The sequence below is a fragment of the Lentzea pudingi genome (assembly GCF_014646255.1).
Classification (GTDB): Bacteria; Actinomycetota; Actinomycetes; order Mycobacteriales; family Pseudonocardiaceae; genus Lentzea; species Lentzea pudingi.
Map to the genome: position 1 here is coordinate 1 of NZ_BMNC01000020.1, position 54,537 is coordinate 54,537.

Consider the following 54,537-nt stretch of genomic DNA (forward strand, 5'->3'; position numbering starts at 1 on the left):
CCGCCGAACATATTTTGCCCTGCGGGTTGAGCGCCACAAGCGCTCCCCGCAGGGCTTTTTCATGTTCACGAGAAGATCAGTCGCAGCTCCGCCGCCACCAGCTGGCGGCATGTCGAACGCGACTCGGAACCGGGGTGAATGAGCCCCGCCTTCGCGTGGCCCAACAGGACGGCTGGGAGCAGATCGGGATCTTCGCCCGAGCGGTGGAACAGGCGGGCCGGCAGACCGCGTGGTGGCTGCTGACCGGACTCGGGACCTTGTGACCGGAAAGCACCGAGTTTCGTTTCCGGCAGGTTTCTGTCCGGGCGGACTAGTGCGAAAGCCGCTTGAACAGGGTCCGGAGCGCCCGCACGCCGGTGCCTACGACGAGATGTTCTCGACGGACAACGGGGTGCGGAGTGCCTACCGCGCGCTGTACGAGTCGGTGGCTCCGCGCAGGTCAATGAGCTGAACGCGCGGTCGGACGCCCTTGGCAGGGCCTTTGTGGACCAAGGGATCACGTTCTCGCTGAGCGGTCAGGAGCGGCCGTTCCCGCTCGACCTGATCCCTCGGATCATCGCGGCCGGGGGAGTGGTCGAAGCTCGAGAAGGGCATCGTTCAACGGGTTCGGGCGTTGGAGATGTTCCTCGCGGACATCTACGGGGACGCGCAGATCGTTCGGGATGGGGTGTTGCCGCGGCGTCTCATCACGAGCTGCGAGCACTTCCACCGGGAGGCGGCCGGCATCATCCCGCCCAACGGGGTGCGCATCCACGTGTCGGGTGTGGACCTCGTGCGGGACGAGCAGGGGACGTTCCGGGTTCTCGAAGACAATCTTCGTTGTCCGTCCGGTGTCTCGTACGTCATGGAGAACCGGCGGACGATGGCTCGGGTGTTTCCCGACTTGTTCGCACGGCATCGCGTGCGCGCGGTGGGGGACTATGCGGTGCATTTGCTGCGGGCGCTGAGGACCGCTGCTGCGCCCAACGCCGCGGATCCGAACGTTGTCGTGCTCACGCCGGGGCTGGGGAACTCCGCCTACTTCGAGCACTCGTTGCTCGCGCGGCAGATGGGTGTGGAGCTGGTCGAGGGGCGGGATCTGTTCTGCCGCGACAACTTCGTCTACCTGAGGACGACGGAGGGTGAGCGGCAGGTCGACGTCGTCTACCGGCGCATCGACGACGACTACCTGGATCCCGTGCACTTCCGGCCCGACTCGGTGCTGGGGATCGCGGGCCTGCTGAACGCGGCTCGGGCCGGCAACGTGGCCGTGGCCAACGCGGTCGGCAACGGGGTGGCGGACGACAAGCTCGTCTACACGTACCTGCCGGAGATCGTGCAGTACTACCTCGGCGAGAAGCCGTTGCTGCCCAACGTGGACACGTTCCGGTGCTGGCTGTCCGACGAACGGGCGCACGTGCTCGACAAGCTCGACGAGCTGGTCGTCAAGCCCGTCGAGGGGTCCGGTGGGTACGGGATCGTGTTCGGGCCGGACGCGACGGTCCGCGAGCTGAACTCGTTGCGGAAACGGATCCGGACCAACCCGCGCGGGTGGATCGCGCAGCCCGTGGTGCAGCTGAGCACGGTGCCGACCAAGGTGGGCGACAAGCTGGCGCCGCGGCACGTGGACCTGCGGCCGTTCGCGGTCAACGACGGGAACTTCGTCTTCGTGCTGCCTGGCGGGCTGACGCGAGTCGCGTTGCCGGAGGGCAGCCTCATCGTGAACTCGTCGCAGGGTGGCGGGTCCAAGGACACGTGGGTGCTGGCGGCGAAGTCGTCCACGCAGGAACGGGAGCTCGCGCAGCCCGGGCTCGCCGGTTCGTCCCAGATGGAGGCCGCGGCGGCCGAGCAGGGGCCGGAGTTGACCACTTCCCAGCAACAGCAACAACAGCAGCAGTAGGGAGGCGCGCGAAGTGCTGGCACGCAACGCTGAGTCGCTGTACTGGATCGGCCGCTACGTCGAACGGGCGGACGACACGGCGCGCATCCTGGACGTCTCGGTCCACCAACTGCTGGAGGACGCGACGGTCGACCCGGACGCGACGTCGCGTCAGTTGCTGACGGTCCTCGGGATCACGCCGCCCGCCGGCGCCGACCAGTTCGACGTGTGGTCGCTGACGGAACTAGTGGCGTACAACAAGGACAATCCCAGTTCGATCGTGTCGTCGGTCAACAGCGCGCGCGAGAACACGCGTGGTGCTCGTGAGGTCGTGTCGACCGAAATGTGGGAGTGCCTCAACGCGATGTGGAACGCCGTCGCGGAACGGCAGACCTACGCGCGCACGATGGGGCCGCACGCGTTCTTCAGCTTTGTGGAGGAGCGGGCGGCCATGTTCGCGGGGCTCGCGGACTCCACGATGTCACGGGACGACGGGTGGCGGTTCCTCGTGCTGGGGCGGTCGGTCGAGCGCGTCGACATGATCGTGCGGCTGCTCCTCGCCCGTGTTGGTGACAAGGCTTCTTCTCCTGGATGGGTCACGGTGCTGCGGTCGGCCGGTGCGCACGACACGTACCTGAGGACGTACCGCGGGGCGTTGGACGCGTCGAGAGTGGTGCAGTTCCTCCTCCTCGACAGGCTGTTCCCGCGGTCAGTGTTCCACGCGCTGAGGCAGGCCGAGTCGTGTCTGGAGCAGTTGGAGAACCAACCGTCCGTGCGCGTCGGTGCGCGGGCGAAGGCATTGAGGTTGCTCGGCAAGACACGCAGTGAGCTCGAGTTCCTGCGGCCGCACGACCTGCTCGACGACCTGCCGAAACGGCTAGCAGCACTGCAGAAGACCGTTCGTGACGTCGGCGAAGCCGTTTCACAGCAGTACTTCCACGTGGCGCCGTGGGTCGCCTGGACCAACACCGAGGTGGGCTGACCATGAGCTGGCGAGTGCGTGTCGTGCACACAACGGGTTATCGGTACGAGGCACCGGTCGTGCAGTCTTACAACGAGGCACGGCTGACACCGCGCGGTGACCGCCGTCAGAACGTGGTCGTCTCACGCGTCGAGACCACGCCGGCGACCCGTGCGTATCGGTACACCGACTACTGGTGCACGGAGGTCACGTCGTTCGACCTCCATGCGCCGCACAAGGAACTGCAGGTCGTCGCGTCGTCGGTCGTCGAGACGAGTGCGGAGATCGAACCGGTGACCACGGGCACGTGGGGCGATGTGCGCGCGGAGAACATCGTCGACCGCTACACGGAGTTCCTCGAGCCCACGCTCTACACGCCGCGCAACCGCGAGTTGCTCGCCGTAGCGCGTGACCTCAAGAAGGGGCAGGCACCGTCGGGTGCGGTGCTGGCGGCTTCGCAGTGGGTGTGGGAGCAGCTGAAGTACCAGCCCGGCTCGACGGGTGTGCACAGTTCGGCCGTCGACGCGTGGCACGAACGCAAGGGCGTGTGCCAGGACTTCGCGCACCTCAGCCTGGTGTTGTTGCGCGGCATGGGGATTCGGCGCGGTACGTGTCCGGATACCTGCACACCAAGGAGGACGGCGCGCTGCGGGAGACGGTGCGCGGAGAGTCGCACGCGTGGATCGAGGCGTGGACCGGCGGCTGGTGGGGCTACGACCCGACCAACGCCATGCCGGTCGGGCCTCGGCACGTGTGGGTGGCGCTCGGCCGCGACTACGCGGACGTGGCGCCGTTGAAGGGGATCTACTCGAGCGGGGCCGCGACGGCGCTGGAGGTCACGGTCGACATCACGCGCCTCGCCTAGGAGTCACCAGGGGAGCGGGCCGTGCGCGGAGAAGAAGCCGCCGGTCGGCCCGCCGGTGGCCTGCGCCGTGCGGACGATGATCTCGGCGCCCTCCTCGACGGTCTGCGTGCCCGTGTTCGCGTTGAGGTCGGTCTTCGTGTAGCCCGGTTCCACCGAGTTGATCCGGATGTCCGGGAACGCCTTCGCGTACAGCACCGTGACCATGTTGACCGCGGCCTTGGACGCCGGGTACGCGACGCCGGGGTAGACGTAGGCCGACGCGCCGGTGATCGAGGCCAGGCCGCTGCTGACGTTCACGACGACAGGCGCGTCGGAGCGGGCCAGCAGAGGCAGGAACGCGTGCAGGACCCGCACGACGCCAAAGACGTTGGTGTCGAAAAGGGTGTGCATGAACTCGCCGGTGGTGTGCGCGGCGTCCACCACGCCGCCGTCGGGCGTGCGTCCCTCGATGCCGGCGTTGTTGATCAGCACGTCGAGTCCGCCCCCGGCCTCGACGGTCCCGGCGGCCGCCGCGACCGACTCGTCGTCGGTGACGTCGAGGACGACCAGGCGCGCGCCCAGTTCGGAGGCTGCCCGACGGCCGCGTTCGGCGTTCCTGCTGCCCAGGTAGACGGTGTGGCCGGCGGCGATGAGACGGCGGGCGGTCTCGAAGCCCAGGCCCTTGTTGGCGCCGGTGATCAGTGTTGTCGTCATGCGATCCAGGTTCGTCGCGGAGCCCGGGGCCAACCAGTCGTCCCGTCTTCCTGGGACTGCCGGTACCAGGCACGCCGCCGGGCGCGCGAGCACAATCGACGGCGTGGCGGCGACGGAGTTCGGACGAGCGGTGCGCCGGTGGCGCGACCGGCTCCCACCCGAGGCGGCAGGGCTTCCGGCAGGCGTGCACCGGCGGGCGGCCGGGCTGCGGCGAGAAGAGTTGTCCAGCCTCGCCGGGATCTCCGTCGACTACGTCACCCGCCTCGAACAGGGCCGCGCGTCCAACCCGTCGTCCCAGGTCGTCGAGGCGCTGGCGCGGGCGTTGAGGATGGCGCCGGCCGAGCGCGAGCACCTCTTCCGCCTAGCCGAGCTCGTGCCGCCGGGTGCGGCCATGGTGCCCGCGTACGTCACGCCGAGCGTGCAACGGATGCTGGACCGGCTGGCGGGCACACCCGTCGCGGTGTTCGACGCGTGCTGGACGTTGCTGGTGGCCAACCAGGAGTACGCGGCGTTGATGGGCGACCCGTCCGACCTGCGCGGCAACGACCGCAACGGCGTGTGGCGCACGTTCCTCGGCAGCGGGAGCCGGGCCAGGCGGACACCGGACGAACTGGACGAGTTGCGGACCGCCCAGGTCGCCGACCTGCGGTCCGCCGTCACCCGGTATCCGGCGGACGCGCAGTTGAAGCGGCTGGTCGAGGAGTTGCGCGCGGGCAGCGAGCGGTTCGCCGAGTTGTGGGACTCGGGTGCGGTCGGACGGCACGCGGCGGCGCGCAAGACCATCGACCACCCGCGCGTGGGACCCGTGACGCTCGACTGCGACGTGCTCACCGTGGGCGGCAGCGACTTGCGGATCATGATCTACACGGCGGAACCCGGGACGGAGGATGCTGAGCGACTCGCGTTGCTCACGGTGCTGGGAACCCAGGACCTGGTTCCGTTTTCACCCGAATGAGCCTCTTCTTTGGACTCGCTACAAACCCTAGCTTCGGGCTATGACTGTGATCACTTCCACTGCGTACAGCCGGGATCTCGGCGATGAGCTGCGCCGACTCAGGGAATCCTGCACCGATCTTGGAGGCCGGGCGATGGCCATCCGGCTCGGCTGGGATCCGAGCAAGATGTCGACCATCGAGCACGGCAAGGCTCGGGCGAGCGAGATCGACCTCATCCAGTTCCTGACGGCGTGTGGCAAGGACGTCGACTTCTTCGAGGAGTTCCGGCTCCGGTACAAGAACGCGTTCGACGAGTACATCGTGCAGGTGCCGGACAACACGCGGACGATGGCGCTGGCGGAGGCCACCGCCAAGTTGATCACCAGCTACGACCCGCGGTCCGTGCCGGGCCTGGCGCAGTCAGCCGACTACGCCGACGCGCTGTACCGGCTGGGCGGTTTCATCGCGGAGGAGCGGATTCCGACGATCGTGCGGTTCCGCATCGAACGCCAGGCGATCCTGAACCGGCACGATCGGCCGACCTGTCTGTTCTACATCCACGAGCACGCGCTGCAGCAGACGGTCGGGGACGACCGGATCATGGAAGACCAGTGCGCGAAGCTCTTGTTCCACCCGGCGGAGATCCGGATCGTGCCCGCACACGTCGTGGTGCCGTCGTCCGGTTGTGTGTTGTGGGAGTACGAGAAGGCGTACCCGGTCGCTTTCGGCGAGACCGACCTTGCGAAGGTGTTCGTGCAGGATCCGGGGGCCATCGCGCGGACCAGGCTGCTCTTCGAGCACCTGGATGAGGTCGCGCTGGATGCGGAACAATCGCGGAGCAAGCTGGCGGAGTACGTCAGCCCACCGCGAGAGGATTTCCATGGCCGAGGACCGCGACTGGCGTAAGAGCAGCTACAGCGATGCGACCGAGGACGGGAACTGCGTCGAGGTCGCGATCGCCCACGACGTGCTGGTGCGCGACTCCAAGAACGCCGGCGCGGGCACGCTGAGCTTCAGCGCACCCGCGTGGCGTGCGTTCGTTCAGCGCCAGCCGTGACGGTCGCGTAGGACGTCCACGACCAGACCGAACGCGGCGGGCGCCAGGACGGCGCCCTCGCGGCGGAGGTCGTCGTCCGAGTCGAGGGCGAAGACGCGGTCCAGGCGCAGGTAGGACGGCCTGCCCTCGCGGTCCCAGGCGCCCGCGCCCAGTTCGAGGAAGTTGCCGCGCGGCTCCTTCGAGGAGAGCATCAACGCGACCAGTTCGCGCTTCGCGCGGCCCACGACCAGCAGTGGCCGGTCCTTGCCGCGGTTCGCGTCCTCCTCGAAGGGCACCCAGGCCCAGATGACCTCGCCGGGGTCCGCGTCGCCGTCCATCGAGGGCTCGTACTCGAGCCTGGCGGTCGTGGCGGCGTCGTGGATCTCGCGCACCGCGCCCTTCGCCGGGCGGGGGTCTTCACCGTTCATCTGCACGGACGCACCCTAGTGGTGCAGGGCACACCGGCCTCTATGGGACCATAAGGGGACATCCGTCCGATTTCCTGTTGAGGACTGCCTTGACCACGTTCGCCGACACGACGTTCACGCCGCCGGAGCTCATCCGGAACTTCTGCATCATCGCGCACATCGACCATGGCAAGTCCACGCTGGCCGACCGCATGCTGCAGCTCACCGGCGTGGTCGACGCGCGGTCGATGCGGGCGCAGTACCTCGACCGCATGGACATCGAGCGTGAGCGCGGCATCACCATCAAGGCGCAGAACGTGCGCCTGCCGTGGCAGCTCGAAGGGCAGGACCACGTCCTGCACATGATCGACACGCCTGGCCACGTCGACTTCACCTACGAGGTGTCCCGCGCGCTCGAGGCCTGTGAGGGCGCCGTGCTGCTGGTCGACGCCGCGCAGGGCATCGAGGCGCAGACGCTCGCGAACCTGTACCTGGCGATGGAGAACGACCTCACCATCATCCCGGTGCTGAACAAGATCGACCTGCCCGCCGCGGACCCGGACAAGTACTCCAAGGAGATCGCGCACATCATCGGCTGCGAGCCGGAGGAGGTGCTGCGCGTCTCGGCGAAGACCGGTCTCGGTGTCGAGGCGCTGCTCGACGAGGTCGTGCGGAAGGTCCCGGCCCCGGTCGGCGCCGCGGACTCCCCGGCCCGCGCGATGATCTTCGACTCGGTCTACGACACCTACCGCGGCGTCGTCACCTACATCCGCGTCGTCGACGGCAAGATCACGCCGCGCGAGCGCATCAAGATGATGTCGACGGGCGCGACCCACGAGATCCTCGAGGTCGGCATCGTCTCCCCGGAGCCGAAGCCGTCGCAGGGGCTCGGCGTCGGCGAGGTGGGCTACCTGATCACCGGCGTGAAGGACGTGCGCCAGTCCAAGGTCGGCGACACCGTCACGTCGGAGCGCAAGGGCGCCACGGAGCCGCTGGCCGGCTACCGCGAGCCGCGCCCGATGGTCTACTCGGGCCTCTACCCGGTCGACGGCTCGGACTACCCGGAGCTGCGCGAGGCGCTCGACAAGCTGCAGCTCAACGACGCCGCGCTGACGTACGAGCCGGAGACGTCCGCGGCGCTCGGCTTCGGGTTCCGCTGCGGCTTCCTCGGCCTGCTGCACCTGGAGATCACCCGCGACCGCCTGGAGCGCGAGTACGGTCTCGACCTCATCTCCACGGCCCCGAACGTCGTGTACCGCGTCGTGATGGAGGACGGCACCGAGCACGTCGTGACGAACCCGTCCGACTGGCCGGAGGGCAAGCGCGCCGAGGTCTACGAGCCCGTCACCAAGTGCACGATCATCGCGCCGTCCGACTACATCGGCGCGATCATGGAACTCTGCCAGGGCAAGCGCGGCCAGCTCGGCGGCATGGACTACCTGTCCGAGGACCGCGTCGAACTGCGCTACACGATGCCGCTCGGCGAGATCATCTTCGACTTCTTCGACTCGCTGAAGTCGCGCACCCGCGGTTACGCCTCGCTGGACTACGAGGAGTCCGGCGAGCAGGACGCGGAGCTCGTCAAGGTCGACATCCTGCTGCAGGGTGAGACGGTCGACGCGTTCAGCGCGATCGTGCACAAGGACTACGCCTACGCGTACGGCACGCGCATGGCGACCCGTCTGCGTGAGCTCATCCCCAGGCAGCAGTTCGAGGTACCGATCCAGGCCGCGATCGGTGCCCGCGTGATCGCCCGCGAGACGATCCGCGCCATCCGCAAGGACGTGCTGGCCAAGTGCTACGGCGGTGACATCACCCGTAAGCGCAAGCTGCTCGAGAAGCAGAAGGAAGGCAAGAAGCGCATGAAGATGGTGGGGCGTGTGGAGGTGCCGCAGGAGGCCTTCGTCGCCGCGCTGTCGACGGATGAGCCGAAGGGCAAGAAGTAGGCTTCAAGCGTTGAACGGGCCGGATCCGCAGTGCGGGTCCGGCCTTTTCAATTGGCTGGCGATCACGGCCGACTTGGGCGATGCTGGGTGCGACAACGAGCTGAGGAGGCGTCATGGATCTGGATACGCTGCTGGCGCGCTCCCTGCTGTGACCTGCTGAATCAGGTCTTTGGGAGCCGTCCTTGGTGGGCGGCTTTTTTGTTTTGCGCACTTCTTGCTCATGTGGCCTAGTTGGCTAAGGCACCGCATTGTCAATGCGGAGATCGCGGGTTCGAGTCCCGTCGTGAGCGCTGGTGACGTCGACCTGCCGCCAAGCCCCGGCGTTGCTGAACCAGCAACGTAGTTTGCCGTTCTGGCACGACCGGGGGCATCGTCAGTGCCATGACGACCGCACAGGAGTTCTGGGAGACCTTCTACTCGGAGCGGGACCAGGTCTGGTCCGGCAACCCGAACCCGTTGCTGGTGCGCGAGGCCGAACGGCTCGCGCCCGGCAGCGCGCTCGACATCGGGTGCGCGGAGGGCGGGGACGCCGTCTGGCTGGCGAAGCGGGGCTGGCGGGTGCTGGGCGTCGACGTGTCGCAGGTCGCGCTCGACCGCGCGATCAAGCACGCGTACGACGCCGGTGTCGAGATCTCGGTGGAACAGCACGATCTCAAGGCCACGTTCCCCGACGGCCTGTACGACCTGGTGAGCGCTCAGTTCCTGCACTCGCCGGTCGAGGAGGACGGTGAGCGCAACAGCATCCTGAAGAAGGCCTCACAGGCCGTGGCGCCCGGTGGGTACCTGATCATCGGTGGGCACGCGGGCGCGCCGTCGTGGTCCGAGCACCAGGACTACTACTTCCCGACGACCAAGGACGTGCTCGACCACCTCGGGCTCAAGGACAACTGGATCATCGTCACCGACGAGGTGGTGGAACGGCCGCTGACGGGGCCGGACGGCCAGCAGGAGACGCGCAAGGACAACGTCCTCACCCTCAAGCGGCTCTTCTAGGAACGCGAAGGCCACCCTCGGCGACGTTGCCGGGGTGGCCCAAGGGATGTTCGTCAGGCGGAACGCAGGAGGCGTGCCATCGCCTGGCGGTTGATGATCGAACGGAGTTCGCCGGTCTCCTCCGCGCTGTGGCGCGACAGGATGGCGTCCAGTTCGAGTCGGTCACTGTCGGTGGTGTAGCTGGCCAACTGCCGTTCCAGGCTCTGGCGCTTCACACGAGCCGCGCGGCGCGAGGCCAGGCTCGAACGCAGGGACTTCACGGTCAGGTCTTGGCGGGTCATCTCGTCCTTCCAATCTTGGTTACGTTTCGATAATACATCCTGTTCAAGAGACCTGTACCGTTTAAGAAGCGAGTTAGCTCACGTACTGCTCGAGCAACCCGAGCGCCCGCGCGTACTTGGCCTTCAGCCGATCTTGCGTCGCCTCGTCGAGACGGGCCATGCGGGTGGGGGAGAGGTTGTCGCCGATGTCCGCGCGCTTCACGGAGAGTGCCAGCGGGTTTGCGGCCACGCGCCTCAGGTAGTCCTCCTGTGGCTCGTCCGGCAGGTGCGACAACGCCACGACGGCGTCGACTACGACGGCGGGGCATCCGCGCGCCGTCAGGTCGGCCGCCGTCACCGCGGTGTCCTCGATGACGTCGTGCAGCACGGCGGCCATCTGCTCGTGCTCGCCCGTCACCGATGACATGACCCGCAACGGGTGTCCGATGTACGGCCGGCCCGACTTGTCGACCTGCCCGTCGTGCGCGGAGGTGGCCAGCGCGATGGCGTCTTCGAGGGTGAACACGGCATCAAGCTAAACCAGGGCTTGACCAACCGCAGTGGTCTAGTCCATTTTTAGTCCACTCACAAACATGGCCGCCGCATGAGTGTGTGGAGGTGGACCATGTCCAAGGCCAGACGAGCAGCCATCGCGCTGCTCGCCGCGCTGTTCTCGTGCGCCGGTCTGGTGCTGGTGATCAACGGCAGCGCTGCCGCCGCGAACCTCGCGGCCAACAGCGGCTTCGAGGCCGGCAACCTCAGTGGTTGGACCTGCACCGAGGGCACGAGCGTCACCAACAGCACGAAGCGCACCGGCACGTACGCACTGCAGGGCGCTCCCGCCGGGCAGAGCAACGCGCGGTGCCAGCAAACCGTGACGGTGCAACCGAACACGGCCTACAAGCTGAGCGCGTGGGTGCAGGGCAGCTACGTCTACCTCGGCGTCACCGGTGGCGTGGAGAAGAACACCTGGACCCCCGGGACGAGCGGTTTCTCCCAGCTGACCGTGGACTTCACGACCGGCAGCGCCACCAGCGTCACGATCTACCTGCACGGCTGGTACGGCCAGCCCGCGTACTACGCAGACGACGTCAGCCTCGACGGTCCCGGCACGCCGCCGACGACCACGAGCACCACGACGTCGACCACCACCACTACGACGACCACGACGACTACCACCACCACGACCAGCAACCCGCCGAACACCGGTCTGCCCAAGCACGTCCTGACGGGCTACTGGCAGAACTTCTACAACGGTGCGCGCGCGCTCAAGCTGGCCGACGTCCCCACCACCTACGACATCATCGCGGTCTCGTTCGCCGACGCCACGGCGGTGCAGGGCCAGGTCGCGTTCAACCTCGACCCCGGTCTGAGCAGCCAGCTCGGCGGCTACACCGACGCGCAGTTCCGCGCGGACGTCAGGACGGTCCAGAACCGCGGCCAGAAGGTGATCATCTCCGTCGGCGGTGAGAAGGGCACGATCAGCGTCGGCAACTCGACGGCGGCCACGAACTTCTCCAACAGCGTCAACAGCCTGATCTCGACCTACGGCTTCGACGGCGTCGACATCGACCTGGAGAACGGCGTCAACGCCCAGTACATGGGTCAGGCGCTGCGTGCCATCCACGCCGGTGGCGGCAAGGTCATCACGATGGCGCCGCAGACGATCGACATGCAGAACGTCAACGCCGAGTACTTCAAGCTGGCGCTGGCGACCAAGGACATCCTGACGATCGTCAACATGCAGTACTACAACTCCGGCTCGATGCTCGGCTGCGACCAGCAGGTCCACAGCCAGGGCACGGTCAACTTCCTGACCGCGCTCGCGTGCATCCAGCTGCAGTCCGGCCTGCGCGCCGACCAGGTCGGCCTCGGCCTGCCCGCGTCGCCGTCCGGTGCCGGTGGCGGTTACCAGTCGCCGTCCAACGTCAACAACGCGCTCAGCTGCCTCGCCCGCGGTACGAACTGCGGGACGTTCAAGCCGAGCACGACGTGGCCGTCCATCCGCGGCGCCATGACCTGGTCGATCAACTGGGACGCCTCCAACAACTGGCAGTTCGCCAACACGGTCGCTCCTCATCTGGACTCCCTGCCCTAGATGATGGAACCGGTCGGCGCCACGTCCACAAAGGACGTGGCGCCGGACGTCCGTTCGGAGCAGTTCTCGCGTCATCAACGACACACGGCTTCACCAGGCATTTGCCGCCCGATCCAACTAGGTTGTCCCCTATGTTCGACACGCTGGCCGTGCCTGTGATCGCCGCGCCGATGGCAGGTGGCCCCTCCACTCCCGAACTGGTCGCCGCGGTGAACGAGGCCGGCGGGTTCGGGTTCCTCGCAGCGGGGTACATCACCGTCGAGCAGCTCGCGGAGAAGATCACGCGCACGAGCGGGCTCACGAGCAAGCCGTTCGGGGTCAACCTGTTCGTGCCCGGCACGCGGTCGACCGCGGACATCTCGTCCTACGTCCGGCGCATCACGCCCTTCGCGGAGAAGGTCGGCGCGGTGCCCGGCGACCCGCGCTGGGACGACGACAACTACGCCGCGAAGCTCGAGCTCGTGCTGGCGCTGCGGGTGCCCGTGGTGTCGTTCACGTTCGGCCTGCCCGACGCCGACGACGTCCAGCGGCTCAAGGCGGCCGGGTCCACGATCGTCGTCACGGTCACCACCCCCAGCGAGGCACGTCAGGCGCAGCAGATCGGCGCGGACGTCGTGTGCGTGCAGGGTTCGGACGCGGGTGGCCACCGCGGCACGTTCGCCGACGACGGCATCTCGCCCGGCGGCGGTGAGCTGTACGGCACCCTCGCCGCGATCAGGCTCGTGCGCGCCGCCGTCGGCCTCCCGGTGATCGCGACGGGCGGCCTGGTCACCGGCGCCGACGTCGCCGCCGTGCTGGCGGCAGGGGCGGTCGCGGCGCAGCTCGGCACCGCGTTCCTCGGTTGCCCGGAGGCGGGAACCAATGCGGCACAACGGGAAGCGCTCGCCGAGGGAGCCCGTCGCACGGCGCTCACGAGGGCGTTCAGCGGACGGCCCGCGCGAGGGCTGGTCAACAGGTTCCTGATCGAGCACGGCCCGCACGCGCCCGCCGCGTACCCGAACGTCCACCACCTGACGCGTCCGGTGCGCGCGACCGGTGAGGTCGAGGTCATGTCGCTGTGGGCCGGCACCACGTACCCGCTCGCCACGGCCGAACCCGCCGGTGCGATCGTGCGGCGAATCGATACCGAGCTCTCCGAAACGATCAATTCGTTGTCAGAGAGGTTCGGTCGCGGCTAAGAAGGACGGCGTGACCTCGCTCTCAGATGAGACGTTCCAGGCGATGATGGACTGGAACCCGCTGTTCGCCACGCTCGTAGGTGTTCCCGGCTGGGACGACGAGCTCGAGGACCACAGTCCGGAGGGCCACCGCGAGCTGCGGGCGCGGCTCACGGGGATCCTCGGCCGCGTCGACTCGAGCGACGAGGACCCGGTGTCGCGGGACGTGATCAGGCACCAGGCCGAGTCGATCATCACCATGATCGACGCCCGGCTCGTGGAGCACAGCGTGTCCAGAGGGCTGAACTCGCCGGTGACGCTGCTGCTCAGGAACACCTCCCAGGTCGACTTCTCGCAGCGGCGGCACGCCGTCCCGCGCTTCCTGGAGCAGGTGGCGGGGCGGCTGCTCGACACCGACCGCAGGCCGTTGCGCCGGCATGTCGAGAGCGGAGCGGCGCACGTCGAACGGTTCCTCGCCTCGCCCCGCCAGGAGTGGGAGGGCGACGCCGACCTGCGTCCCGCGTTCGCCCGCTACCGCGAGGTCCTGCTGGGCCTGCCAGGGCGTGCCGACGAGCAGGCCGGGCTCTGCTGGTTGCCCGAGGGCGAGGAGAACTACCGCAAGCTCGTCCGCGACTACACCACGACGTCCTACACGCCGGCCGAGCTGCACCGGCTCGGGCTCGACCTGATCGCCGGGCTGCGCGAGGAGTACGCGGAGATCGGGTCGCGGGTGTGGGGGACCTCGGACGTGCGGGAGATCTTCCGCCGGTTGCGCACGGAACTGTTGTGGGCCAACGAGGACGACATGCTCACCAGTGCGGAGGAGGCCGTCGTCAGGGCGAACGCCGAGGCGCCGAACTGGTTCGGGCGGCTCCCGAAGGCGCGGTGCGAGGTCCAGTTCGTGCCGGAGCAGGACCGGGCGAACGCGCCGTTCGCGTACTACGTGGACGCGGCGCTCGACGGCTCCCGTCCCGGCGTCTACTTCCTGAACCCGTTCGACGCCACCTCGCGCAGCCGCACGCTGTCCGAGGTGACGGCGTTCCACGAAGCCGTTCCCGGCCACCACTTCCAGATCTCGATCGCCGCCGAGACCGAGCTGACGAACGTACGCAAGTTCGCGTTCATCGACGCCTACCTCGAGGGCTGGGGCCTCTACACCGAGCGGCTGGCCGACGAGATGGGCCTGTACTCGTCGGACGAGGCACGGCTGGGCATGTTGGGCCTCGACGCGATGCGCGCCGGCCGGCTCGTGGTCGACACGGGCATCCACGCGCTGGGCTGGTCGAGGCAGCAGGCCGTCGACTACCTGCGCGAGAACACCGTGATGGACAACTCGGAGATCGACGGCGAGATCGACCGGTACATCGAGACTCCGGGACAGGCCCTCGCGTACATGGTGGGACGGCTGGAGATCCTGCGCATCCGGTCCGAGGCCCGTGCCGCGATGGGGGTGGATTTCGACATCAGGGCGTTCCACGACCTTGTGCTGGAGAACGGCATCGTACCGTTGTCCACTCTGGGCGGTCTTGTTTCCGAATGGTCTGGGAGGACCTGATGTCACTGGCGGATGAAATGTTCCAGGCGATGATGGACTCGTCGCCGCTGTCCGCCGCGATGTTCGGCCTGCCGGGCTGGGACGACCAGCTCGAGGACCTGAGCGTCGAGAGCGAACAGGCGATGCGGGCGCGGATCGCCGGCATCCTGAGCCGGGTCGAGACGAGCGACGAGGACCCGGTGACGCTCGCGGTCATCCGGCAGCAGGGCCAGGCGATCATCGACCGCACGGACGCCAGGCTGGTCGAGCACACCGTCGCGCAGGGGCTGGCCGCGCCGGTGAACGGCCTGCTCATGATCGCGACGAAGGTCGACGTGTCCCAGCGGCTCGACAAGTTCCCCCGGTACATCAGGCAGGCGGGGCAGCGGCTGCGCGAGTCCGACCGCAGGCCGTTGCAGCGCCACGTCGAGGCCGGCGTCGAGCGCGTTCAGGCCTTCCTGGACTCGCCGGCGCAGCCGTGGGAGGGCGACCACTCCGGCGAGATCCGCGCGGCCGTCGCCGAGTTCCGCGACGTGCTGGCGTCGATCGAGGACGGCCGCGGCGACGAGCACGCCGGTCTGTGCTGGCTGCCCGAGGGCGAGGAGAACTACCGCAAGCTGGCCCGCAACTACACGACCACCGACCGCACGCCGGACGAGCTGCACCGCCTGGGTCTCGACCTGATCGCCGGGCTGCGCGAGGAGTACGCGGAGATCGGGTCTCGGCTGTGGGGCACCTCGGACGTGCCGGAGATCTTCCGCCGGTTGCGCACCGAACTGTTGTGGGACAACGAGGACCAGATGGTGGAGAGCGCGGTCGAGGCGATCGCGCGGGCGCAGGCCGAGGCACCGAACTGGTTCGGCCGCATGCCGAAGTCCGAGTGCCAGGTGCGGCTGGTCGACGAGGCCGGCCGCTCGACGGCGCCGATCGCGTTCTACATGCCGGCGGCGCAGGACGGCAGCCGTCCCGGCATCTACTGGCTCAACCCGTTGGGCGCCACCGAACGCAGCCGCACGCTGTCCGAGGCGACGGCGTTCCACGAGGCGGTGCCGGGGCATCACTACCAGGTGAGCATCGCGGCCGACATGGACATGCACGAGATGCGCCGGTTCGCGTTCATCGAGGCGTACCTGGAGGGCTGGGGCCTCTACACCGAGCGCCTCGCGGACGAGATGGGCCTGTACTCGTCGGACGAGCAGCGCCTCGGCATGCTCGGTCTCGACGCGATGCGCGCGAGCCGGCTGGTGGTCGACACGGGCATCCACGCGTTCGGGTGGTCGCGGCAGCAGGCCATCGACTACCTGCGCGAGAACACGGTCATGGCGGAGCCGGAGATCATCTCGGAGATCGACCGGTACATCGAGATGCCGGGTCAGGCGCTCGCGTACATGGTGGGGCGCCTGGAGATCCTGCGCATCCGGGCCGAGGCGGAGACGAAGCTGGGCGACCGGTTCGACATCCGCGCGTTCCACGACCTGGTGGTGGGGAGCGGCGCGGTGCCGCTCTCCACCCTCGACCAGATCGTCACCGCTTGGGCCGACGCTCCATGACGGAGTGCTTCTTCGAGTACGCGAAGTAGATGATCAGGCCGATCGCGAACCAGACACCGAACCGCAGCCAGGTCTCCGGCGTCAGGAACGTGATCAGCCAGATCGAGAAGATCACGCCGATGATCGGCACGACAGGCATGCCCGGCGTCCTGAACGTCCGCGGGAGGTCGGGCTGCTTGTAGCGCAACACGATCACGGCGATGCACACCACGACGAACGCCAGCAGGATGCCGATGTTGGTGAGTTCGGCGGCCTCCGCGATCGGCAGGAAACCGGCGATGATCGCGGAGGCGACGCCCAGCACCCAGGTGATGCGCGTCGGGACGTGCTTCACCGGGTGCGACTTCGCGAACCACTGCGGCAGCAGGCCGTCACGGCTCATGGAGTAGCCGACGCGGGCCGCGCCCATGAGGAACGTGAACAGCACCGTCGTGATGCCGAGGATCGCGCCGACGCTGATGATGATGCCCAGCGCGGGCAGGCCGACGTCCGCGAACGCCGTGGCGAACGCGGATTCAGCGTCGACGTCCTTGTAGTTCACCATCCCGGTCAGCACCAGGCAGGCCAGCACGTACAGGGCCATCGACACCGCGAGCGAGTAGATGATCGCCCTGGGCATGTGCCGCTGGGAGTCCTTCGACTCCTCGGCCGCCGTCGACATGGCGTCGTAACCGAACACCGCGAAGAAGACCGTCGCCGCACCCGTGAGCGCACCCGAGATGCCGAACGGGAAGAACGGGTTGTAGTTGTCCGTGTCGATGTGGAACGCGCCGACGACGATGACCAGCGCCACGACCGCGATCTTCAGGTACACCAACGTAGTCTCGAACCGTGCCGCGTTCTTCATGCCCGTGTTCAGCACGTACGCGATGAGCAGGCACAGCACGACCGCGAACAGGTTCACCTTGTACGTGCCCGAGGCGACGTCGCCCGTCTCGGTGCCCGGTGCGCCCAGCATCCATTGCGGTAGGTGGATGTTCAGCAACGACAGCAGTTCGGTGAAGTAGCCGGAGATGCCGATCGCGACCACCGCCACGATCGCGGTGTACTCGAGCAGCAGGTCCCAGCCGATGAACCAGCCGACGATCTCGCCGAGCACCGCGTAGCCGTAGGTGTAGGCACTGCCTGCCTTGGGGATGAGGCCCGCGAACTCCGCGTAGGAGAACGCCGCCGCCGCGCTCGCGATGCCGGCCACGAGGAACGAGATCAGCACGGCGGGGCCGGCCGTCTTGTTCGCGACGGCACCCGCGAGCGAGAAGATGCCCGCGCCGATGATGCCGCCGATGCCGATCGCCGTGAGCTGCCACAGGCCCAATGTCTTGGTGAGCCCGTCGCCCTTGTCCTCGGCGATCTGTTCGATGGGCTTGCGCCGGAAAACGCCCTGCGTAGTCATGGGACAACTGTCACGCGCTTCGCGTGCACCCGCTGACCAGCAGGGCGTTTTGCGCCTTTTTACGGGCGGCTGAAGACGATCTTGCCCGCGGTGTCGCCCTCCAGCATCGAGCGGAGGCCCTGCTCGGCGTCCTCGAACTTCAGCTCGGCGCCGATCTGCGGCTTGAGGTCGTTGAGCGCGCAGAACCTCATCAGGTCGCCCAGCTCCTCGCGCGTGCCCATGGTCGAGCCGACCACGCGAAGCTGCAGGAAGAAGAGCCGCTGGAGCTCGGCCGCGGAGGCGTCACCGGACGTGGCGCCGGAGATCACCACGATGCCGCCGGGCTTGAGGGCCTTCATCGAGTGCGACCAGGTGGCCTTGCCGACGGTCTCGAACACGGCGTCGACCCGTTCGGGCAGCCTGGCGCCGGACTCGAACGTGTCGTGCGCGCCGAGGCTCTTCGCCAGCGCGCGCTTCTCCTCGCTGCGGCCCGTGACCCACACGCGGAACCCGGCGGCGCGGCCGAGCTGGATCAGCGCCGTCGACACACCGCCCGAAGCACCCTGCACGAGCATCGTCTGGCCGGGGCGCAGACCGGACTTCACGAACAGCATCCGGTACGCGGTCAGCCACGCCGTGCCCATGCACGCGGCCTCAGCGAACGACAGGTCAGCGGGCTTGGGCAGCGCGTTCTGGGCCGGCACGACCACGTAGTCGGCGAACGTGCCCTGGTGCTTCTCGGTGAGCAGCGTGCGCCTCGGGTCGAGCGTCTCCTCGCCGGCCCAGTTCGGGTCGCCGATGACGGAGTGCAGCACCACCTCCGTGCCGTCGTCGAGCACACCGGCGCCGTCGCAGCCCAGGATCATCGGGAACTGCTCCGGCTTGATGCCGACCCCGCGCAACGTCCACAGGTCGTGCATGTTGAGGCTGGCCGCCTTCACCGCGACGCGCACCCACCCGGCGGGGACCTCGGGCTCGGGGCGCTCGCCCACGCGAAGCGAGGCCAGCGGGTTCTCAGGACTGGGTTCTGCTGCGTAAACGGCGAACATGGTTCGCAACATACCCACCTGGATCGTGGCCAAATGCCGTGACTCGGGTCACGCGACTACTCTCGGGGTCGTGGACTGGCTTGTGCAGTGGTGGGACGGGGTCGAGCTGTGGTTGGTGCAGCTGCCCGTCGCCGTGCAGTTCCCCGTCGTGATGATCGTGGTGTTGCCGCTCTGCCTGGGCGTGGCGCGGCTCATCGACCGGGTCGCGGACTGGGGTGCGAACAACCCGGCGTCGGTCCCGGAGCCCGAGCCCGAACCGGAGAAGGTCGCCGCGTGAGTCCTGGTCGTCGCCTGACCGTCGCACTGGTCGGGCTCGTTGCCCTCGTCGTGGTCGGGTGGTTCTTCAAGGACACCGCCGCGAACCCGGAGACGCCGCCGGCGAACATCCCGCCGTCGGCCTCGCGGCTCGCCGTCCCCGGCGTGCAGTCGGGCCTCGACGTGCAGGCGCTGTCGAAGCTGCCCGCCGAGGCCGCGAAGACGTGGAAGCTGATCGAGGCGAAGGGGCCGTTCCCGTACCCGCGCAACGACGGCGTGACGTTCCAGAACCGCGAGAAGCGACTGCCCGCCAAGGACTCCGGGTACTACAAGGAGTACACGGTGCCGACGCCCGGAAGTCCCGACCGGGGCGCGCGGCGGATCGTCACCGGGTCGGAAAAGGAAGTCTTCTACACCGGCGACCACTATTCGTCGTTCGTCGTGGTGGACGTGAGCAAATGAAACGGCACATTCTCGTTTCGGAAAAGTCCGCCGCGATCTCGGCCATTGCCGCGGCGCTCGAATTCCCCGAGTGGTTCGGGCAGAACCTGGACGCGTTGTACGACAGCCTGACCGATCTCTCGTGGCTGCCCGCGGGGGAGTACGTGCTGGTCGTGCCCGTGGACCTGGACTCCTCCGTGCTGGAGGTGCTGCGCGACGCCGCGAAGCAGACCGCTGAGACAGGTGACCGGAAAGTGCGCGTGATTCGCACGGAAAGGTGACTTGGGCTGCGGATCTGGCGTCCGGAGTGGACAGTGCCATTCCATGGGAACGCATTTCCGCCGCTCGAGCTGTGCGCTCGGCGTCGTCGCGGTTGTTTCGCTGCTTTGTCCGGCGGTGTCGTTCGCCGGTGACCCCGACTGCTCGCAGGAGGGGCCGTTCACGCCGTTCGAGACGATCGACGGCGACAACCCCGTGACGATGCGCAACGGCCGCGTGATCGAGCTGCGTGCGTCGAACAAGTCCAAGTGCGCCTGGGGACGCATCTCCCACGGCACGCCCGGCGAGGAGATCTGGACCGACCGCAAGGAGCCCTCGGCCAACGGGCACGAGGGCTTCCTCGGCTACACCAGGATCGACTCGGGTACCGCGAAGTACACCGAGGCGTTCAAGAACGACGGCAGGCTCATGCGGGCCTGCGGGTCGTCGCAGGGCATGATCGAGTGCACCGGGTGGTTCTAGGCCGGGTCAGCTTTCGGCCGGCACCCAGGACGGCTTGCGCTTCTCCTTGAACGCGGTGATGCCCTCCTGGCCTTCGGGGCCACCGAAGTGCCGCGCTGAGAGCTCGAGCATGTCCGCGAAGACCTCGCCGAGGTTCGTGGACCGCTCCTGCTGCAGCATCTCCTTGGTGGCGGCCAGCGCGTTGGGGGCGCCGAGCGCGAGCATGTCCGTGTAGCGGCGGACCTCCGCGTCGACGTCGTCCGTGGCGGCGTTGAGGAGACCGATCTCCTTGGCCCGCTGCGCGTCGAACGTCTCGCCGGTGAGGAACAGCTCGTGGGCCTGGCGCGGGAGCAGCCGCGGCAGGACCGTGACGGAGATGACGGCCGGCACGACGCCGATCCGGACCTCGCTGAACGCGAACGTCGCCTTGGCGTCCGCGATGGAGATGTCGCACGCCGCGACGATGCCGACGCCACCCGCGCGGGCCGGGCCCTTGAGTGCCGCGACGACCGGCTTCGGGCTGGTCCAGAGCTGCTCGAGGATCGCGGGGAACTCGTTGACGCCCTGGTCGCCCGCGCTCGCCCCGGCGGCCTCCTTGAGGTCCATGCCGGAACAGAACACGGAGCCCGTGTGGGTCAGCACGACCACGCGCACGCCGTCGTCGCTCGCCGCGGTGCTCAGGTGCTCCTTGAGCTCCCGGCGCAGCTGCGAGGACAGCGCGTTGCGGTTGTGGGGAGAGTCCAGCGTGATCGTCGCGATGCCACGCCGCACCTCGTAGTGGACCAGCTCGTCTGCCATGCCGGTGACCTTAGCCGTGAGGTGGGTTGACAGCATGCTGTCACTTATGACAGTCTACTGTCATGACGCAGACGGTGTACCTCGCACTGACCGACCAGCTCGCCGACTGGGAGTACGGCCACGTGGCCGCGCAGGTGAGCCTCCAGCAGTTCCAGCAGCAGCCGGGGCGGTACGAGATCCGGACGGTCGGTCTGACCACCGACCCGATCCGCACGGTCGGCGGTGTGCGGATGCTGCCGGACGTGGCTCTGTCCGAGGTCTCGCTGGACGACGCGGCGATGCTCGTGCTGCCGGGTGGCGACAGCTGGGAGATCCCGGAGGTGGCGGAGGCGTTCGGGAAGCTCGCGCGGCGGTTCCGCGAGGCGGGCAAGCCGGTCGCGGCGATCTGCGGGGCGACGGTCGCGCTGGCGGCCGAGGGGCTGCTCGACGACGTGGCGCACACGTCGAACTTCCCGCAGATGCTCGGTGCTTACGGTGGTGCGGCTTTTTATCGCGATGAGCGCGTGGTGCGCGATCAGGGCGTGATCACGGCGGGTGGGGCTTCGTCGCTGGAGTTCGCGCGTGAGGTGCTGGCGGAGCTGGAGACGTTCTCTCCTGCGACTTTGCACGCCTGGTACGAGTTCAACCGCGACGACACGGCCGAGGCGTTCGGGAAGCTGGTGGCGAGTGTCCAGGAGTGAGTCGGGGGACGTCCTGACCGACGTCGTGATGAGGACTTTCCGTTTGTACGGGGCGTTTCTCGACGCGGCCGAGGTGATGACGAAACCGGTGGGCCTGACCGCGGCGTGGTGGCAGGTGCTCGGCGCGGTGCTGCGCGAACCGCTGTCCGTCTCGGGCGTGGCGCGGGAGATGGGGCTGACCCGCCAGTCCGTGCAGCGGATCGCGGACCTGTTGGTGGACAAGGGTTTGGCGGAGTACCTGCCGAACCCGGCCCACGCCCGCGCGAAGCTGGTGCGGCCGACCGAGGAGGGGTACGCGGCCATCGCGCGGCTGCGCGACGCGCAGTACGAGTGGGCGAACCGCGTCAGTGCGCAGGTCTCGTTGGAAGACCTGCGCACGACGCTCGCCACGATGACCGCACTGGTCGAGGCTAGTTCCTGATGCCCGGCAGGGGGTGGGGCACCAGTCAGCCGATCGTGGTCGTTGTCAGCGCGGGGCTGGGGTCCGGGTAGCCCTTCGCGGCGGCGTTGATCGGGAACCCGATCACCACGACGACGGCGGTGAACGTCAGGCCCGGGGCGTCGTAGCTGGTGCCACCCAGCTTCGTGGTGATCGTCCCGGTGCCGCCCGCCTGCAGGTTGATGGTGACGGTCGGCAGTTCGAAGTCGGCGCCGCCCTTGATCGGCCCGGGCACGTTCAGCACGACGTCGTTGCCCTGCAAGGCAACCGAGGGCGTGCCACCCAGTCCCGCACCGCCGGACAGCGACGCGGAGGTGAACTTCGAGTTGGCGGGCACCGGCAGCCGCAGCGCGAGGCCCTTGATCTCCCGCACCTGCCGTCCGCCGGCCTCGGTCGGAATCTTGTTGGGCGCGGGGTCGATCGTGACCTTGACGGCCCCGTTTGGCGCGACGGTCGCCGGCGCCGACGCGTCGACACCTTGGTCGAGCGTGAAGTCCGACGTCTGCCCGACGGCACTCGCGCGGAGCTTGTAGGTGATGGTCTGCGGAGCTGCTGACGCGTTGGTGGCGAACATCAGCATCGGTACCAGTGCGGCTGCTGCGATTCCGGCTAGCTTCATGGCCTCTCCCCGATGGTGGACGAGAGCACTTCCAGCACGCGGCGTAATCACTTGACTACTCATGAGTAGGTTTCACGTCAACAGTTCACACTTCACATCGCCCGATCGGCGCTGTGGGTTCGATCTTGTGGCGGCGGCCGGAAGTGGCGGCTCAGCGGCGGGTGGAGGTGCTGTGGCCCAGCGCGGCGATCGCCGACAGCAGGAAGCCCGCGAAGAAGAGTCCGAAGCCCAGCCCCAGGTTGGGGCCGCCGACGCTCGGAGCCGGGTGCTGGCCCTGGGTCGGGAAGGCCCGCACGGTGGGGGTCTGGAACTCGGGTGGGAGCGCCTCGACGGGGAAGTCTGGCGGTAGGTCGGCGGTCGGGAACGCCGGTGTCAGGCGGGTGGTGGAGGGGTCGGGTCCGTCGAACGACGTCACGAAGCCGAGGAAGAGGACCCCCATCCCCGCTATGGCGAGGAGAGCGCCCGTCCACAGGAGCACCTTGACCCACACTGGCGCTCCGGACACGTCGTGGTACCCGGAGCGGCCGCTCGAGTGCGGGAAGGGCTGGAAACCGCGGTAGCCGTGGTCGAGGTCGTGGACGTCGTCGGCGCTGCCGTCGAAGATGCCGTCCCTGACGCTGTGGTCGAACTGGTGTGGATCGCTGGTCACGTCGCCCCCGGTGTCGTTCGGCAGTTGGTACCACGCCAAGGCTTTGCGCCGTGGGGAATCGGCGGAGTTCGGGACTTGAACAGCGGTTGGGGTCAAATGTGCTAGGATAACCGCATAGCCTCTGCCACTAGGCGGAGGAAGTGAGCCCAGGTGCGCTTCCGGACGGTTGCTGCCTGGGCTTCGCGCTTTTCAGGGTTCGATGCGGGTCACCACGGGACTGATTCGCCGCACCCAGTCACCTCCGGCTCCCAGGCACCACGCGACGGCATCGCTCACCCACAACGCCGGTTCGGCAGACGACTGGATGTGCTCGTAGACGATGCCTGCGTCGCGTGCTTTGGTGCGCGCCAAGACCACGCGATCACGTGCGTTGCCCGCATGGTCGCGCGAGTCGAGAACGAGCCTGCTGACCCCCCGATCGACCGCTTCGGTCACCAGCCGTTCGAGTAGAACGGCTCGCGCGGAGTCGCCCTTCTGGCAGCTGGACACCACGACCACCTCGAATGTCCGTTCCACGATGCGCGAGACGATGAACTTCCGGCGGCTGTCCTTCTCGGACTTGAAGTGCACTCGCCGCTCACCGGGTAGCAGGAGGCTCCGCATCAGCGACCGGGTCGAGTGCAGCGCGGCGGGAGCGACGAGCGTCGCGGCGAGCAGGTGGCCACCGCGTTCGGTCTCGTCGACGAACATATGCATCCAAACAGGATCGCAGGTCACCCCGACAATCCCCGCCCGGGTCATTGGACGCGATCCAAGGACTTGCTTACCGCATAAGCTAAGCAGCGACCGTCTGCCGCACCAGCGCCTCGTCGTACCGGTCCAGCACGAGCTGCGCGACCTCCACGTCGTCCCCCAACGGCCGAGCCACCACGGCATCACCCGCCAACGACGCGACCTTGTCCGGCAACAACCCCGGCGCCAGGAACCACGACGCCACAGCGATCCGCTTGGCACCCTTCAACTTCAGCTTCTCAACAGCCTCAGGCACGGACGGCGAGGCGATCGACGCGAACGCCGCCTCCACCCCGGCCCAGCGCGACTCACGTGCCCACCGCCGGGCCACGCGGGCCACGGCCTCGTTGGCCGGAGCGTGCGAGGACCCGGCGCCCGCGAGCACGACCCCCAGTGACCTGTCGTCGAAGTCCACACCCGCCTCGGAGAGCCGGCGCAACGCCGCCGACTCCAGCCGCGGATCCGGCCCCAGCACATCGGTGACCACGGCGGGCACTCGTGACTCGGCGACAGCGGCGGGAACGTCCACGCGGGCGTGATAAGCCTTGCCCAGCAACAAAGGTACGACCACAGCTGGTCCGCGCAGCACGTCGCTCAGGCGAGGTGCGCACAGGTCGAGGAAGCACCCGCGGACGTCCAGTTCCGGTCGCAGCGACCGCACGACGTCCAGCAACGCGTGGATCGATGCGGCCGAACGGGGGTCGCGGCTGCCGTGTGCGACAGCGACTAGAGGAATCACAGCGCCCCCGTCAGTCCACGGGCGCGCAGCACGGCGCGCTCCAACGGCCGGAACAGCAGCAGCTCGATCCCGATGCCCACCAACAGGATCAGGAAGATCGCCGCGATCACCATGTTGATGTCGTTCAGCGACGATCCGTTGTGCAGGTACTGCCCGAGGCCGACGCCGAGCTGCGGCGAGGTCGCGATGATCTCCGCGGCCATCAGCGACCGCCACGAGAACGCCCATCCCTGCTTGAGGCCGGCGAGATAACCGGGCAGGGCGGCGGGCAGCAGGATGTGCCGGGCTGACGCGAACCGGCCGGCGCCCAGTGCGCGGCCCACGCGGGGGAGCAGCGGCGGGATCTGGTCGATGCCCGCCACCAGGCCGTTCGCGATCGACGGGACCGAGCCCATCAGCACCACGAAGTAGATCGTGGACGGCGTCACGCCGAACCACAGGATCGCGGCCGGAACCCAGGCGACGGACGGAAGTGACTGCAGGCCGGTCAGCAACGACCCGATCGCGGCGCGCACAACTCGGACCTTGGCGATCAGCAGGCCCAGCGGTGTCGCGATCACGACCGCCGCGAGGAACCCGAGCACCGCGCGGTGCAGCGAGGTCCACAGGATGCCGAACGCCTCGCCGCTGGAGATCGAGCGGACGAGCTCGTTCCACACGTTGACCGGGGCGGGCAGCTGGAACTCGGGCAGCAGAGCCGAGGCCCACAACGCCTGCCACACGCCCAAGAGCAGCGCGAAGGCGATGATGGGTGGCACGCCCGTCTTCAGGAAACGGCGCCAGATCGGTGGCCGGTGTGCCTCGACGGGCACATCGAGCGCGTCGAGGCCGGCGCCGACCTTGTCGAGCGTGTCAGGAGGCGTGGCCACTGATGACCTCTCGCAGGTGGGTGTTGATCTCGTCGAGGACCTCGTCCGAGGAATCGCGAACGTCCCATTCGCGCACGACGCGACCGGGACGGGACGACAGCAGGACGACGCGCTGGCCCAGGCGGACGGCCTCGCGCACGTCGTGCGTCACGAAGATGATCGCGGTGTTCGTGGTCTCCCAGACGCGCAGCAGCTCGCTCTGCAGCACGTCGCGCGTGATGGCGTCGAGGGCGGCGAACGGTTCGTCCATCAGCAGCAGGGCGGGAGCGCCGTCCGCGGACACGGTGGTGGACGCCAGCGCGCGAGCCAGAGCCACGCGCTGACGCATACCGCCGGAGAGCTCGTGCGGACGCTTGTCCGCGACGTCGCCCAGCCGCACCAGTTCCAGCAGTTCCAGCGCGCGACGCTTGCGCGCCAGGCGGCCGACACCGGCGAAGCGCAGCGCCAGTTCGACGTTGCGGGCGGCGGTGAGCCACGGCATCAGCGCGGGCTCCTGGAACATCACGGCCGGGCGTGATGTGTTGAGCTGCAACTGGCCGGACGTCGCGGCGTCGAGGCCAGCGACGATGTTGAGCAGCGTGCTCTTTCCGCAGCCGGACGCGCCGAGAAGGCACACGAACTCACCGGGCTTGACCTTCAGGTCGACCCCGTCGAGCGCTACCACGGCCGAGCCGCCGTGGCCGAACACCTTCCGGACTCCGGCCAGTTCAACGGCAGTATCCACAGTGGACAGAACAGTGGTCTCGAGCGTGGCGGTCATGGTGGTGTGCCTTCCCCTCGGCGTCGAAGACTTACTTCTGGTCCAGTCCTGCTGCTTGCACCTGCGGCTTGCCCTGTGCCTGGAGAACCTTGTTCAGCAACGTGAAGTCGGCGTACCCGGCGACGTTCGCGGCCTCCTTGGCCACGCCCGCCGTCACGGCGTCCTTCGCGAGCTGCGGGAAGTGCTTGGCCTGCGCGTCGGTCGTGAGCTCGATGTTGTCCCACGCGGCGTCGAGGATCTTGTCGCCGAGCTTCTTGGACGTGAGCTTCTCGAGGTGCGCGTTCGCGGTCTTCTTCGCCTCCTCCTTGTTCGCCTTCGCCCAGTCGATGGCGGCGACGTGGCCCTTCAGCACGGCCTCGACGGTCTCGGGGTGCTCCTGCAGGAACTTCGTCCGCACGATGACCACGGTGGTCGGGAACGCCCCGCCCTCCCACAGCGTCTTCTCGTCGAGCAGCACCTTGCCGCCACCCTCGTTGACGATGCGCGCCGACCACGGCTGCGGCGCCCACGCGGCCTGGATGTCGCCCTTCTTGAACAGGTCGAGCGACGCGGCGTTCTCCACGTTCTGCACGGTGACCTGGCCGGTGAGGTTCTTCTCCGCGAGGTACTTCTTCAGCGAGACGTCCTGCGTGTTCGCGAGCTGCGGCGTGGCGACGACCTTGCCCTTGAGGTCCTCGACCGAGTTGATCTCGGGCTTCACCACGAGCTGCGCGCCACCCGAGGTCGCGCCGGCGATGAGCTTCACGGCCTCGCCCTTGGACTTCGAGTAGGCGTTGATCGCCGGGCCGGAGCCGATGTAGGCGATGTCGAGGGACTCGCCCAGCAGGGCGTTCACCTCGTCGGGGCCCGCGTTGAACGTCTGCGTCGTCAGCTTGGTGTTGCCGAGTTCCTTCGCGTACAGGCCCTTTTCGACGCCGATCAGCGCGGCGGCGTGGGTGATGTTCGGGAAGTACCCGAGGCGGACCTCGGCGGCGGCGCCCTTGGACTCGGCGACGGGAGTCTCGGAGGTGCCGGCGCGGCTGCAACCGGACAGGGCTGTCAGTGCGATCAGGGTGACGGCGATGGCGGGCTTGAGGTTCACGGGGAAATGGCCTTTCAGGGACCGGGGGACACGAGGGCGTGGTTGTCAGGGGTAGCCGCGCTACCCCCGCTACAGCTCTCCACGCCGTTCTCGAGCAACGGCAGCGGAGCCCCGACCAGCCCAGCGGCGAGAGTGGAACCGTCACTCGCGTCGATCACCAGGAAGGACCCGGTGCGCCGGCTGAAGCTGTAGTCGTCCAGCGGAACGGGCTCTGCGAGACGCAGGGCCACTCGGCCGATCTCATTCAGCTCCAACGAGGCAGGACCGTCCACACTGGACAGATTTTGCTCGTCGAAGCGGTCGCGCAGCTCGGTGACCATCGCCTGCACGGTGCGCGTGCCGTGTTTGACGAGGACTCGGGCGCCGGGCCGCAGAGGCTTCTCCGCGAGCCAGCAGAGGGTGGCGTCCAGCTCGTCGGTGACGGTGGGCTCGTTGCCCGCCACCGAGATCAGGTCGCCGCGGGAGATGTCGATGTCGTCGGCCAGCAGCAGCGTGACGGACTGGCCGGCCGCCGCTTCGGCCAGTTCGCCATCCGCCGTGTCGATCTTGGTGACCGTCGAGCGACGGCCGGAGGGCAGCACCACGACCTCGTCGCCCGGCTTGACCGTGCCCGCCGCGACCAGACCGGCGTAGCCCCGGTAGTCGAGGTGCTCGGCCGTGCGCGGGCGGATCACGTACTGCACCGGGAAGCGGAACGGGGCGTCGTGCGGGTCGGGCTCGACCGGCACGGTCTCCAGGTGCTCCAGCAGGGTCGGGCCGGAGTACCAGGGCGTGTTCGCGGACTTCTCCACGACGTTGTCGCCCGCCAGCGCGGAGACCGGGATCTGGACGACCGCGTCCTCGGTGTAGCCCAGGGCCGTGGCGTGCGCCGTGAACTCCTTGGAGATGCGGGAGAACGTCACCTCGTCGAAGTCCACGAGGTCGATTTTGTTGACCGCCAGCACGAGCCGCGGCACGCCCAGCAATGCGAGAACCGCCGCGTGGCGCCGGGTCTGCTCGATGACGCCCTTGCGCGCGTCGACGAGCAGGACCGCGAGCTGCGCGGTGGACGCGCCCGTCACGGTGTTGCGGGTGTACTGCACGTGCCCAGGGGTGTCCGCGAGCACGAACGACCGCTTCGGCGTCGCGAAGTACCGGTACGCCACGTCGATCGTGATGCCCTGCTCGCGTTCCGAACGCAGGCCGTCGACCAGCAACGACAGGTCCGGCGTCGTCAGGCCTCGGTCGGCGCTCGCGCGGTGCACGGCGTCCAGGGTGTCCGCGAGCACGGACTTGGTGTCGTAGAGCAACCTGCCGACGAGCGTGGACTTACCGTCGTCCACGCTGCCTGCGGTAGCCAGCCTCAACAGGTCGCTCATTTAGAAGTAGCCCTCCCGCTTGCGGTCTTCCATGGCGGCCTCGGACAGCCGGTCGTCGGCCCGCGTGGCGCCGCGCTCGGTCAGTCGTGACGCGGCGACCTCGGCGATCACCGCGTGGATGTCGGACGCGTCGGACTCGACGGCGCCCGTGCAGGAGCCGTCGCCGACCGTGCGGTAGCGAACCGTCTTGCGCAGCAACGTCTCGCCGTCGCGCGCGGTGCCCCACGGGCCCTCGGCGAGCCACATGCCGTCGCGCAGGAACACGTCGCGCTGGTGCGAGTAGTAGATGTCCGGCAGCTCGATGCCCTCGCGCTCGATGTAGTTCCACACGTCGAGCTCGGTCCAGTTGGACAGCGGGAACACGCGGACGTGCTCACCGGCGCGGTGCCGGCCGTTGTAGAGGTTCCACAGCTCGGGGCGCTGGCGCTTCGGGTCCCACTGGCCGAACGCCGTGCGCAGGCTGAAGATCCGCTCCTTGGCGCGCGCCCGTTCCTCGTCCCGGCGCCCGCCACCGAACACGGCGTCGAACTTGTGCTGCGTGATGGAGTCCAGCAGCGGCACCGTCTGCAACGGGTTGCGGGTACCGTCCGGGCGCTCTTCGAGGCGGCCGTCGTCGATCCAGTCCTGGACCTTCGCGACCTCGAGACGCAGACCGTGCTGTGCCACAACGCGGTCGCGGAACTCGATGACCTCGTCGAAGTTGTGCCCGGTGTCGACGTGCAGCAGCGGGAACGGCACCGGCGCCGGGTAGAAGGCCTTGATCGCGAGGTGCAGCAGCAGCGTCGAGTCCTTGCCGCCGGAGAAGAGGATCACCGGCCGGTCGAACTCGCCCGCGACCTCGCGGAAGATGTGGATCGCCTCGGATTCGAGGCGTCCCAGGGTGTCCAGAGCCAGAGTCATCCGTGCAACCCACATTCCGTCTTCGACTGGCCGGCCCACCGGCCGCTGCGGGCGTCCTGGCCCGGCAACGGCTTGGCGGTGCACGGCAGGCAGCCGATGGAGGGATAACCCTCCTGCACCAACAGGTTCTCGAGGACGCCCTTCTCGCGGATGTAGGCGTTGAACTCGTCGTCGCTCCACGGAGCGATCGGGTTGATCTTCACCAGGCCGTTGCGGTCGTCCCACTGCACGATCGGCGTGTTCGCCCGCGTCGGGGCGTCCACGCGCCGCACGCCGGTGACCCACGCGTCGTACTTCGCGAGCTCGCGCCGGAGAGGGATCACTTTCCGCAGGTTGCAGCACGTGGCCGGATCCGACTGGTACAGCAGGCCGAACTCGCGCTCCTGGTCCTCCACCGACTGCTCGGCGGCGGCGTTCACGATCCGCACGTCCGGGTAGACGACGCCGACCGCGTCACGCACGCCGATCGTCTCCGGGAAGTGGTACCCCGTCTCCAGGAACAGCACGTCGAAGTCCGGCTTCACCTTGGCGGCGAGGTCGATCAGCACGGCGTCCTGCATGTTGGAGGCGACGATGTAGTTGTCGCCGAACGTCCGCGCGACCCACTCCAGCGCCTCGGTCGCATCGGCGTCCTTCAGCTCCAGCTCTGCGGCTTCGGCGACGATCTTGAGGTCCTCCTTGAGATCGCTCACTTCTTCACCTCCTGCGGCAGGTTGAGCCCGACGAACGAGACCTTGAAGACGCGGCGGCACCCGGTGCACAGCCACGCGTAGCTGGGTTCCTCCTGCGGCCGGAGGTCCTCGTCACCGCAGTAGGGGCAGTAGAACGGCGTCGCGCGTTCGCTCATCGCAGCGAACCCTCTTCCGCGCGGGCGACCCACTGGGCGAAGCGCTCGTCGGTCTCCCGCTGTGCCACGAAGTTCCGCACGACCCGCTCGACGTACTCGGGCAGCTCGGCCGCGGTCACCTTGTGGCCGCGCAGCTTCCGGCCGAACCCGGCGTCGAGGCCGAGGCCACCGCCGAGGTGCACCTGGAAGCCCTCGACCTGGTTGCCCTGCTCGTCCGTGACGATCTGGCCCTTCAGCCCGATGTCCGCGGTTTGGATGCGGGCGCAGGAGTTGGGGCAGCCGTTGATGTGCACGGTGATCGGCGCCGTGACGCCGTCGACGATGTCCTTGAGGTTCGCCTCGAGCTGCGTGACGAGGTCGAGGGCACGCGCCTTGGTCTCGACGATCGCGAGCTTGCAGAACTCGATGCCGGTGCAGGCCATGATGCCGCGCCGCCACGGCGACGGGTCGACCTGCAGGCCGAGCTTCGCGAGGTCGCTCTTGAGCGTCGGGATCTCGGCCTCGGGCACGTCCAGCACGATGATCTTCTGCTGCGGCGTGAAGCGGACGCGGCCGGAGCCCGCCCGTTCGGCGTACTTCGCGACCTCGACCAGGATCGAGCCCGACACGCGGCCCGCGACGGGCGCGGCACCGACGTAGAACAGGCCGTCCTTCTGCTTGTGCACGCCGATGTGGTCGAGCTGCTGGTCCAGCTGCTCGGGCGCCGGGCCGTCGATCATCTTGCGCTTGAGGTACTCGTCCTCGACGACCTGGCGGAACTTCTCCGGACCCCAGTCGGCGAGGAGGAACTTGATGCGCGCGCGGTGGCGCAGGCGGCGGTAACCGTAGTCGCGGAAGACGGAGATGACCGCCTCCCACACGTCCGGCACCTCGTCGAGCGGCACCCACGCGCCCAAGCGCTTGCCCAGCATGGGGTTCGTGGACAGGCCACCGCCGACCCAGAGGTCGAAGCCCGGCCCGTGCTCGGGGTGGTTGACGCCGACGAACGCGATGTCGTGGATCTCGTGCGCGACGTCCTGCAGGCCGGAGATGGCGGTCTTGAACTTGCGCGGCAGGTTCGAGAAGCGCGGGTCACCGATGTAGCGCTCGAGGATCGTGTCGATCGCCGGCTGCCCGTCGATCACCTCGTCCACCGAGATGCCCGCGACCGGCGAGCCGAGGATGACGCGCGGGCTGTCGCCACACGCCTCCATCGTCGTCAGGTTCACCGCTTCGAGCTTCTGCCAGATGGTGGGAACGTCCTCGACGCGGATCCAGTGGTACTGGATGTTCTGGCGGTCGGTGATGTCCGCGGTGTCGCGCGCATAGGTCTGCGAGATCTCGCCGAGGACCCTCAGCTGCTGAGTGGTGAGCGCACCACCGTCGCTGCGGACGCGCATCATGAAGAACTCGTCGTCCAGCTCCTCCGGCTCGAGCGTGGCCGTGCGGCCGCCGTCGATGCCGGGCTTGCGCTGGGTGTACAGGCCGTACCAGCGGAACCGTCCGCGCAGGTCGGCAGGGTCGATCGAGTCGAAACCGCCGTGGGCGTAGATGTTCTCGATGCGGGCGCGGACGTTGAGCGGGTTGTCGTCCTTCTTGCTCCGCTCGTTGGGGTTCAGCGGCTCTCGGTAACCGAGCGCCCACTGCCCCTCGCCGCGACGCTGCTTGGCGCGCGGTGACGTCTGCGGCGTGGCCATCGCCATCCTCCGGGGTTTCGAGCGCTCGGTGCGCGTGCGAGCCCGGAGGTGCTTGTGGTGGGGGCGTCGTCAGCGCGCCGGGCGCTGACGGGAACAAATCAGCGCGCGGTCATGCCGAACGACGGCACATCGCGCTGGAGACACGACGGAAGTCGACGTGGCGGCGGGCCACGAGGCGGACTCCAGTCGAATGCATGTCCTCAGTGTGCATGCCGTCCAGTGCGTGGTCCACCGCCAACCGAATGCTGGGATTGACGAGGAGAAGTTGACTTCGTACGCTGGTTTCGCTCCGTAATATTTCTGTCACCGACAGATACTTCCCCTGGTCGAACACCGCCATTCGGGCCGCGTAGGGAACACTGGGAGTCATGCCCTCCGCTTTGCCCGAAGGCGAGCCCGCGCCCGCTGACGGTTCGCTTCCCGCCTCTTCCCTCGCCGGCGTCGGTTCGCGCCCCTTCGGCATCTACGTGCACGTGCCGTTCTGCGCGACCCGCTGCGGCTACTGCGACTTCAACACCTACACGCCCGGTGAGCTCGGCACCTCCGCGTCACCGGAGTCGTGGCTGGAGGGCCTGCGCCGCGAACTGGACCTGGCCGCGTCCGTCCTCGGGACCGCGCCCTTGGCCGAAACCGTGTTCGTCGGGGGCGGAACGCCTTCTTTGCTGGGCGCCTCGGGTCTTTCGGACGTGCTGGACGCCGTGCGGCAGTCGTTCGGCCTGGCTCCCGGCGCCGAGGTGACGACGGAGTCGAACCCCGAGTCGACGTCTGTCGAGTTCTTCGAGGGGATCCGGTCCGCGGGCTACACGCGCGTGTCGTTGGGCATGCAGTCGGCCGCGCGGCACGTACTCGCCGTGCTGGACCGCAAACACACGCCCGGCCGTCCGGGTGAAGCTGCTCGTGAGGCACGCACGGCCGGGTTCGACCACGTGAACCTGGACCTGATTTATGGCACACCGGGGGAGCGACCCTCGGATCTGGCCGCGTCGCTCGACGCCGTGCTGGACGCGGGCGTCGACCACGTGTCCGCCTACGCGTTGATCGTGGAGGACGGCACCGGCCTGGCCCGCCGCATCCGCCGCGGCGACCTGCCCATGCCGGACGACGACGTGCTGGCGTCGTCCTACGAGATGGTCGACTCGGTGCTCTCCGGCGCCGGCTTCTCCTGGTACGAGGTGTCGAACTGGGCCACCTCGGTGGAAGCCCAGTGCCGGCACAACGTCCTGTACTGGAAGGGCGCGGACTGGTGGGGCTTCGGCCCCGGCGCGCACAGCCACGTCGGCGGCGTGCGCTTCTGGAACGTGAAGCACCCGGCCCGCTACTCGTCCCTGCTGGCTTCCGGTGCGTCACCGGCAGCCGGCCGCGAGACGTTGTCAGTTGAAGACCAGCGCGTCGAACGAGTGCTGCTCGAACTGCGCCTGGCTTCAGGCCTGCCCATGGACGTGCTCGACGACGCCGGGCGCGAAGAAGCCAAGCAGGCGATCGCCGACGGACTGCTGGAGCCGCACGACGACCGCTGCGTGCTCACCGACCGGGGCCGCCTGCTGGCCGACGCCGTCGTCCGGCGCCTGCTGCCGTGAGTCAGCGGGCGCGCAGGTCGTGCTGGCTGTGCACCTCGACGAACTCCTCGCCGTTCTTGACGTAGGTCGCGGTGCCCCACCACAACCCGTCGCGCCGCCGGCTCTCCTCCCAGACGACGGTGCCTTCCCACCACGCGTCGTCGCTGTGCACCAGGCACGCTCTCCCCGGTTCGGGACCTTCCTCCTCCGGTGGCCGCAGCCACACCACGTCGCCCACGTTTGGACCCTAGCGAGCGGCACCGACAAAAACGGTCGAGCGAGCCTGGTCGTAGAACCACTTCAGGGTCTCCCGCACGACCGCTCGCGCCTCGGGGGCGAGCAGCGCGCCGACCGGGAAGCTCGGCCGCTTCTCGATCTTCGCCGCGGGGAGGTCCACACCGGGAGCCGCGTTCAGCCGCCGCAGGAGTTCCTCGCGCAGCGCGGCCTGGTGGAACGGAGCCCGCGTGAGGAGGTGCTGGAACACCACCTCGACCCTGCCGCTCGGGTAGATGGCGAACGGCCAGATGTTGCCGCCCTCCTCGTCCTTCTCCCGCGCGAAGAGGAAGCACGACGTCTCACTCCGGCCGGTGCCGAAGCCGAGACTGCCACCGAGTTCGTCCCAGAACTCCACCATCTCCAGAACTGCTTCCGCGACTTCCCGGCCGTGTTCGTGCAACTGCGAGGCGAACCGATCTGCCGGCTCCTCGGCCCACTCCAGGTCCAGGCCGCTCGCCTCGGCGAGATCCTCGAACGAGAGGCGCTGCTCGAGTGAGGCGCGGCCGTGCTCGTCGAACTCCAGGCCCTCAGCTCGCAGCACCTCCCGGGAACCGTCGCTCAGCAGACCGCCCGCCTGCAGGACGCGGTGCGCGTGAGGAGTCGGCACGCTGCCGAGCCGGGCGAGGACGGCCTGCGTGGTGGTGCCGACGACCGCCGCGATGTCACCGGCGGTCGTCCACGATCCCGCCGGCATCGCGGCCAGCGCCGTGTTCATCAGGTTCCACTGCACGTTCGTGCCCGGCTTCGCGCCCGCCAGCGGACCTGGCCACGCGGCGATGATGCGTTCGGCCAGTGCGTCAGCGCGGGCGTGGATCTGCGGGCGTCCCCACTCGGACTGCTGGGCGATGTCCTGGTTCATCACGAGACCGCTCTTGTCGAGCTGAGCTCTCTTCACGTCGAACGGGCTGTTGCTCAGCTCCGAGTTGTAGCCGGTCAGGGTCAGGTTTCCGAGTGTGTGGACCAGAGCGCTGTGCACCTGCTCGTAGGTCTCGCCGGGTTCCAGATCCGGGCTGACGGCCTGTTCCCACTCGTCGGTCGAGGTCTGCGGGAGGACGTGCTCGATGGTCAGCGAGGAGAGGTCGACGGGTTCCTTGCTGCCGTGTTCCGCTTCCAGCCAGCGCAGGATCGAGGTGCGCTGCTTCGCCCTGCCGTTGAGGTAGTACGGGACGGTGCGGATGAGTGTGCGGACCTCGTCGTCGTCCGCGTAGTGCTTGCGGCCGGTGGACAAGTAGTCGTGCACCGCCAGGTCGACCGGTCGCGTGCGGTCCATCTCGGTCACCAGCTGGAGCAGGATCCGGTTGATACCCGCTGTCGCACGGCCGATGATCTGCCTGCGGACGAAGAAGCTCTCCACGTACAGCATCGCCGACGCGATCTCGTCCGACGTCGCGGTGCCCTGCCGCCGCCGGTCGAGCAGGTGCAGCAGCAACGGGTAAACCGTTGTGGTGCCCCATTCGTCCAGGCGCTGGAGCCTGGTGCGCACGCCCGCGTGGGACTCGGTCGCCGGCGTGAGGATCGTGTGGAGCAGAGCGCCGAGACCGCACAGCCGGGCCACGTCCGCCTCGATCGACTCCTCTCCGTCCAGGCGGTCGAGCCGGGCCTGCTGACCCGAGTAGGTGTCGGTCTGCTTGATCCGCGCGTCGTCCTGCACGAGGTCGAGCCAGAAGAGCAGTTCGAGGTTCTTGGCGGTCTTCAGCTGGTCCTGCAGCGGGAGCCAGAGCGACCGGTAGACCTGCTCGCCACGGGTCGGCAGGCGCATGAACAGGTAGTTGCGCAGCAGGTCGGCCTGGCTGAGCGCGGCGCCCGTGTTGTTCAGCGACTCGAAGATGCGGTGGGCGTTGTCGCCGGGGTGGGTGGTGATCGACACCAGCGTCAGGCCGCTGATCACGGCGTTCTCGAGCCGCTCGATGTCGAACGGGTCGTCGGGGTCGTCCAGCTCGACGAGCTTGGCCGCGAAGAACCGGTAGGCGGTGCCGATGCTGTCCCGTCCGCCGGCGTGGGGTGTCGAGTCGACGCACGCCTGGTAGGCCTCGCGGTCGGTCTGTGTCGGCAGGACCTTCAACCGCTGCGCTTCAGGCTTGTAGGGGTTCGTCAGGTAGAGGTCGTTCATCCGGCCGCGGTGGATCGCATCCTCGTGGGTTGCCCGGTGGTCGCGGATGGCGCACAGCAGCAGCGTGAGCGTGGTGAGCCGTTGCTGTCCGTCGACGACCAGGTACTGCGGCACTCCGGTCGGGCCGTTGCCGGGACTCGGCGCGAGGACGACCGAGCCGATGAAGTGGGTGGAGTCCCGGGTGACGCGGTCCTCGGCCAGCCCGACGACGTCCTCCCAGAGCTGGCGGAGCTGCTTCGTCTCCCAGGAGTAGGTCCGCTGGTAGAGCGGAACCCGGTACTGCTTCGAGCCTTCCAGCAGATGCTGAAGCGTCGTTTCGTTCGCGGTGACCACCCGCGCACGCTATTCACGAAGGGCCGCCCGTGGGTTCTTTCGGTTCCTTATCACTCGAACGGCCCCAGCGGTCCGCGTCCAGCTCCAGAGCCCGCACCGGCCCCGAATCCGGCTGGGTAAACTCGGGAGTAGTGGACACGGAGGTGAACAGCGATGAACGCCGATGAACGTCGGTTCGAGGTGCTGCGCGCCATCGTCGCCGACTACGTGTCCAACCAGGAGCCCGTCGGGTCCAAGGCCCTGGTCGAGCGGCACAACCTGGGTGTGTCGAGCGCGACGGTGCGCAACGACATGGCCGCGCTGGAGGACGACGGGTACATCGCCCAGCCGCACACCAGCGCGGGACGCGTGCCGACGGACAAGGGCTACCGGCTCTTCGTCGACAAGCTGAGTGAGATCAAGCCGCTCTCGCAGGCCGAGAGGCGGGCGATCCGCAGTTTTCTCGACGGGGCCGTCGACCTCGACGACGTCATGCGCCGCAGTGTTCGGTTGCTCGCCCAGCTCACGCGGCAGGTGGCGGTGATCCAGGTGCCGACGCTGTCCCGCGCGGCCGTGCGTCACCTGGAGGTGCTGCCGATCACGCCGTCGCGGCTGATGCTGGTGCTCATCACCGACACCGGGCGCGTCGACCAGCGGATCGTCGAGCTCGGGGACGTGATCAGCGAGGAGCACACGGCCCAGCTGCGGGGTGTGCTCAACCAGGCGATGGCGGGGCAGCGGCTCGCCGAGGCGTCGGCCAAGGTCGCCGAACTGCCCGACGAGGTTCCGCCGAACCTCCGCGATCCGATGCTGAGAGTCGCTACTGTGCTCATCGAGACGCTGGTGGAGCACCCCGAGGAACGGCTGGTGCTCGGCGGTACGGCGAACCTCACGCGGAGCATCACCGACTTCCCCGGCTCGCTGCGGCAGGTGCTGGAGGCGTTGGAGGAGCAGGTCGTCGTGCTCAAGCTGCTCGCCGCCTCCCGCGACCCCGGTCGTGTGCTGGTGCGCATCGGCGAGGAGAACGAGGCCGCTGAGATGCGCAGCACTTCCGTGGTGTCGATCGGCTATGGCAGCCGTGACAATCCACTCGGGGGTCTGGGCGTCGTCGGACCGACGCGCATGGACTACCCCGGGACTATGGCGGCCGTGCGCGCGGTTGCCAACTACGTCGGTGAGATCCTGACGGGTCGTTGAGCCGGCTTACCGCCCACACGTACTTGCAGTAGTGGATGAACATGAAAGCGAACAAGGTGGCCAGGGATTACTACGGCATCCTCGGTGTCTCGCAGAACGCGACACAGGATGAGATCAAGCGCGCCTATCGCAAGCTCGCCAGGCAGCTGCACCCGGACGTCAATCCCAACGAGGAGGCCCGCTTCAAGGAGGTGACGGCCGCCTACGAGGTGTTGTCGAACCCCGAGAAGCGCCGCGTCGTCGACCTGGGAGGCGACCCGCTCGACTCGGGCGGCGGTGGCCGTCCCGGTGGTGACCCGTTCTCCGGCTTCGGCCTCGGCGACATCATGGACGCCTTCTTCGGCGCGCAGTCCGGTGGTGGCCGCGGGCCGCGCAGCCGCGTGCAGCCCGGTTCCGACGCGTTGATCCGGCTCGACATGACGCTCGAGGAGTGCGCCGCCGGTGCCACCCGCGAGCTGACGGTCGACACGGCGATCCTGTGCGACCGCTGCCACGGCGCGGGCACCCAGAACAACTCCAAGCCCGTTCAGTGCGACACCTGCCACGGACGCGGCGAGGTCCAGTCCGTGCAGCGCTCGTTCCTCGGCCAGGTCGTGACGTCCCGCCCGTGCCCCGTCTGCCGCGGCTACGGCGAGGTCATCCCCGACCCGTGCCAGCAGTGCGCCGGTGACGGCCGCACGCGTTCGCGCCGCACGATCTCCGTCAACATTCCCGCCGGTGTCGCCGAGGGCATGCGCGTGCGCCTCGCGGGCCAGGGCGAGGTCGGCCCCGGCGGTGGCCCGGCCGGCGACCTCTACGTCGAGGTCGAGGAGCACCCGCACGAGATCTTCGAACGCGACGGCGCCGACCTGCACTGCATCGTGCAGATCCCGATGACGACGGCCGCGCTGGGCGCCACGTTGCCGTTGAAGACCCTGGACGGCGAGGAAGAACTGCAGATCGACCCCGGCACGCAGCCGAACACGCAGCTCGTCATGACGGGCCGCGGCATGCCGAAGCTGCGCTCCACCGGCCGTGTCGACGGCCGCGGCGACCTGCACGTGCACCTCGAGGTCGTCGTGCCGACGAAGCTCGACGCGGCCCAGTCGTCGTTGCTGCGCGACCTGGCCGAGATGCGCGGCGAGAGCGAGCCCTCGTTGTCGCACAACGGCAAGGGCGGCGGCGGGCTGTTCTCCCGCCTGCGTTCCTCGCGCGGCCAGAGGTGACCCTGCCCGTCTTCCTCGTCCCCGCGCTGCCGCGGGGCGAGGAGTTCGTGCTGGACGGGCCGGAAGGCCGCCACGCCGCCACCGTGAAGCGGTTGCGCGTGGGCGAGGAGCTCGTGCTGTCGGACGGGTCCGGTGCCCAGGTGCGCTGTTCCGTGGTGGCGGTGGAGAAGGACGCCCTGGCGCTGCGCGTCGTCGAGCGCTGGGTGGAGCCCGAACCGGCACCGCGCGTGGTGCTCGCCCAGGCCCTGGTCAAGGGCGACCGGGGTGAGCTCGCGGTCGAGCTCGCCACCGAGGCCGGGGTGGACGGTGTGGTGCCCTGGCGCGCCACCCGGTGCATCACCAAGTGGGAGGACGGGCCGCGCGGCGCGAAAGCGCTGGGGCGGTGGCGGTCCACGGTTCGTGAGGCGGCGAAGCAGGCCCGCCGGGCACGCGTCCCGGTCGTCGACGAACCCGTGAGCACCGCGCAGCTTTCTCATCGCGTGTCGTCGTCGGCGCTCACTCTCGTGTTGCACGAGAGCGCGACCGAACGGCTTGCGGACGTCTCGTTGCCCGATTCCGGAGACGTGCTGCTGGTTGTGGGTCCCGAGGGCGGAATCACGCCGGAGGAACTCGAGACATTGCGATCTTCCGGTGCCCGCGTGGTCCGATTGGGTCCAACTGTTTTGCGTGCTTCCACAGCTGCGGCGGTTGCTCTTGGTGCCATTGGGGTGCGCACGTCCCGCTGGTGACCCCGATCACTCCGAAGATGAACATCGGATGGATTGGCTTGACGGAAGCTGTAGCGAATCGCAGGCGGATGGGGTTACCCTTGTTCGCAGAGGGGCTGATTGGTCTATCCGGAAACGGAGTAGACGATTACACCCTTCTGACCAGAAGACTCGCCGGACACCTCCCCCCTCGGTCCGGCGTCGGCGCCTCGCGGCGAAGCGACCCCCAGGCTTCGGACCGCGAGGCGCCCCTTTTGTTTTTCGAGGTTCTTTCCTCACTTCTTGTAAGTTCTGCGTGTGCAGCGAATTGCTTACGGTGACCATCCCAGTCAGTTCGGCGAGCTTTACGTTCCCGAGAACGCGACTCAGGGTGCCGTTGTCGTCATTCACGGTGGTTTTTGGCATCAGCGTTACGGCCTCGAACTCGGCCGGCCCCTCGCGGACGCGCTCGTCGCCGAGGGATTCGCCGTCTGGAACATCGAGTACCGGCGGGTGAGCGGCGGCGGTGGCTGGCCGCGAACTGGGCAGGACGTGCTCGCCGCGATCGACGCCGTCGACATCGGGCCCGTCGTGACGCTCGGGCACAGCGCGGGCGGCCATCTCGCCGTGTGGGCGGCCAAGCACAGCGCGCGGGTGGCCGGAGCCGTCGCCCAGGCCGCGGTGCTGGACTTCACGAAGCACATCACGCCCAGGGCGCTGGAACTGTGCACCGAGGAGCAGTTCGCGGAGGCCTCGCCGACCGCGTTGATCCCCATCGGCAAGCCGGTGGTGTGCGTGCACGGCGACCAGGACGAGGACGTGCCCGTCGAGCAGTCGATCGGGTTCTGCGCGGCCGAGCCGCAGGCGGAGCTCGTCGTGGTGCGGGGAGCCGGGCACATGGACATGATCACGCCCGGCACCGAGTCGTGGGAGCAGTGCCGCGCGGCCGTCGTCCGGCTTGCCCGCGACTGCTAGAAAGGGCCGGTGCCGAAGGTTGTCGACCACGAGGAACGCCGCCGCGAGCTCGCCGAGGCGGTGTGGCGCATCGTCCAGCGGGACGGGATAGACCACGCGTCCGTGCGTGCCGTGGCAGCGGAGTCCGGGTGGTCGAGCGGGTCGCTGCGCCACTACTTCCCGACCCAGGACGCCTTGCTGGGCTTCGCGATGGAGCTCGCCTACCTGCGGTTCCTCGCCCGGTTGGAGAAGATCGACACCAACGCCGGGAACCGGGAGGTGCTGCGGTCCATCGCCCTCGAGATGCTCGCGATGGACGAGGACCGGCGCGTCGAGGCCGCCGTGCTGTTGTCGTTCCTGCCGCGGGCGATGGTCGAACCGTCGTTGCACGAACTGGAGCGCTTCGGCACGCGCCAGCTGTACGACGAGATCGCGCGCGTCCTCACCGCCGCGCAGAACGCCGGCGAACTGCGGCCCGGTGTCGTGCCGTTGAAGGCGGCCCGGCTGCTCGTCGCGTTGATCGACGGGCTCAACATCCACCACGGCCTGGGCCCCGGCGAGGTGACGGCCGAGGAGATGGTCGAGGCCCTCGACGAGCGGCTGGACTCCCTGTTCGGTTGACTCGGGGCATGTCCTGCCTGTTCTGCCGGATCGTCGCCGGTGAGGTCCCCGCGACGATCGTGCACGAGACCAAGACGACGCTGGCGTTCCGCGACATCCAGCCCAAAGCACCCGTGCACGTGCTGCTCATCCCGCGCGAGCACGTGCCGAACGCCGTCGACCTCGACGGAGACCAGCTCGGCGACCTGTTCGCCGCGGCCGGGGAGGTCGCCGAAGCCGAAGGCGTGGCCGAAACCGGCTACCGGCTGTTGTTCAACACCGGGCCGGACAGCGGGCAGGAGGTGTTCCACGCCCACCTGCACCTGCTGGGCGGACAACGGCTCTAACCCAGTGCGTGCGACGCGGGCGCGAAGTAACGCGAGCGGTCACCCGGTACGTCCGCGGCGCCCGTCACCATCAGCCTGCAGCCGCCGTTGCGCTTCTCGAAGCCCTGCCCCAGCAGGAAGGCGGCGACCTCGGCGTCGTCCGTGTCCACGCGAACCCTGCCTCCGCCGGCCGCCAGGTCCGCGATCATCCCGCACGCGGCCGAGGCGGTCGGGGCGATCAGCGGACCGATCGTGACGCCCTCGGGATTCGGGCGGGTGGCGATGACACCGTCGTCCGACATCAGCACGCGGTACGGCGACGCCGGGGCGAGCAACCGTTTCCAGAGCACGGGCCTGGTGTAGCCGCTGACCTCGTGGTCGAGCGCCGCGAGCGACGCGGCGTCGGCGGGAGTCGCCTCTCGCGTGACTCCGGGAGCCCCGCCGGTGAACACGCCGTGGTAGTCGGCGGTCTCCCCGACCGGGTGAAAGCCGAGCCTCGCGTAGAGCGCTTCACCCATGGCCGTCGCGTACAGGACGGACGGACTGACGTCGAGCACCGTGGACATCAGCCGAGTGCCGATGCCCCTGCGTCCCGCCCAGGACGCGACCAGCACACCGCTGATCGCCTGCATCTCGGGATACGGCGTGGTCAACGCCGTGCCGAGCAGCCCGGACTCGTCGAAGGCGCCGTACCCCGGACCGAGGGCCAGCATCATCTCCCACTGAGCGGGCGTCCACGTCCAACCCCGGTCCGTGATGAGCTTCATGCACTCGGGTACGTCCTCGACGCCAAGCCTGCGGATCTCCACAACTCCCGAGCACACACGGTGAGCAATCCGGTAGCCACTCATTTTCGGCCGGACTAGCATCGACGGCACCAGATCCGAGCGACAGGAAGCAGGCCGGGGCCACGTGGCCGAAGAAAACCAGCAGAGCAACAAGGAAGGTCAGTCCCGGTTCGCCGTGCCGGAAGGCGCGGTGCTCACGCTGCTCGGGTCGCGTGACGAGAACCTCCGCCTCGCGGAGGAACTGCTCGACGCCGACGTGCACGTGCGCGGGAACGAGATCACCTTGTCCGGCGACCCCGCTGACGTGGCCTTCGCCGAACGCGTCTTCTCCGAGCTCATCACCCTCGCGGGCCGCGGCCAGCCGATCGACCCGAACAGCGTCCGCCGCATCATCGCGATGCTCAGCGCGAACGACGTCGAGTCGCCCGCCGAGGTCCTGAGCCTCGACATCGTGAGCCGCCGCGGCCGCACCATCAGGCCGAAGACGCTGAACCAGAAGCACTACGTCGACGCGATCGACAAGAACACCATCGTGTTCGGCATCGGCCCCGCCGGCACCGGCAAGACGTACCTCGCCATGGCCAAGGCCGTGCAGGCGCTGCAGAACAAGCAGGTCAACCGCATCATCCTGACCCGCCCGGCCGTCGAGGCCGGCGAGCGGCTCGGGTACCTGCCCGGCACGTTGTACGAGAAGATCGACCCGTACCTGCGCCCGCTCTACGACGCGCTGCACGACATGATGGACCCGGAGGCGATCCCGCGGCTCACGCAGGCGGGGACGATCGAGGTCGCGCCGCTGGCCTTCATGCGCGGACGGTCGTTGAACGACGCGTTCATCATCCTCGACGAGGCGCAGAACACGACGCCCGAGCAGATGAAGATGTTCCTCACCCGGCTGGGCTTCGGCTCCAAGATGGTGGTGACGGGCGACACGACGCAGGTCGACCTCCCCGGCGGTCAGCGCAGCGGTCTGCGGGTCGTGCGGGACATCCTCGACGGTGTCGAGGACGTGCACTTCTCAGAGCTGACCAGCCAGGACGTGGTGCGCCACAGCCTGGTCGGCGACATCGTCGACGCCTATGACAAGTGGCAGGTTCACCAGGACAACCTGGACCAGAACGGGCAGCACCACGGACCCGGTGCGCGGCGGGGTAACCAGCGGCGGGGACGATAGGCGCCGTGAGCATCGAGATCGCCAACGAGTCGGGTGTCGGAGTCGACGAGGGTTCCATCGTCTCCGCTGCCCGCTTCGCGCTGGACCGCATGGGCGTGAGCCCGCTGGCCGAGTTGTCCGTCCTGCTCGTGGAGCTGGACGTGATGGCCGACCTGCACGAGCGCTGGATGGACCTGCCGGGTCCGACGGACGTCATGGCCTTCCCCATGGACGAGCTGGACTCCGCGCGCCGTCCCGACGCCGCGGGCCTCGGGCCCGCGCTGCTCGGGGACATCGTGCTGTGCCCCGCGTTCGCCAAGGACCAGGCCAAGAAGGCGGGTCACGGTCTGCTGGACGAGCTGCACCTGCTGACCGTGCACGGTGTGCTGCACCTGCTCGGCTACGACCACGCCGAGCCCGCCGAGGAACGTGAGATGTTCACGTTGCAGAACCGCATCCTCGGCGACTTCCGCACGGCGCGGGACGACGCCGAACGGGCCGCGCACCAGCGCAGCACCGACGACAAGGTGCTCGGCGCGGTCGGCCTGGACGAGAAGAACGAAGAAGCCTGACGCGATGACCGGGAACCCTGCCGGTGTGATCGTGCTGGCCGTTCTGCTCGTGCTCGCCGCCGGCCTGTTCGCGTGCGTGGATGCCGCTCTCGGCACCGTGTCACGCGCACGGGTGGAGGCCCTGCAACGGCAGGGCCGCTGGGGCACGGGGCAGTTGCTGCAGGTCCTCAACGACCGGCCGCGGCACGTGAACCTGTTGTTGCTGCTGCGCCTCGCGTGCGAGATGTCGGCGGCGGTGCTGGCCACGACGGTGTTCCTCGACTACGTGGCACAGGACTGGCTCGCTGTCCTGTACGCCTGCCTGAGCATGCTCATCGTGTCGTACGTGCTTGTGGGCGTCGGCCCGCGCACCCTCGGCCGTCAGCACCCGTACGGCGTGAGCCTGCTCGCCGCGGGCACCGTCCGGCAGCTCGGCCGGGTCCTGGGCCCGCTGTCGAAGCTGCTGATCCTCATCGGTAACGCCATCACGCCCGGTAAGGGGTTCCGCGAGGGTCCGTTCAGCTCCGAGGTGGAGCTGCGCGAGCTCGTCGACATGGCGCAGGAACGCGGCGTCGTGGACGAGGGCGAGCGCGAGATGATCCACTCGGTGTTCGAGCTGGGTGACACGATCACGCGCGAGGTCATGGTGCCGCGCACCGAGATCGTGTGGATCGAGCAGTCCAAGTCGTTGCGGCAGGCGCTCGCGTTGTCGTTGCGCACGGGCTACACCCGTGTGCCGGTGATCGGCGAGAGCGTCGACGACGTGCTCGGCGTGGTGAACCTCAAGGACCTGATGCGGGCCACGCTCGCCGAGGGCGAGGACCCGAAGTGCGTCTCCGAGCTGATGCGCCCGATGAGCTTCATCCCCGACTCGAAGCCCATCGCGGACCTGCTGCGCGAGATGCAGGTGTCGCGCCGGCACATGGCGATCGTCGTGGACGAGTACGGCGGCACCGCGGGCCTGTTGACCATCGAGGACATCCTCGAGGAGATCGTCGGTGAGATCACCGACGAGTCCGACACCGACGACCGCCCGCCGGTCGAGCACCTGGAGGACGGCGCGGTGCGGGTCAGCGCGCGCCTGCCGGTGGACGACCTCGACGCGTTGTTCGGCACCGAGCTCGACGACCACGAGGTGGAGACCGTCGGCGGCCTGCTCGCGCAACGGCTCGGGCGCGTGCCGCTGCCCGGTACCGAGGCGGAGATCGCGGGCCTGCGCATGCGGGCCGAGGGCGGCAAGGACGAACGCGGCCGCATCCGGGTCACGACGGTGCTCGTGCGCCCTGTGCAGAAGGAGAGCGAAGATGAATGACGTAGATCCCGAGAACGCCAAGCTCGTCACGCTGGCAAGGTCCGTCCGTGCGCGCAACAACGCCGACGAGGGCGCCGCCGTGCGCGACCTCGACGGCCGCACGTACAACGCGTCGACCGTCGACCTGCCGTCGCTGAAGCTCACCGCGCTGCAGGCGGCCATCGCGGCCGCCGTGTCGAGCGGCGCCGAGGGGCTGGAGGCGGCGGCGGTCGTCACCGAGGCGAACCGGGTGGACGGCGAGTCGATGGCGGCGGTGCGCGACCTGACGCCGTCCGGCCCGGTGCTCCTCGCGAACCCGGCCGGCGAGGTCCGCAAGCAGCTCTGAGGGCCCGCGAACGGCCAAAACCGGCTAGAGGGACAATGGACGAATGGATGGTTACCGCTCCGGGTTCGCGTGCTTCGTCGGCCGCCCGAACGCAGGGAAGTCGACGCTGACGAACGCTCTGGTGGGCACGAAGGTCGCCATCACGTCCAGCAAGCCGCAGACCACCCGCCACACGATCCGCGGCATCGTGCACCGCGAGGACGGCCAGCTCGTGCTGGTCGACACGCCCGGTCTGCACCGGCCGCGCACGCTGCTCGGCCAGCGGCTGAACGACCTGGTGCGCGAGACGTGGTCGGAGGTCGACGTCGTCGGCTTCTGCGTGCCCGCGGACCAGAAGGTCGGCCCCGGTGACAAGTTCATCGCCGCCGAGCTCGAGAAGGTCGCGAAGCGCACGCCCGTGCTCGGCATCGTCACCAAGACGGACCTGGTGTCGCCGCAGCAGGTGATGGAGCAGCTGCTCGCGTTGCAGAAGGTCATGGAGTTCGCCGAGATCATCCCGGTCTCCGCGGTCGACGGTTTCCAGGTCGACAAGCTGAGCGACCTGCTGCTGGGCAAGCTGCCGGAGGGCCCGCAGCTGTTCCCGGACGGCGACCTGACCGACGAGCCCGAGCAGACCCTGGTCGCCGAGCTGATCCGCGAGGCCGCGCTGGAGGGCGTGCGCGACGAGCTGCCGCACTCCATCGCCGTGGTGGTCGAGGAGATGGAGCCGCGCGAAGGCCGCGACGACCTGATCGACATCCACGCGTTCGTGTTCGTGGAGAGGCCGTCGCAGAAGGCGATCATCCTGGGGCACCGGGGCGAGCGGCTCAAGCAGGTCGGCATGGAGGCCCGCAAGCAGATCGAGCGCCTGCTGGGCAGCCGGGTGTACCTGGACCTGCACATCAAGATCGCCAAGGACTGGCAGCGGGACCCGAAGCAGCTGCGCCGCCTGGGTTTCTGACGATGGGGATCTGATGGCGAACCTGTACCGCGACACCGGAGTCGTGCTTCGTGTGCAGAAGCTCGGTGAAGCGGACCGGATCATCACCTTCCTGACCCAGCGCCACGGCAAGCTCCGTGCCGTGGCCAAGGGCGTGCGCAAGACGACGTCGAAGTTCGGCGCCCGGCTCGAGCCGTTCTGCCACGTCGACGTGCAGTTCTACCCCGGCAGAACGCTCGACATCATCACGCAGGTGCAGACGCTGGACGCGTTCGGCGTGGGGATCGTGAAGGACTACCAGCGGTACACGGCGGCGTGCGCGATCGCCGAGACCGCGGACCGCCTCACGTCCGAAGAGGGCGAACCGGTCCTGCGGCTGTACATGCTCGTGGCCGGGGCGTTGAAGGCGTTGTCGACGGGGGAGCGCGACCCGTCGCTGCTGCTCGACGCGTTCCTCATGCGGGCGATGGCCATCGCCGGGTGGGCGCCCGCGGTGAACGAGTGCGCGAAGTGCGGTGATCCGGGTCCGCACCGGGCGTTCAGCGTCCAGGCGGGTGGCTCGTGCTGCCCCAACTGCCGTCCTGCCGGGTCGTCGTCGCCGTCCCAGGACACGCTGGCGTTGCTCTCGGCGTTGCTGCACGGGCAGTGGACCGTGGTCGACGAGATCCCGCACATCGCCCGCCGGGACGCGAGTGGCCTGGTCGCGGCACATCTGCAGTGGCACCTCGAACGGCAGCTGCGTTCGTTGCCGTTGGTCGAGCGGAAGGCACAGCCGGCGGACGGCTAATGTGGCGCCTACCGACAACGGTTTTCGGTCGAAAGGATGCCTAGCCCCATGCTGCGCCGCCGCCGCTCCGAGCGTGAGAAGCGCGTACCGCGCCCGCCGGAGCCGCACGAGTCCGGTGCGACGCCCCCGGACATCCCCGCCGACCTGGTGCCCAAGCACATCGCGATCGTGATGGACGGCAACGGCCGTTGGGCGAACCAGCGCGGGCTGTCCCGGGTCGAGGGTCACAAGCAGGGCGAACGGGTCGTGCTCGACGTCGCTAAGGGCTCGATCGAGCTGGGCGTGAAGTGGCTCTCGCTCTACGCCTTCTCCACCGAGAACTGGAAGCGCAGCCCCGAAGAGGTCCGCTTCCTCATGAACTTCAACCGCGACGTGATCGCGCGCCGCACCGACGAGCTCGACGAGATGGGCGTCCGCATCCACTGGGCCGGCCGCTCGCCGAGGCTGTGGGGCAGCGTCATCAAGCAGCTGCAGGAGGCCGAGGTCCGCACGGCCGACAACGACGTGCTGAACCTCGTCATGTGCGTGAACTACGGCGGCCGCGCGGAGATCGGTGACGCCGCCCGCGAGGTCGCGCGCCTGGTCGCCGCAGGGAAGATCAACCCGGACAAGGTCGACGAGCGCACCCTCGCGAAGTACCTGTACAAGCCGGAGATGCCCGACGTCGACCTGTTCATCAGGCCGTCCGGCGAGCAGCGGATCTCGAACTTCCTGCTGTGGCAGTCCGCGTACGCCGAGATGGTCTACCAGGACATCCTGTGGCCCGACTTCGACCGCCGCGACCTGTGGCGTGCCGCGGAGAAGTTCGCGGGCCGCGACCGTCGTTTCGGCGGTGCCGTGGACAAGCCAGGTGAGGAGGCGGTGTCGTCGTGAACGCGAGTGGTGAGGCCCTGGAGGCCGCCCGCAAGGCGTTGGAGCTGTTCCACGACGTCTCCGTGGACGACGATGGCGCGTTGAGCTTCCGACACGGCGACGTGCCGTGCGCGGTGCAGGGCATGGAACTGGCCGAAGGGCTGACGGTCCTCTCGCTGACGGTCGTAGTCGCGTGGGACCTGCCGGCCGAGGCGGCGGGATGGGTCGCTGAACGCGCTGGTCAGGGCCTGTTCGGCACGCTCGGCGTGATCCACTCCGAGCGCGGCACCGACGTGATGCTGCGCTACGCCTTCCCGGCGGACGGCCTCAAGCCCGAGCCGCTGAGCACGCTGCTCATGCTCGTCGTGTCGACCGCGTCGCAGGTGCGCGGCGAGCTCCTCTCCCGCTTTTCTTGAGAAAGGACCCTTCGATGGGTGGCGTGATCATTTACGAGCCGGAAGAGGACTCGGACGTCAACGAGTTCCCCTGGACCGTCACGTTCGAGCCCTCGGGCGGCGACGACTGGGACTCGTTCATCTGCGGCCCGTACGAGCGCGACCACGCCGTCGCGCTGGCCGAGGCCGTGGCGCTCGACGACGAAGAGGGCGGCGTGCTCGCCATCGTGAAGCCGATGCTGCCCGCGCTGTCGGCGCAGGACGTCTCCGCGACGATCGAGGAGCTCCGCGAGGCCGCGGCCGAGGAAGAGGACGAGGAGGAGACCGTCAACGGCACTCCCGTCGACTTCGACGACGACGACCTCGAAGAGGAGGAGGCGGAGTTCGACGAGCCGCCGTCGCCCGAGGAGATCCGCGAGGGCATGGCGCGCCAGTACCGCCGCCTGCTGGACCTGGACGCGGACTCGGAATGACGATCACCGGCGAGATCCGCTCGTCGAAGCGGCGCTCCGGCGGGCCTCGGCTGAAGATCACGTCGTTGGAGGTGCTGTGCGGGATCCTCGTTCTCGCACTGCTCTTCCAGTCACGGCTCGTCGACCTGCTGGACGTGCCGAAGCTGCGCACGGCGTCGACCGTGTTCGTGGCGATCTGCGTGCAGGCGATGCCGTTCCTCGTGCTGGGCGTGCTGATCTCGGGCGCCATCGCGGCGTTCGTGCCCGCCTCGGCGCTGCGCAGGCTGCTGCCCTCGAAGACGGCGCTGGCCGTGCCCGTGGCCGGTGTCGCGGGCATCGCCCTGCCGGGCTGTGAGTGCGCCTCGGTGCCGGTGGCGAAGAGGCTGATGCAACAGGGTGTCGCACCGGCCGTGGCCCTGACGTTCCTGCTGGCCGCTCCTGCCGTGAACCCGATCGTGCTGGTGTCGACCGCGGTGGCGTTCAACGACGCCCCGATGATGGTCGTCGCACGGTTCGCGGGTTCGCTGCTGACCGCGATGGTCATGGGCTGGCTGTGGGTGCGCTTCGGCAAGATGGAGTGGATCGCCGAACGGGCCCTGGCCCGCATGGCCGACCACACCGGCCGGTCGAAGTGGGCCGTCTTCGCCGAGAGCTCGCGGCACGACCTCGTGGACGCCGGCGGGTTCCTGGTGCTGGGCGGGCTGTTCGCGGCGGTGTTCAAGACGTTCGTGCCGACCGCGTGGATGCAGACGCTGGGCGGTCAGATCGTGCTCGGCGTGATCGTGATGGCCCTCCTGGCCGTCGTCCTCGCGCTGTGCTCCGAGGCCGACGCGTTCGTGGCGGTGGCGTTCTCCGCGCTGCCCCTGCTGCCGCGCCTGGTGTTCCTCGTCGTCGGCCCGGCCGTCGACGTGAAGCTGATCGCGCTGCAGGCCGGTGCGTTCGGCAAGTCCTTCGCCTTCCGCTTCGCACCCGCTACCTTCGTGGTGGCGATCTTGTGCGCTGTCGTGAGTGGAGTGGTGCTGCTGTGAGGCGGGAAACCCAGAACATCCTCCTGGTGCTGCTCGGCGGCGCGCTGCTGAAGATCAGCTTCTCCGGGCTGTACCTGCGGTACGTCCAGAAGTCGCTGCTGCCGCTGCTGATCGCGGCCGGCGTGATCATGATCGGCCTCGCGCTGTTCGCGATCGTCCAGGACATCCGCCGCGGCAAGGCGGCATCCGAGGACGACCACGAGCACTCGCACTCGTCGCGTTCGACGTGGCTGATGCTGCTGCCGGTGCTGGCGGTGTTCCTGATCTCGCCCCCCGCGCTGGGCGGCGACGTCGTGAACTCGGCCGCCGACACGAACCAGACGCAGCGCTCCCGCAACCTGCTCGGCGAACTGCCGTCCGGCGACGTGATCCCGTTGTCGATGACGGAGTTCGTCACGCGCACGGCGTGGGACGAGTCGGGCACGCTGGACGGCCGCAAGGTGAAGCTCACGGGCTTCCTGCTGCGCGCCGAGGGCGAGACCTACGTCGCACGGCTCGCGATCTCGTGCTGCGCCGCCGACGCCCGGCCGTTGAAGGTCAAGGCCATCGGCGACGTGCCCGCGCTGCCCGACGAGCAGTGGGTCGAGGTGACCGGGCAGGTCGTGCCGAAGTCGGCGAACGAGAAGAACTCCTGGGTGCCGAGCTTCACCGTGGAGTCCTTCACGCCCGTGGCCGAGCCGGTCGAGCCCTACGAGTCGTAGGTCTCCCCGAGCGCCTTCAAGGCCGAGGCCAGTCCTCGGGTGGCGCTGTGCGTAACGTGGTGGTGCGGGCCCAGCACGCGCTCGGCCCGCCTCCTCGTGTCGGACAGGAGCGCGCGCGCCGCCTCGTAGTCCTCGTCCGCGAGGTGCACGTGGCCCAGGACGGCGGCCGCGGTCAACGTGTCGCGGTGGTCCTCGCCGAGCGCCCGGCGGCTGCGTCGCAGGATGTCCGCGCGAAGCCGGCGAACGCGATCGCTGATCCCGTGCAGGCTCAGGGACATGGCGAGGTTCGCCGCCGACGTCAACGTGTCCGGGTCGTCCTCGCCCAACGCCCGCACCCGGCGCCTGTAGGTGCTCTCGAACAGGAAGTACGCCTGTTGCCGGTCACCGAGTTTGAACAGATATCCGGCGAGCCGGTTGGCGACGGCGAGGGTGTCGCGGTGGTTCCCTCCCAACTCGATGCCCCAGGCGCGTTGGAGAGCACGGGCCGTGGTGGCGCCGAGTTCTGACTGCCCTGATGCGTTGAGGTAATCCAGAACGCGCAACGCGAGCGCACGGAACGGCTTCGGCTCGTGGCTCTCCTCGGGTGTGTGGGAGACGAGCACGCAGACGCGCGGGGCGACTTCCTCGTAGGCGGGCCAGTTCGCCTCGTCCACGGGATCTTCGGCCGGTGCGGCGGCCAGCAGGTCCGGCACGGTGTCGAGCCGATCCGGCCGGACCTCGGGGGAGCCCGGCCGGGAGAGTGCCGCCAGCCGTTCCGCGGGGCAACCGGGGAGGTGGAACATCCCGCACCCCCAGCTCAGGTCGGACTCGTGGCCCTCGTCGGACAGCACTCCCGGCGGGTACAGCCCGAACGGCTCGCCGTCGTCGTCGATCACGGTGGTGCCGCGCACACCCGCGACCAGCCAGTCGAGCTCCAGCCGCCAGCCGACCTCGGAGGTGCTGACGTGCGGCGTGAAGTGGAACAGCTCCACGTCCGTGGCGCTGACGCTGAACGGGAAGTCGCGTCGCAGCGCGGTCAGCCGGGGCCGGTCGCTGTCGAAGTCGGCGGTGAACGGGCGTGGCGTGATGAACCCGCCGATCCGCACCTCCACGCAGGCCCGGCGGGGAGGCCGCCGGGACACCACGACGGGCCGCAGGCCGAGCAGCACGACGGCCCTGGTCGTCCGCGCCTCCACGGTGATGACGTGGCGGTCTCCGCCGCGCGCCATCTCCCTGGGCGGGTCGTCGTCCACGAACAGCGAGGTCAGCGATGGTTCGACGTGCACCGTCGCGATGATCGGGTTCGCGAGCGCGTACGGGGAGTCGCCCGGGGAGCCGACATGCACGCTGTTGATCGAACCGGCCTGGACGACGATGCCGTGATCACCGTCGCCGACGTTGTTGAGAACCGTGAAGTCGTCTTCTTCTTCGTCTTCCTCGTCGGCGGCGCTGATGACGAACCTCCTAGGCGAGCCCCTTGGCCGTGCACTCCGCGCACGTCCCGAAGATCTCGACGGTGTGGCTGACCTGGGAGAAGCCGTTCTCGGCCGCCACCCGGTCAGCCCACTTCTCGACCGCGGGACCCTCCACCTCGACCGTGCGGCCGCAGTGGCGGCACACGAGGTGATGGTGGTGGTGCGCCGAACAGCGGCGGTAGATCGCCTCGCCCGAGTCGGTGCGCAGGACGTCGACCTGGCCCGCGTCCGCGAGGGACTGCAGGGTGCGGTAGACCGTGGTCAGGCCGATGCCCTCGCCTCGGCGGCGCAGCTCCTCGTGCAGCTCCTGGGCGCTGCGGAAGTCGTCGAGCTGGTCGAGCAGGTTCGACACCGCGGTGCGCTGCTTGGTGGACCTCAGTCCGGTCACAACTTCTCCTCGACGTGCGTCACAGCGTCCACCACGATGTGCGCCAGGTGTTCGTCCACCAGTCTGTACACGACCTCGCGGCCGTGCCTTTCGCCGTGCACCACTCCCGCCGACTTCAGCACGCGCAGGTGCTGGCTGATCAGCGGCTGCGCCACCCCCAGCGCCTCGACCAGCTCGTGCACGCAGCGGTCGTGTTCGCGCAGCTGCAGCACGATGGCGATGCGGACCGGGGCGGCCAGCGCTCGCAGCAGGTCGCCGGCCTCGGCGAGGGTGTGCGCGGAGCGGGGTGCCGCGGGCGCGGGGGCCTCGCGTTCGGGGGAGTGCTCGCCGTGCAGTTGAACGGTCATGGCGGCGCACCTCACCTGGTAGGGATTTTCACAACCAATTCTACGGTGATGATGAGCAGTACCAGCAGGACCACCACGCGCAATGTGCGCTGAGCTGGGGAAAGAACCTTCCAGGTGGCGGCCAGGAGCACCGCGGCGCCCAGTAGGAGCACGCCGAGCAGCACCGCGCCGAGGGTGCCGCCCACCAGCACGCCGGTGATGAACAGGCCGAGCACGAGCAGGAACGCCACGACGGGGCGGACGCGCGCCAGTGGGCCGTCGCCGGGCAGGAGAGGGCGCTTGGAGGTCACCGTGCCATCCTTGCACCGTGCTGCTGGTGTGCCGATTCCGCGTGTCCGACCCCGAGACGTTCAGCGCGCGCGTCGAGCAGGCGCTGAGGCTGCTGACGGCCCAGCCGGGGTGTCACAGGGGGACGCTGGCGCGGTCGACCGACGAGGACGACCGCTGGGTGCTGACGGTCGAGTTCGAGTCCGTGGTGGCTTATCGGCGCGCGATGTCGCCGTTCCCTGTGCGCGAACACGTCATCCCTCTGCTGTCCGAGGCGCTGACCGACGAACCCGCGATGTACGAGCCGACGCTGACCAGCACCGGCGGTGAGGTCGAGACGCACACGAGCGTGCTCGCCGAGGACGCGTTCACGGTGCGGCTCGGCGAGGCCGCCGGGCCTACGAACCCGCGGCGATAGCCTCCATCTCCTCGACCCACTCGTCCTGCGAGTCGTGGGGAAGAAGCTCCAACGCCCTGCGCGCGGCCTCGGCGGCCTCCTCGGTGCGGCCCAGCGCGCGCAGCGTCTTGGCCCTGCCGCTCTGCGCGTACGCCTCCGGCGTCTTCTCGAACGCCTCCAGCGCCTCGCCGAAGCGGCCGTTCTCGAAGTAGAACCAGCCGAGGTTGTTGTGCAGCGGGCCGAGCCAGCGCACCAGCGCCGGGTTCGCCACGACGATCTCGAGGCCCTGCCTGGTCCACTTCTCCGGGTCGTCGACCAGCGACGCCATGTGCGCGGCGTCGACGGCGAGCGACAGGTCACCGCGGGTCTTCGCCAGGATGAAGGCCGCCACGAACAGCGGTTGCGCGGCCTGCGGATCGCCGGCGGAGCGGTGCAGCCTGCCCCGTTCGAGCAACGCCCGCACCCGGCCCGTCGAGTCGGGCGCGACGAGCACCTCCGCCTCGTCGACCAGGACGTGGCCCGCGGCGAAGTTCTCCCGCAGGCCCTCGACGCGGGCGAGCTGGGTCAGCACCTCCGCGCGCTCGTCGTCCGTCTCCACGTCACCCAGGAACGCGCGGAACCTCGCCTCGGTGCCGTCCAGGTCGGCGAAGTCCCACAGCTCTCGCAGCCGGTCTTCCATTGGTGCAGGGTAGGGCTCCGGTCGCCCGTTCGGGGCGTGAAGTGACGGGCTAGGCTTGAGCCCCCCGATTCGCATTCCCCCGATGGAGTTCCCCTTGCCCGCCGATCGCATCGAGACCGTTGTCAGCCTCTGCAAGCGCAGGGGGTTCGTCTACCCGTGCGGGGAGATCTACGGCGGTACCCGCTCGGCATGGGACTACGGACCTCTCGGCGTCGAGCTCAAGGACAACATCAAGCGCCAGTG

At 68.7% G+C, this 54,537-nt stretch carries 64 protein-coding genes, 1 tRNA gene and 2 pseudogenes (1 of these 67 only partly in view); 40 read left to right on the plus strand and 27 right to left on the minus strand.

Going from position 1 to position 54,537, the window contains the following annotated elements:
- The first annotated feature begins 313 nt into the window (after nt 1-313).
- The 4 genes and pseudogenes from IEY88_RS38500 to IEY88_RS45645 all read left to right on the plus strand — a co-directional run bounded on the left by IEY88_RS38500 (nt 314) and on the right by IEY88_RS45645 (nt 3,684).
- A pseudogene (locus IEY88_RS38500) lies at nt 314-1,879 on the plus strand (circularly permuted type 2 ATP-grasp protein).
- Between the two features lie 13 nt (nt 1,880-1,892).
- Nucleotides 1,893-2,840 carry an alpha-E domain-containing protein gene (locus IEY88_RS38505; protein WP_189159863.1) on the plus strand — a complete coding sequence of 316 codons (948 nt, stop codon included), beginning with the start codon at nt 1,893-1,895 and terminating at the stop codon, nt 2,838-2,840.
- Between the two features lie 2 nt (nt 2,841-2,842).
- Nucleotides 2,843-3,361, plus strand: a pseudogene (locus IEY88_RS45640) (transglutaminase N-terminal domain-containing protein); the annotation flags it as partial.
- 68 nt (nt 3,362-3,429) lie between these two features.
- A complete protein-coding gene (locus IEY88_RS45645) occupies nt 3,430-3,684 on the plus strand; it encodes a transglutaminase-like domain-containing protein (RefSeq protein WP_373294273.1) in 255 nt (84 codons plus the stop codon).
- Between the two features lie 3 nt (nt 3,685-3,687).
- On the opposite strand, the gene IEY88_RS38515 is transcribed toward IEY88_RS45645, so the two are convergent.
- Entirely contained in the window at nt 3,688-4,377 is a 690-nt protein-coding gene (locus IEY88_RS38515) for an SDR family NAD(P)-dependent oxidoreductase (RefSeq protein WP_189159864.1), read from the minus strand.
- A 103-nt stretch (nt 4,378-4,480) separates the two neighbouring features.
- Here IEY88_RS38515 and IEY88_RS38520 point away from each other — a divergent pair, with 103 nt between their 5' ends.
- The 3 genes from IEY88_RS38520 to IEY88_RS38530 are packed head-to-tail and all read left to right on the plus strand — an operon-like array spanning nt 4,481 to nt 6,369.
- Nucleotides 4,481-5,332, plus strand: a complete 852-nt coding sequence (locus tag IEY88_RS38520) for a helix-turn-helix transcriptional regulator (RefSeq protein ID WP_189159865.1) — start codon at nt 4,481-4,483, stop codon at nt 5,330-5,332.
- 40 nt (nt 5,333-5,372) lie between these two features.
- Nucleotides 5,373-6,218 (plus strand): helix-turn-helix domain-containing protein, encoded by an 846-nt coding sequence (locus IEY88_RS38525; RefSeq protein ID WP_189159866.1) that lies wholly within the window; start codon nt 5,373-5,375, stop codon nt 6,216-6,218.
- A complete protein-coding gene (locus IEY88_RS38530) occupies nt 6,193-6,369 on the plus strand; it encodes a DUF397 domain-containing protein (protein ID WP_189159867.1) in 177 nt (58 codons plus the stop codon). The genes IEY88_RS38525 and IEY88_RS38530 overlap by 26 nt, the downstream gene beginning before the upstream one ends.
- Here the strand turns inward: IEY88_RS38530 and IEY88_RS38535 are convergent.
- Nucleotides 6,354-6,776, minus strand: a complete 423-nt coding sequence (locus IEY88_RS38535; RefSeq protein ID WP_189159868.1) for a type II toxin-antitoxin system PemK/MazF family toxin — start codon at nt 6,774-6,776, stop codon at nt 6,354-6,356. The genes IEY88_RS38530 and IEY88_RS38535 overlap by 16 nt on opposite strands.
- Before the next feature lie 89 nt (nt 6,777-6,865).
- Between IEY88_RS38535 and lepA the strand changes: the two genes are divergently transcribed.
- From lepA to IEY88_RS38550, 3 genes are all read left to right on the plus strand, one after another.
- Entirely contained in the window at nt 6,866-8,701 is a 1,836-nt protein-coding gene (gene lepA / locus IEY88_RS38540; RefSeq protein WP_189159979.1) for a translation elongation factor 4, read from the plus strand.
- A 216-nt stretch (nt 8,702-8,917) separates the two neighbouring features.
- Nucleotides 8,918-8,991, plus strand: a tRNA-Asp gene (locus IEY88_RS38545).
- Between the two features lie 91 nt (nt 8,992-9,082).
- On the plus strand, nt 9,083-9,694 hold the full coding sequence (locus tag IEY88_RS38550) for a class I SAM-dependent methyltransferase (protein ID WP_189159869.1): 612 nt from the start codon (nt 9,083-9,085) through the stop codon (nt 9,692-9,694).
- A gap of 53 nt (nt 9,695-9,747) precedes the next feature.
- On the opposite strand, the gene IEY88_RS38555 is transcribed toward IEY88_RS38550, so the two are convergent.
- Nucleotides 9,748-9,975, minus strand: coding sequence for a hypothetical protein (locus tag IEY88_RS38555; protein WP_189159870.1), 228 nt, complete (start codon nt 9,973-9,975; stop codon nt 9,748-9,750).
- A gap of 73 nt (nt 9,976-10,048) precedes the next feature.
- Nucleotides 10,049-10,480: an HD domain-containing protein gene (locus IEY88_RS38560; protein WP_189159871.1), complete on the minus strand. Its 432-nt coding sequence runs from the start codon at nt 10,478-10,480 to the stop codon at nt 10,049-10,051.
- A gap of 99 nt (nt 10,481-10,579) precedes the next feature.
- Between IEY88_RS38560 and IEY88_RS38565 the strand changes: the two genes are divergently transcribed.
- The 4 genes from IEY88_RS38565 to IEY88_RS38580 all read left to right on the plus strand — a co-directional run bounded on the left by IEY88_RS38565 (nt 10,580) and on the right by IEY88_RS38580 (nt 16,293).
- Nucleotides 10,580-12,052, plus strand: a complete 1,473-nt coding sequence (locus IEY88_RS38565) for a chitinase (protein WP_189159872.1) — start codon at nt 10,580-10,582, stop codon at nt 12,050-12,052.
- Between the two features lie 131 nt (nt 12,053-12,183).
- On the plus strand, nt 12,184-13,230 hold the full coding sequence (locus IEY88_RS38570) for an NAD(P)H-dependent flavin oxidoreductase (protein ID WP_189159873.1): 1,047 nt from the start codon (nt 12,184-12,186) through the stop codon (nt 13,228-13,230).
- Nucleotides 13,231-13,240: 10 nt separating this feature from the next.
- A complete protein-coding gene (locus IEY88_RS38575) occupies nt 13,241-14,764 on the plus strand; it encodes a DUF885 domain-containing protein (RefSeq protein ID WP_308426049.1) in 1,524 nt (507 codons plus the stop codon).
- Nucleotides 14,764-16,293, plus strand: coding sequence for a DUF885 domain-containing protein (locus IEY88_RS38580; RefSeq protein ID WP_229694163.1), 1,530 nt, complete (start codon nt 14,764-14,766; stop codon nt 16,291-16,293). The genes IEY88_RS38575 and IEY88_RS38580 overlap by 1 nt, the downstream gene beginning before the upstream one ends.
- Here the strand turns inward: IEY88_RS38580 and IEY88_RS38585 are convergent.
- Both IEY88_RS38585 and IEY88_RS38590 read right to left on the minus strand, forming a co-directional pair.
- Nucleotides 16,268-17,686, minus strand: a complete 1,419-nt coding sequence (locus IEY88_RS38585; protein ID WP_189159875.1) for an amino acid permease — start codon at nt 17,684-17,686, stop codon at nt 16,268-16,270. The genes IEY88_RS38580 and IEY88_RS38585 overlap by 26 nt on opposite strands.
- A 59-nt stretch (nt 17,687-17,745) precedes the next feature.
- Complete coding sequence (locus IEY88_RS38590; protein WP_189159876.1) at nt 17,746-18,714, minus strand: zinc-binding dehydrogenase; 969 nt, start codon at nt 18,712-18,714, stop codon at nt 17,746-17,748.
- 70 nt (nt 18,715-18,784) lie between these two features.
- Here IEY88_RS38590 and IEY88_RS38595 point away from each other — a divergent pair, with 70 nt between their 5' ends.
- The 4 genes from IEY88_RS38595 to IEY88_RS38610 are packed head-to-tail and all read left to right on the plus strand — an operon-like array spanning nt 18,785 to nt 20,151.
- Nucleotides 18,785-18,991, plus strand: a complete 207-nt coding sequence (locus tag IEY88_RS38595; RefSeq protein WP_189159877.1) for a hypothetical protein — start codon at nt 18,785-18,787, stop codon at nt 18,989-18,991.
- A complete protein-coding gene (locus tag IEY88_RS38600; protein WP_189159878.1) occupies nt 18,988-19,431 on the plus strand; it encodes a guanyl-specific ribonuclease in 444 nt (147 codons plus the stop codon). Before IEY88_RS38595 ends, IEY88_RS38600 begins: the two co-directional genes overlap by 4 nt.
- Entirely contained in the window at nt 19,428-19,691 is a 264-nt protein-coding gene (locus IEY88_RS38605) for a barstar family protein (protein ID WP_189159879.1), read from the plus strand. The genes IEY88_RS38600 and IEY88_RS38605 overlap by 4 nt, the downstream gene beginning before the upstream one ends.
- A gap of 43 nt (nt 19,692-19,734) precedes the next feature.
- The gene (locus tag IEY88_RS38610; RefSeq protein WP_189159880.1) at nt 19,735-20,151 is read left to right on the plus strand and encodes a hypothetical protein; all 417 of its coding nucleotides are present in this window, start codon (nt 19,735-19,737) and stop codon (nt 20,149-20,151) included.
- A gap of 6 nt (nt 20,152-20,157) precedes the next feature.
- Here IEY88_RS38610 and IEY88_RS38615 read toward each other — a convergent pair whose 3' ends face one another.
- A complete protein-coding gene (locus IEY88_RS38615; protein ID WP_189159881.1) occupies nt 20,158-20,928 on the minus strand; it encodes an enoyl-CoA hydratase family protein in 771 nt (256 codons plus the stop codon).
- A gap of 62 nt (nt 20,929-20,990) precedes the next feature.
- Here IEY88_RS38615 and IEY88_RS38620 point away from each other — a divergent pair, with 62 nt between their 5' ends.
- The gene (locus tag IEY88_RS38620; RefSeq protein ID WP_189159882.1) at nt 20,991-21,608 is read left to right on the plus strand and encodes a type 1 glutamine amidotransferase family protein; all 618 of its coding nucleotides are present in this window, start codon (nt 20,991-20,993) and stop codon (nt 21,606-21,608) included.
- Nucleotides 21,595-22,029, plus strand: a complete 435-nt coding sequence (locus IEY88_RS38625; protein ID WP_229694164.1) for a MarR family winged helix-turn-helix transcriptional regulator — start codon at nt 21,595-21,597, stop codon at nt 22,027-22,029. The genes IEY88_RS38620 and IEY88_RS38625 overlap by 14 nt, the downstream gene beginning before the upstream one ends.
- Before the next feature lie 25 nt (nt 22,030-22,054).
- Here the strand turns inward: IEY88_RS38625 and IEY88_RS38630 are convergent, their stop codons facing one another.
- From IEY88_RS38630 to IEY88_RS38685, 12 genes are all read right to left on the minus strand, one after another.
- Nucleotides 22,055-22,666, minus strand: a complete 612-nt coding sequence (locus IEY88_RS38630) for a cyclase (protein ID WP_189159883.1) — start codon at nt 22,664-22,666, stop codon at nt 22,055-22,057.
- 151 nt (nt 22,667-22,817) lie between these two features.
- Complete coding sequence (locus tag IEY88_RS38635) at nt 22,818-23,315, minus strand: hypothetical protein (protein ID WP_189159884.1); 498 nt, start codon at nt 23,313-23,315, stop codon at nt 22,818-22,820.
- 189 nt (nt 23,316-23,504) lie between these two features.
- Nucleotides 23,505-24,011: a hypothetical protein gene (locus tag IEY88_RS38640; protein ID WP_189159885.1), complete on the minus strand. Its 507-nt coding sequence runs from the start codon at nt 24,009-24,011 to the stop codon at nt 23,505-23,507.
- A 79-nt stretch (nt 24,012-24,090) separates the two neighbouring features.
- On the minus strand, nt 24,091-24,786 hold the full coding sequence (locus tag IEY88_RS38645) for a sirohydrochlorin chelatase (RefSeq protein WP_189159886.1): 696 nt from the start codon (nt 24,784-24,786) through the stop codon (nt 24,091-24,093).
- A complete protein-coding gene (locus IEY88_RS38650; protein ID WP_189159887.1) occupies nt 24,783-25,655 on the minus strand; it encodes an ABC transporter permease in 873 nt (290 codons plus the stop codon). The genes IEY88_RS38645 and IEY88_RS38650 overlap by 4 nt, the downstream gene beginning before the upstream one ends.
- A complete protein-coding gene (locus IEY88_RS38655) occupies nt 25,639-26,415 on the minus strand; it encodes an ABC transporter ATP-binding protein (RefSeq protein WP_189159888.1) in 777 nt (258 codons plus the stop codon). The genes IEY88_RS38650 and IEY88_RS38655 overlap by 17 nt, the downstream gene beginning before the upstream one ends.
- Nucleotides 26,416-26,446: 31 nt before the next feature.
- Nucleotides 26,447-27,496, minus strand: a complete 1,050-nt coding sequence (locus tag IEY88_RS38660; RefSeq protein ID WP_189159889.1) for an ABC transporter substrate-binding protein — start codon at nt 27,494-27,496, stop codon at nt 26,447-26,449.
- 14 nt (nt 27,497-27,510) lie between these two features.
- Complete coding sequence (locus tag IEY88_RS38665; protein WP_189159890.1) at nt 27,511-28,854, minus strand: sulfate adenylyltransferase subunit 1; 1,344 nt, start codon at nt 28,852-28,854, stop codon at nt 27,511-27,513.
- Nucleotides 28,855-29,754, minus strand: a complete 900-nt coding sequence (gene cysD / locus IEY88_RS38670; protein ID WP_189159891.1) for a sulfate adenylyltransferase subunit CysD — start codon at nt 29,752-29,754, stop codon at nt 28,855-28,857. It lies immediately after the preceding gene.
- Nucleotides 29,751-30,446, minus strand: a complete 696-nt coding sequence (locus IEY88_RS38675; RefSeq protein ID WP_189159892.1) for a phosphoadenylyl-sulfate reductase — start codon at nt 30,444-30,446, stop codon at nt 29,751-29,753. Before IEY88_RS38675 ends, cysD begins: the two co-directional genes overlap by 4 nt.
- Nucleotides 30,443-30,601 (minus strand): hypothetical protein, encoded by a 159-nt coding sequence (locus IEY88_RS38680; RefSeq protein ID WP_030472080.1) that lies wholly within the window; start codon nt 30,599-30,601, stop codon nt 30,443-30,445. Before IEY88_RS38680 ends, IEY88_RS38675 begins: the two co-directional genes overlap by 4 nt.
- The gene (locus IEY88_RS38685) at nt 30,598-32,277 is read right to left on the minus strand and encodes a nitrite/sulfite reductase (RefSeq protein WP_189159893.1); all 1,680 of its coding nucleotides are present in this window, start codon (nt 32,275-32,277) and stop codon (nt 30,598-30,600) included. The genes IEY88_RS38680 and IEY88_RS38685 overlap by 4 nt, the downstream gene beginning before the upstream one ends.
- 368 nt (nt 32,278-32,645) lie before the next feature.
- Here IEY88_RS38685 and hemW point away from each other — a divergent pair, with 368 nt between their 5' ends.
- A complete protein-coding gene (hemW, locus tag IEY88_RS38690) occupies nt 32,646-33,854 on the plus strand; it encodes a radical SAM family heme chaperone HemW (protein ID WP_189159894.1) in 1,209 nt (402 codons plus the stop codon).
- A 1-nt stretch (nt 33,855) separates the two neighbouring features.
- On the opposite strand, the gene IEY88_RS38695 is transcribed toward hemW, so the two are convergent.
- Both IEY88_RS38695 and IEY88_RS38700 read right to left on the minus strand, forming a co-directional pair.
- Nucleotides 33,856-34,071 (minus strand): hypothetical protein, encoded by a 216-nt coding sequence (locus IEY88_RS38695; protein ID WP_189159895.1) that lies wholly within the window; start codon nt 34,069-34,071, stop codon nt 33,856-33,858.
- 9 nt (nt 34,072-34,080) lie between these two features.
- A complete protein-coding gene (locus IEY88_RS38700; RefSeq protein ID WP_189159896.1) occupies nt 34,081-36,552 on the minus strand; it encodes a GmrSD restriction endonuclease domain-containing protein in 2,472 nt (823 codons plus the stop codon).
- A 153-nt stretch (nt 36,553-36,705) separates the two neighbouring features.
- Between IEY88_RS38700 and hrcA the strand changes: the two genes are divergently transcribed.
- The 6 genes from hrcA (at nt 36,706) to IEY88_RS38730 (ending at nt 41,520) form a co-directional block, all read left to right on the plus strand.
- Nucleotides 36,706-37,728, plus strand: a complete 1,023-nt coding sequence (gene hrcA, locus IEY88_RS38705; RefSeq protein ID WP_189159897.1) for a heat-inducible transcriptional repressor HrcA — start codon at nt 36,706-36,708, stop codon at nt 37,726-37,728.
- Between the two features lie 56 nt (nt 37,729-37,784).
- Complete coding sequence (gene dnaJ / locus IEY88_RS38710; protein ID WP_189159982.1) at nt 37,785-38,933, plus strand: molecular chaperone DnaJ; 1,149 nt, start codon at nt 37,785-37,787, stop codon at nt 38,931-38,933.
- Nucleotides 38,930-39,661, plus strand: a complete 732-nt coding sequence (locus IEY88_RS38715) for a 16S rRNA (uracil(1498)-N(3))-methyltransferase (RefSeq protein WP_189159898.1) — start codon at nt 38,930-38,932, stop codon at nt 39,659-39,661. The genes dnaJ and IEY88_RS38715 overlap by 4 nt, the downstream gene beginning before the upstream one ends.
- Nucleotides 39,662-39,937: 276 nt before the next feature.
- Entirely contained in the window at nt 39,938-40,594 is a 657-nt protein-coding gene (locus tag IEY88_RS38720) for an alpha/beta hydrolase family protein (RefSeq protein ID WP_189159899.1), read from the plus strand.
- Between the two features lie 9 nt (nt 40,595-40,603).
- Nucleotides 40,604-41,194, plus strand: coding sequence for a TetR/AcrR family transcriptional regulator (locus IEY88_RS38725; RefSeq protein ID WP_189159900.1), 591 nt, complete (start codon nt 40,604-40,606; stop codon nt 41,192-41,194).
- Nucleotides 41,195-41,202: 8 nt separating this feature from the next.
- A complete protein-coding gene (locus IEY88_RS38730) occupies nt 41,203-41,520 on the plus strand; it encodes an HIT domain-containing protein (RefSeq protein WP_189159901.1) in 318 nt (105 codons plus the stop codon).
- Here the strand turns inward: IEY88_RS38730 and IEY88_RS38735 are convergent.
- Nucleotides 41,517-42,266, minus strand: coding sequence for a GNAT family N-acetyltransferase (locus IEY88_RS38735; RefSeq protein ID WP_189159902.1), 750 nt, complete (start codon nt 42,264-42,266; stop codon nt 41,517-41,519). The genes IEY88_RS38730 and IEY88_RS38735 overlap by 4 nt on opposite strands.
- 145 nt (nt 42,267-42,411) lie before the next feature.
- Between IEY88_RS38735 and IEY88_RS38740 the strand changes: the two genes are divergently transcribed.
- The 11 genes from IEY88_RS38740 to IEY88_RS38790 are packed head-to-tail and all read left to right on the plus strand — an operon-like array spanning nt 42,412 to nt 50,762.
- Nucleotides 42,412-43,461, plus strand: a complete 1,050-nt coding sequence (locus IEY88_RS38740) for a PhoH family protein (RefSeq protein ID WP_229694165.1) — start codon at nt 42,412-42,414, stop codon at nt 43,459-43,461.
- Between the two features lie 5 nt (nt 43,462-43,466).
- Entirely contained in the window at nt 43,467-44,012 is a 546-nt protein-coding gene (gene ybeY, locus IEY88_RS38745) for an rRNA maturation RNase YbeY (RefSeq protein ID WP_189159903.1), read from the plus strand.
- A 4-nt stretch (nt 44,013-44,016) separates the two neighbouring features.
- The gene (locus IEY88_RS38750) at nt 44,017-45,303 is read left to right on the plus strand and encodes a hemolysin family protein (protein ID WP_189159904.1); all 1,287 of its coding nucleotides are present in this window, start codon (nt 44,017-44,019) and stop codon (nt 45,301-45,303) included.
- The gene (locus IEY88_RS38755) at nt 45,296-45,628 is read left to right on the plus strand and encodes a cytidine deaminase-like protein (RefSeq protein WP_189159905.1); all 333 of its coding nucleotides are present in this window, start codon (nt 45,296-45,298) and stop codon (nt 45,626-45,628) included. The genes IEY88_RS38750 and IEY88_RS38755 overlap by 8 nt, the downstream gene beginning before the upstream one ends.
- A gap of 43 nt (nt 45,629-45,671) precedes the next feature.
- Nucleotides 45,672-46,568 carry a GTPase Era gene (gene era, locus IEY88_RS38760; RefSeq protein WP_189159906.1) on the plus strand — a complete coding sequence of 299 codons (897 nt, stop codon included), beginning with the start codon at nt 45,672-45,674 and terminating at the stop codon, nt 46,566-46,568.
- A gap of 13 nt (nt 46,569-46,581) precedes the next feature.
- Nucleotides 46,582-47,334: a DNA repair protein RecO gene (gene recO / locus IEY88_RS38765; RefSeq protein WP_189159907.1), complete on the plus strand. Its 753-nt coding sequence runs from the start codon at nt 46,582-46,584 to the stop codon at nt 47,332-47,334.
- A 48-nt stretch (nt 47,335-47,382) separates the two neighbouring features.
- Complete coding sequence (locus tag IEY88_RS38770; RefSeq protein WP_189159984.1) at nt 47,383-48,207, plus strand: isoprenyl transferase; 825 nt, start codon at nt 47,383-47,385, stop codon at nt 48,205-48,207.
- Nucleotides 48,204-48,602 (plus strand): YbjN domain-containing protein, encoded by a 399-nt coding sequence (locus tag IEY88_RS38775; RefSeq protein ID WP_189159908.1) that lies wholly within the window; start codon nt 48,204-48,206, stop codon nt 48,600-48,602. Before IEY88_RS38770 ends, IEY88_RS38775 begins: the two co-directional genes overlap by 4 nt.
- A 23-nt stretch (nt 48,603-48,625) precedes the next feature.
- Nucleotides 48,626-49,054, plus strand: a complete 429-nt coding sequence (locus IEY88_RS38780; RefSeq protein WP_189159909.1) for a hypothetical protein — start codon at nt 48,626-48,628, stop codon at nt 49,052-49,054.
- Entirely contained in the window at nt 49,051-50,061 is a 1,011-nt protein-coding gene (locus tag IEY88_RS38785) for a permease (protein WP_189159910.1), read from the plus strand. The genes IEY88_RS38780 and IEY88_RS38785 overlap by 4 nt, the downstream gene beginning before the upstream one ends.
- On the plus strand, nt 50,058-50,762 hold the full coding sequence (locus IEY88_RS38790) for a TIGR03943 family putative permease subunit (protein ID WP_189159911.1): 705 nt from the start codon (nt 50,058-50,060) through the stop codon (nt 50,760-50,762). The genes IEY88_RS38785 and IEY88_RS38790 overlap by 4 nt, the downstream gene beginning before the upstream one ends.
- Here IEY88_RS38790 and IEY88_RS38795 read toward each other — a convergent pair.
- From IEY88_RS38795 to IEY88_RS38810, 4 genes are all read right to left on the minus strand, one after another.
- Entirely contained in the window at nt 50,750-52,087 is a 1,338-nt protein-coding gene (locus IEY88_RS38795) for a tetratricopeptide repeat protein (protein ID WP_189159912.1), read from the minus strand. The two genes, IEY88_RS38790 and IEY88_RS38795, sit on opposite strands and share 13 nt — an antisense overlap.
- A 118-nt stretch (nt 52,088-52,205) precedes the next feature.
- Nucleotides 52,206-52,604 carry a Fur family transcriptional regulator gene (locus IEY88_RS38800; RefSeq protein WP_189159913.1) on the minus strand — a complete coding sequence of 133 codons (399 nt, stop codon included), beginning with the start codon at nt 52,602-52,604 and terminating at the stop codon, nt 52,206-52,208.
- Entirely contained in the window at nt 52,601-52,951 is a 351-nt protein-coding gene (locus IEY88_RS38805) for an ArsR/SmtB family transcription factor (protein WP_189159914.1), read from the minus strand. Before IEY88_RS38805 ends, IEY88_RS38800 begins: the two co-directional genes overlap by 4 nt.
- Nucleotides 52,952-52,962: 11 nt before the next feature.
- Nucleotides 52,963-53,241 carry a hypothetical protein gene (locus IEY88_RS38810; RefSeq protein WP_189159915.1) on the minus strand — a complete coding sequence of 93 codons (279 nt, stop codon included), beginning with the start codon at nt 53,239-53,241 and terminating at the stop codon, nt 52,963-52,965.
- Nucleotides 53,242-53,258: 17 nt separating this feature from the next.
- On the opposite strand from IEY88_RS38810, the gene IEY88_RS38815 reads away from it, so the two are divergent.
- Nucleotides 53,259-53,636, plus strand: coding sequence for an antibiotic biosynthesis monooxygenase (locus IEY88_RS38815; RefSeq protein WP_189159916.1), 378 nt, complete (start codon nt 53,259-53,261; stop codon nt 53,634-53,636).
- On the opposite strand, the gene IEY88_RS38820 is transcribed toward IEY88_RS38815, so the two are convergent.
- Nucleotides 53,617-54,294: a tetratricopeptide repeat protein gene (locus IEY88_RS38820; RefSeq protein WP_189159917.1), complete on the minus strand. Its 678-nt coding sequence runs from the start codon at nt 54,292-54,294 to the stop codon at nt 53,617-53,619. The two genes, IEY88_RS38815 and IEY88_RS38820, sit on opposite strands and share 20 nt — an antisense overlap.
- A gap of 94 nt (nt 54,295-54,388) precedes the next feature.
- Here IEY88_RS38820 and IEY88_RS38825 point away from each other — a divergent pair, with 94 nt between their 5' ends.
- Nucleotides 54,389-54,537: the beginning of a glycine--tRNA ligase gene (locus IEY88_RS38825; RefSeq protein WP_189159985.1), read on the plus strand. It continues 1,237 nt past the right edge of the window; the window shows 149 of its 1,386 coding nt (coding positions 1-149); the start codon lies at nt 54,389-54,391; its stop codon lies off the right edge, out of view.

Excerpts from the sequence above, each read along its gene's own strand:
- IEY88_RS38515 (WP_189159864.1), bottom strand. The coding sequence starts at position 4,377 with ATGACGACAACACTGATCACCGGCGCCAACAAGGGCCTGGGCTTCGAG.
- IEY88_RS38525 (WP_189159866.1), top strand. The coding sequence starts at position 5,373 with ATGACTGTGATCACTTCCACTGCGTACAGCCGGGATCTCGGCGATGAG.
- IEY88_RS38530 (WP_189159867.1), top strand. The coding sequence starts at position 6,193 with ATGGCCGAGGACCGCGACTGGCGTAAGAGCAGCTACAGCGATGCGACC.
- IEY88_RS38535 (WP_189159868.1), bottom strand. The coding sequence starts at position 6,776 with ATGAACGGTGAAGACCCCCGCCCGGCGAAGGGCGCGGTGCGCGAGATC.
- IEY88_RS38550 (WP_189159869.1), top strand. The coding sequence starts at position 9,083 with ATGACGACCGCACAGGAGTTCTGGGAGACCTTCTACTCGGAGCGGGAC.
- IEY88_RS38555 (WP_189159870.1), bottom strand. The coding sequence starts at position 9,975 with ATGACCCGCCAAGACCTGACCGTGAAGTCCCTGCGTTCGAGCCTGGCC.
- IEY88_RS38565 (WP_189159872.1), top strand. The coding sequence starts at position 10,580 with ATGTCCAAGGCCAGACGAGCAGCCATCGCGCTGCTCGCCGCGCTGTTC.
- IEY88_RS38570 (WP_189159873.1), top strand. The coding sequence starts at position 12,184 with ATGTTCGACACGCTGGCCGTGCCTGTGATCGCCGCGCCGATGGCAGGT.
- IEY88_RS38580 (WP_229694163.1), top strand. The coding sequence starts at position 14,764 with ATGTCACTGGCGGATGAAATGTTCCAGGCGATGATGGACTCGTCGCCG.
- IEY88_RS38585 (WP_189159875.1), bottom strand. The coding sequence starts at position 17,686 with ATGACTACGCAGGGCGTTTTCCGGCGCAAGCCCATCGAACAGATCGCC.
- IEY88_RS38590 (WP_189159876.1), bottom strand. The coding sequence starts at position 18,714 with ATGTTCGCCGTTTACGCAGCAGAACCCAGTCCTGAGAACCCGCTGGCC.
- IEY88_RS38605 (WP_189159879.1), top strand. The coding sequence starts at position 19,428 with ATGAAACGGCACATTCTCGTTTCGGAAAAGTCCGCCGCGATCTCGGCC.
- IEY88_RS38610 (WP_189159880.1), top strand. The coding sequence starts at position 19,735 with ATGGGAACGCATTTCCGCCGCTCGAGCTGTGCGCTCGGCGTCGTCGCG.
- IEY88_RS38615 (WP_189159881.1), bottom strand. The coding sequence starts at position 20,928 with ATGGCAGACGAGCTGGTCCACTACGAGGTGCGGCGTGGCATCGCGACG.
- IEY88_RS38620 (WP_189159882.1), top strand. The coding sequence starts at position 20,991 with ATGACGCAGACGGTGTACCTCGCACTGACCGACCAGCTCGCCGACTGG.
- IEY88_RS38630 (WP_189159883.1), bottom strand. The coding sequence starts at position 22,666 with ATGAAGCTAGCCGGAATCGCAGCAGCCGCACTGGTACCGATGCTGATG.
- IEY88_RS38640 (WP_189159885.1), bottom strand. The coding sequence starts at position 24,011 with ATGCATATGTTCGTCGACGAGACCGAACGCGGTGGCCACCTGCTCGCC.
- IEY88_RS38655 (WP_189159888.1), bottom strand. The coding sequence starts at position 26,415 with ATGACCGCCACGCTCGAGACCACTGTTCTGTCCACTGTGGATACTGCC.
- IEY88_RS38665 (WP_189159890.1), bottom strand. The coding sequence starts at position 28,854 with ATGAGCGACCTGTTGAGGCTGGCTACCGCAGGCAGCGTGGACGACGGT.
- cysD (WP_189159891.1), bottom strand. The coding sequence starts at position 29,754 with ATGACTCTGGCTCTGGACACCCTGGGACGCCTCGAATCCGAGGCGATC.
- IEY88_RS38680 (WP_030472080.1), bottom strand. The coding sequence starts at position 30,601 with ATGAGCGAACGCGCGACGCCGTTCTACTGCCCCTACTGCGGTGACGAG.
- IEY88_RS38685 (WP_189159893.1), bottom strand. The coding sequence starts at position 32,277 with ATGGCCACGCCGCAGACGTCACCGCGCGCCAAGCAGCGTCGCGGCGAG.
- hemW (WP_189159894.1), top strand. The coding sequence starts at position 32,646 with ATGCCCTCCGCTTTGCCCGAAGGCGAGCCCGCGCCCGCTGACGGTTCG.
- hrcA (WP_189159897.1), top strand. The coding sequence starts at position 36,706 with ATGAACGCCGATGAACGTCGGTTCGAGGTGCTGCGCGCCATCGTCGCC.
- IEY88_RS38730 (WP_189159901.1), top strand. The coding sequence starts at position 41,203 with ATGTCCTGCCTGTTCTGCCGGATCGTCGCCGGTGAGGTCCCCGCGACG.
- IEY88_RS38735 (WP_189159902.1), bottom strand. The coding sequence starts at position 42,266 with ATGAAGCTCATCACGGACCGGGGTTGGACGTGGACGCCCGCTCAGTGG.
- IEY88_RS38750 (WP_189159904.1), top strand. The coding sequence starts at position 44,017 with ATGACCGGGAACCCTGCCGGTGTGATCGTGCTGGCCGTTCTGCTCGTG.
- IEY88_RS38755 (WP_189159905.1), top strand. The coding sequence starts at position 45,296 with ATGAATGACGTAGATCCCGAGAACGCCAAGCTCGTCACGCTGGCAAGG.
- era (WP_189159906.1), top strand. The coding sequence starts at position 45,672 with ATGGATGGTTACCGCTCCGGGTTCGCGTGCTTCGTCGGCCGCCCGAAC.
- recO (WP_189159907.1), top strand. The coding sequence starts at position 46,582 with ATGGCGAACCTGTACCGCGACACCGGAGTCGTGCTTCGTGTGCAGAAG.
- IEY88_RS38770 (WP_189159984.1), top strand. The coding sequence starts at position 47,383 with ATGCTGCGCCGCCGCCGCTCCGAGCGTGAGAAGCGCGTACCGCGCCCG.
- IEY88_RS38785 (WP_189159910.1), top strand. The coding sequence starts at position 49,051 with ATGACGATCACCGGCGAGATCCGCTCGTCGAAGCGGCGCTCCGGCGGG.
- IEY88_RS38805 (WP_189159914.1), bottom strand. The coding sequence starts at position 52,951 with ATGACCGTTCAACTGCACGGCGAGCACTCCCCCGAACGCGAGGCCCCC.
- IEY88_RS38820 (WP_189159917.1), bottom strand. The coding sequence starts at position 54,294 with ATGGAAGACCGGCTGCGAGAGCTGTGGGACTTCGCCGACCTGGACGGC.